The sequence below is a fragment of the Asanoa ishikariensis genome, from assembly GCF_900107455.1.
Lineage (GTDB): Bacteria > Actinomycetota > Actinomycetes > Mycobacteriales > Micromonosporaceae > Asanoa > Asanoa ishikariensis.
The window spans coordinates 565,875-623,364 of sequence record NZ_FNQB01000003.1; the positions used below are offsets into that span (position 1 = coordinate 565,875).

Sequence of the window (57,490 nt, forward strand, 5' to 3'; positions counted from 1 at the left end):
GGCGCATCGCGGGCTGCGCCCGCAAGGACGACGTGCGGCCGCCGGAGCCGTTCCTCGAGCGGCTGCCGGAGGTCGAACCACCGTCGCTGAAGCCCGGCCCGGGCCGGCTGTTCGCGCTCGGCGGCCGCTGGCAGGGCATCGTGCGGATGTGGCGGTCGGACGACCGGCGGGACCGGATGGTCCAGCTCGTGCTGCCCGACGCGTACGTCGGCGACCTGGACACCTGCCAGGCCCACCCGGCGCTGCTCGACGGCGCCTCCGCGAGCGTCCGGGACGACCTCGACGACATCCACTTGCCCTTCATGTACCGGCGCGCGGTGTTCCACCGTCCGTTCCCGCAGGCGATGTACAGCCACGTCGTGCGCCGCCCCGACAAGCCGGGCGTGCTGGTCGCCGACATCACCGTGGTCGCGCCCGACGGCACGCTGCTGGCCGAGATCGAGGGCTACACGATGCGCAAGGTCGGCCGGCATCCGCGGTTCCTGGACCAGCCGGCGGAGGCCGTGGCCACCCCGGAGGCCCCTCCCGTAATCGTCGACACCACACCGGCTCCGCTGGCCGACGGGATCGACCCCGACGAGGGCGGCCGGCTGCTCACCCTGCTGCTCGGCGCCCGCACGCCGCACCAGGTGCTCGTGCGTCCCTACGTTGGCGGGCGGCCGGTGCCGATCGCGGCCCGCGCGGCCGCGCCGGTCGACCTGGTCACCGCGGCCGGTCCCGAGCCGGTGCTGGCGGTGCCGCTCGCCACCGCACCTGAGCCCACCGCGGGCCAGCCGGCCGGCACCGTCGAGGCGGAGCTGTCCGAGATGTGGCGGGAGGCGCTCGGCGTCGACACCCTCGGCCCCGACGACGAGTTCTTCGAGCTCGGCGGCGACTCGCTCAGCGCCGTCCAGCTCATGCGCCGGGTCCGGGAGCGGTTCGGCGTGCAGATGAGCATCGGCGTGCTGTTCGACTGCCCGACCGTGCGCGCGCTGTCCGTCGAGATCACCCGCCTGGTGGCGGAGGGCTGACGACCGGCCCGGGCGCGCTCAGCGCGCCCGGCCGGCGGCCTCCGCCAGCGACCACGACACCGCCCGGGCCGGCTGCGGGTCGACGGCCACCAGCCGCAGCTCAGAGGTGTACGACCCGTCGGGCAGCCGCAACCACAGCTCATCCGGTGCCGGCAGCATCTCGACCAGGTCGACCTCGGCGCCGGCCGGTGCCCTACCCATCGCGCGGCGGGCGGCCCGGGCCAGGTTGTCGGCCAGCGGCGGTGCCTGCAGGTCGACGAAGAACGGCTTCGGGTCGCCGGGGACCCGTGCGAACACGTGCCGCGGCAGACCCAGCCCGGCCAGCCAACTCCGCAGGCCGTTCTGTCCCGGGTCCTTGTCGCGACCGGCCATGTCGGCCAGGTGGGCCAGCGGCACCCGCCAGCTCTCCCGGCACACGGTCACAGCGCCGATCGCGACGCGGGGCGCGCGTACCGCCGGTGCCCGCAGCTTGAAGAGGTTGACCGCGACGCTGCTGAGGTGCTCGCCGAAGCATTCCAGCACCGGCGCTTCCCAACCGTCCCGAGTGGACGTCGCGACGAGCACCCCGGCGCGCATGGCAACCGTGATCGCGGTCGCCGGCGTGCCGGGTACGCCCGCCGGGTGCCCGTCGTCGGAGCCGAACGAGACGTACCGGTAGTGGCCGGCGGGGTCCAGCGACAGCGGCGGGTAGCTGCGCGAGCTGACGTCCCGCGCGGTGCTGGGGTAGAGCGGCACGACCCGGCCGGGCGCCATGTCGGTCGCCATCGCCGCGACCAGCTCCCCCGCGTCGTCGGCCTGGGCGCTGAAGAAGCGGCTCTCCAGGGTGTTGAGCGCGACGTGCAGCTCACCGAGCACCCACGCCAGGGAACCGTCGGGCCGGCGGCGCAACAGCATGTCGGGGCTGTGCAACCTCGCTGCGGCCCAGGTGCGCCGTGGTGCCGGGAACAGCGCGTCGGCCAACCGGCGGGCGAGCCCGGCATCGACCAGCACCGGGCCGTCCCCGCCCGACCCGATGATCTCCGCCCAGCGGAGCTGGAAGTCGGTGACGACCTCCGCGAACCCGCCGCCGCCCGGCTCCAGCAGGTCCGCGGCGGCCAGATAGAGCTCCGCGAGCGTCACCTCGGCCCGGGTGGCCGCTAGGGCCCGGAACCGCGCGGCCAGCGCCTCCTCCGCCACGTCCGCGACCTGGCCGCAGAGCCACCGCGCGCTGTCCAGCAGCACGCCGAGCGGCCGGGCCAGGTCGGCGAGCAGGTCGTCGCCGATCGTCCCGTCGAGGTCGCGACGGCAGTCCAGGTAGAGCGGAGTCCGCCCACCCACGGTGAAGGCCGCCTCGCGCCGGACCGGTGCGCCGGCGGCGTCGTCCAGGACGCGGGCCGCGTCCGCCAGGGCAGCGCGAAGCTCCTCCGGGTCGGTCGCCACGGCGACCGCCGCGCACGCCTCGCGGACGCACGCGATGCGGCGCAGCCGGTCGGCCCGCTGTGGGCCGGCAAGCTGCTCCGCCAGCCCGTCCAGCGGATGGCTGCTGATCGGCACACGGAAACCGACCTGCACCACGCCCGCGTCGCGCAGCCCGTCGAGGACGCCGGCGGGCGTGGCGAGGTCACCGACCCGGTCCGCACCCGCGGCCAGCGCGTCCAGCACGACGGTCTCGTCCGGGGACAGGACGTAGGGGCGGCGGTAGGGGCGGACGACCGTGCCCTCGCGGACGGTGCACGACGGGTCGAGCCGCACCGGCAGGTGGTCGCGGAGCGCCGGGTCGGCGCTCCACGCGGCGGCGATCGACTGCACCGCCCACACCTCGACGTAGACCTGGCTGTGCCGGATCCCACCGCCGCCGGTGTGACCGGAGTGCGCGCCGCCGAGCCGCGCCCAGGCCACCGGGCCGAAGAAGCCGATGGTGTCGTTCTTGGCGCAGTACCGCTGCGCGTAGCGGGTGACGACGGCCATCCGGTTGCCGAACCGGTGCCCGCTGACCCGTGGCCGGCGACCGGCCTTCAGCTCCGCCGCGTGCGCGGCCGCCCAGGTGTCCATCGCCTCGGGGTTCTGCCACGTGAGCGCCGCGCGAAAGCGGTCGTCGCCGAGCAGCGCGTCGAAGGCGGCGCGCCGGGACTCGCGCAGCAGCTCGGCGTCGTCGCCTTCCGGTGCGGCGAACACGTCCAGCCGCTCGATGGGCAGGCCGGCCGAGCGCAAGGCGGCCAGCCGCCAGAGTGCCCAACCCCGGTCGAGCTCTGTCAGGTGCTGCTCGTCGGCCACGCGTTCTCCTCTACCGGTCGGCGGCGACCAGGACCGTCCGCAGTGGCTCGCGGACACAGCCGCGCTGGGTCTTCGTCTCCAGACCGCCGGTGCCGTAGTCGAGCACGGCGATATCCCGCTCGATGGCCCGCCGGACCGGCTCGTAGAACAGCAGGTTGAAGTACAGGAACTGGTTCCCGGCCGCCGCGTAGTCGCAGCCCCAGGCTTTGGAGATCCAGCGGTCGCCACAGGCGAGCAGCAGCGAGCACGCGACGGGCCGGTCGGCCAGATACGCGACCAGCGCGACGAAGTCGTCGGCCAGGTCCATCGCTAGCAGCGTGTAGTGGAACTCGATCTGGCGCGGGTCCGCGGCGTGGCCGTAACGGCGTTCGGTCGCCGCCAGCAGCGGGGCCAACTCCCCCGCCACCTCGGACATGGGCCGCTCGCGCACCTCGACGCCGCTGTCGCGGAACCGGCTCCGCTCGCGCCGGACCGGGGTGCGGCGCCGGGCGGGCAGCCACGACACGTACTCCTCGAAGGACCGCCAGGTTACCGGCAGCACCGCCTTGTCGCATTCAGCCGCCGCCACGGCGTCATAGCCGTCGAGCCAGCCCGCCTGTGCCGCGTCGAGGTGGGGCAGCATGACGTGTGGGCTGCCGGCCGCGCGGGCCAGGGCTCGCGCCCGTTCGACCAGCGCGGTGGCGACCGGTGCGGCCGGTGCGGTGAGGTAGTTCTCGTAGAGGCCGTACGAGCCGGCCACGCACAGCGTCGACCCGCCGTAGCCGAACAGGGCGTCCGGGTCGCTGACCGGATGCCACGGTGGGGTCGTGACGTACACCGGGAGCATGCCGACGGCCCGACCCGCGGCGTCCCGCGCGACCGCGTAGGTGGTCGTGCCGTGGCCGCGCTGCGCGAGCTGGATGCGCTCGAGCTCGGCACGGTAGAACCGGGTCGAGGCGACACCCAGCTCGTCGAGCAGGTCGTCGTCGAGCCGGGTCCGGTCCTCGACGCGCACGGCGGCGTCCACGGTCAGTGCGCCTCGCCCGAGCCGTTCGCCGACTCCTGGATCCAGTTGCGCACCTGCCGGCGGCTGGCGCCCATGCGGGCGAGCCGGTCGGAACGGTCGGGTGTGGACGGAGCCGGCGCCGGCCGGCCCGCCGGTTCGCCGAACAGGTACGAGCTCAGCGCGCGCAGGTTCGGATGGTGGAACAGGCTCAGCGCGTCCACCGGACGGCCGAGCAGCTCGGTCAGCTCGGCGCTCATCTGGAGCAGCGAGATCGAGGTGAAGCCGGCGTCGAAGAAGTTGGCCGCCGGGTCGAGCCCCCGGCCGAGCACGGCCTCCGCCAGCTCCCGCACCCGGGCGTCGGGCGGCGCGCCCCGCTCGGCCGGACCGGGCTCGAGCGCGGGCGCGATCGGCTTGAGCGTGTCGCCCATCTCGAGGCGGTCCACGACGATCACGCGGGCCGGCACGACGCTCGCGGGCAGGACCCCGGCGAGGTGCGCCCGCACGGCGTCCTCGCCGACGGCGGCCCCTGCCGAGCGCTGCACCCAGACCCGGATCGCCTGCCGGCTGCCGTCGTCGACCACCTGCGCGACCGCGTCGGCGACCCCGGCGCACCCACGCGCCACGGCCTCCAGCTCCTCGAGCATCACCCGGTAGCCGTAGATCAGCACCTGCCGGTCCGTCCGGCCGGCGAGGTGCAGCCGTCCGGTCGCGTCGGCCCGGGCCAGGTCGCCGGTGCGCAGCCAGCGCACGCCCTGCTCGTCGGTGACGAACCGCTCGATCCGGGGCCGTGGGTCGCCGGCGTGGTCGAGATAGCGCTCCGCGATGTGCGGCGCGGCGACCCACAGCTCGCCGAGCTGGCCGGTGTCGCACCGCCGGCCGTCGGGCGCCCGCAGCTCGACCCGGCGGCGCGGCAACGGCCGCCCGATCGGGACCTGTGCGGTCGGCGGCAGTGGGGCGGCCGGGGCGATCCGGTTGGCCACGACGATCTGCGGCGTCTCGGTGCAGCCGTAGCCGTTGACGACGACCGCGTTGACCGCGCGCGACCGGATCAGCTCGGCCGTCGCCGCCGAGAGCGGCGACCCGCCACAGACCACCGCCCGCAGGTCGGGCAGCGGCTCCGGGTCTGCGCCGAGCACGAGCGACAACAGCGCCGGTGTCGCGTCGACCACCGTGATCCGTTCCCGGCGCAGCCAGGCGGCCAGCCGGCCCGGGTCGCCGAACGCGTCGGCCGGCGGCACGCACAGCGTCGCGCCGGCCCGCAGGGCCAGCCCGATGTCGCGCAGCACCGGGTCGTGCGCCGGGCCGCTGAGCATCGACAGCCGGTCCGCCGCCGTGATGCCGAGGAGTTCGGCGAGCTCCGCCAAGGCCTCCTCGGCGACCGGCGTGGCCACCCGGACGGCGAGCGGGTCGCCGGTGGTGCCGGAGGTGAACAGCACATGCGCGGGGCCTGGTGCGGTCGTCGCGTGGTCCACCGCTCGGGCGGGTCCGGCGCCGGACCACGGGTAGGCGTGTGTCACGCCGGCGATGTCGAACGCGCGGCGGCGCCGCTGCTCGGGCCAGTCGGCGTCGATCAGCACCGCGGTCGCGCCCGCCTGCCAGCACGCCAGCAGCCGGACCACGAAGTCCCGCTCGCGCCGGGCCGGCACGGCCACGACGGCCGAGGGCGCGAGCTCGGCGGCGGCGTGCGCCACCCGCTCGGCCAGGCCCGCGTAGTCCAGGACGCCGTGCTCGTCCGCGATAGCCGACGGTTCCTTGTGCCGCCGCACCAGCTCGACCGTCGGGATGGCCGGTGCGCCGGACGCGGTGGCGGCGACCGCGGGGACCTCCAGCAGCTCGCCGAGCGGCCGGGTCGGGTCGGCGGCGGCACGGGTCACGAGCCGCACGATCTGCGCCAGCAGCGCCGCGGAGTCGGCCGGGTCGACCAGGCCCTGCGGGCTGACCAGGTGCAGCCGGTAGCCGCCACCTCCACGCCGGACCAGGTAGAGCCCGAGGTCGAACAGCGCCCACGCCGGTGGCAGGTCGTGCTCGACCACCGCCGCGTCGCCGAACGAGGGCGGGGTGACCTCCTGGGTCAGGTCGCTGAACCACAGCCGGATCAGCGGGCTGCGCGTGGTGCGGGGCAGCCGGAGCCGGTCGACGATGTCGTCGAAGGCCGGCAGGGCGTGGTCGGTGGCGTCGGAGTAGGCGTCCCGCAGCGCGTCGTAGGTTCGCAGGAACGCGTGCCGGCGGTCCGGCACGACCGGCAGCGGAAGCGTGTCCAGCAGAAAGCCGACCAGCCGCTCGTCCTCGGGCCGGCTGAGCCGCACGCTGGGCAGTCCGACCACCTCGGCGCGCTCCTGCCCGCTCCACGCGGCCAGCACCGAGCTGGCCGCCGTCAGGAAGAACAGCGCGGGCGTCAGACCACGCGAACGCAGCCCGGCGTCGAGCTCCGCCGACTCCTCGGCGGTGAGCCCGAGCGTGCGGGTGGTCGCGAGGTGGACGCGCTCGTCCCGCTCGGCGGCCGACAACGGCAGCGGCGCGGCCGAGCTGACCCCGGCCAGCCGCTGTGCCCACCACGCCAGGTCGTCCTGCCAGCGCGGGGTGCCGACGAGCCCGGCCTCGTGCGCGAGATGGGCGAGCAGGCTCGGTGCGGCCGGCGCGAGGGCGGGCTGTCCCCCGGCCACCCGGGCCGAATAGGCCTCCGCGAGCTCGGTCAGCACCAGGTCGGTCGTGCGCAGGTCGGAGATCAGGTGGTGCATGACCAGGACGAGGAAGGTGCGGTCCAGCGCGGGGGCGTAGACGAGGCCGACCCGCCACAACGGTGGGGCCGCCATCGGGAACGGCCGGTTCGCGAGGCGGTACATGGCCTCCTCGACCGCCTCCGCCGGATCGCCCTCCGCGGTGCGCACGACCTCGACGGAGAGCGGCACCGTGACCGCATCACCTACCACTATGGACGGTTGTCCCGGTCGCGGTTCCTCGACGGCGCAGCGCAATGCCTCGTGGCGCTCGGCCAGGTCAGCCAGGGCGGCGCGCAGGGCGGCGGGCTGCAGGCGACCGGCGATCGACAACACCCGCACCACGTTGTACGCCGGTGAGTCGGGCTGGAGCCGGTGCCAGGTCCAGATGCGGCGCAACGTCGGACCCAACGGCGCGACAGCGGGCCGCTCGGTGTCGTCCGGCGCGGGCGGCGGCTCCACGGCCGGCTCCGACCGCCCGTCGAGCCGGCTGGTCACGGCCGCCACGAGGTCGGCCAGGGTCGGGTCGTCGCGCAGGATCGCCGACATGGGCAGCTCGACGGCCAGGTCGGTGCGCAGGCGGGCGATCAGCCGCGCGGCGGCCAGCGAATGCCCGCCGGCGGACACGAACGCCTGGTCGTCGACCATGCCGTCCGCGTCGTCGCCCAACACCTCGGCCCAGGCGGCGTGCACCCGGTCCGCGACGGTGTCCTCGTCCGCACCCATCACGCCCCGCCTTCCCGCTGCGCGCGGGCCAGTTCACCCAGCGCCGCGCGGTCCACCTTGCCGTTGGAGGTCAGCGGCAACTCGTCCAGCGCCAGCAGCCGCGCCGGCACCATGTACTCGGGCAGCCGGTCGACCAGCGCCGCGCGTACGCGCTCGACCGGCACGCCCGGCGGGCGGAAGGTGTAGAACCCGGCCAGGGAGCGCGCACCGGCCAGGTCGACCGTGACCACCACGGCCTCCCGCACGCACTCGAGCGCCGCGATCATCGACTCGATCTCGCCGAGCTCGACCCGGTACCCGCGGATCTTGACCTGGTGGTCGATCCGGCCGAGGAACTGGAGCTGTCCGTCGGGCAGCCAGCGGCCCCGGTCGCCGAAGGCGTACATGCGCTCGCCGGGCACGAAGGGGTCCGGGACGAAGCGCTGCGCCGTCTGGGCCGGGTCACCGTGGTAGCCCAGCGCGAGCACCGTGCCGGCGGCGTACAGGTCGCCCGGTTCGCCGATCGGGACGCGGCGGCGGTGCTCGTCGAGGACGTAGTACCGCGCGTTCGCGATCGGGCGGCCGTACGGGATGCTCGGCCACGCGGGATCGACCTCGCCGATGTCGTAGTAGGTCGACCACACGGCCGTCTCCGTCGCCCCGCCGTAATTGACGACCAGCGCGTTCGGGAAGACGGTGCGGATCTCGTCGGGCACCGAGAGGGCGATCCAGTCGCCGGCCAGGAACATCAACCGCATCGACTCGCGGCCGGGACCCGCGCGCCGCGAACTGGTCAGGAACGGCAGGACCCAGGCGAACAGCGGCGGCGCCGAGTTCCAGAAGGTGATCGGCTCCGACAGCATGATCTCGGCCAGCCGGGCCGGCTCCGCGAGCTCCTCCGCACTGGCCAGCCGGACCGATCCGCCGGCGCTGAGCAGGCCGAAGATGTCGTAGATCGACAGGTCGAAGCAGAACGAGGTCACCTGGAACAGCCGGTCCGCGGCGCTCACCCCGTAGCTGGTGGTCACCCACTCCAGCATGTTGACCAGCGCCGTGTTCGACACGGCGACGCCCTTGGGGTTGCCGGTCGACCCCGAGGTGAAGATGACGTACGAGACGTCGCCCGGCCGCCCGCGCGCCGGCACGTCCGTGCCGGGCCGCTGCTCCACGTGCCAGCGGGTCCAGACGCGCAAGCCCGGCTCCGCCGGTGTGTCCACGGTGGACCGGCGCAGGACCACGTCCGGCCCCCGCACCTCGGCCGCCGACCAGCTCCCGCCCGTCAGGTCGGCGAACAGCGCCGGGTCGGTGACGTCGGCCAGCACCACCGATCCGCCCGGGCGGACGAGCTCCGCCACCTGGTCGAGCACGGCCCGCAGGTAGGGGACCCGCGCGGTGCCGGCGATGACCGCCACGTCGTACGAGCCGGGCAGGCGCTCGGCGACCTCGTGGGCGTACCCGGTCACCAGGTCCGCGAACAGGCCCTGTTCCTTGGCCCAGGCGGTGCCGGCACGCACGGCGGCCTCGTCAGGATCGAGCCCGGTGTACAGGTCGACGTGCGGCGCCACCCGCCTCAGCACCGATCCGGAGCCGAAGCCGAGCTCGACGACCGACGACGGTGCCTCGGCCAGCACCAGCGTCCTCACCCGGTCGGCGTCCGCGTCGGTGCCGTCCCACGGCTCGCCGGCGTCGGGCACCGGCAGGTGGTGCTCCGCCGTCAGCACGTCCAGCAGCACCAGGTCGGTCAGCCCGGGCGCGGTGTCGACCCGGGCGAGGTCCGCGGCGCCGCCGATCAGCCAGCGGGCGCCGGTCGACGACAGCACGTAGCCGAGCCGGCTGGCCGGCCAGTCCGGGTGGCAGGGCACGAACGCGGCGCCGCTGAGGGCCACGCCGAGCAGCGCCACGACCGTGTCGGGGCGACGCCGGCCCACGACGCCCACGTAGTCGCCGGGTCCGACTCCGTGCTCGTGCAACAGCCGGGCGAGCCGATTCGCCGCGGTGAGCAGCGCGCCGTACGTGTACGCCGTGCCCGTGCCGTCGAGGACGGCCGGCGCGTCGGGCGCCCGGCGCGCGGCCTCGACCACCAGCCCGGCCGGCACGGCGTCGTCCCGGTAGGCCCGCCCGGTGGCGTTCCAGGCGGATGGCGGGTAGTCGATCACGGCAACGGCCTCCTCACGGTCTCCCCGAGCAGGTGCTCCACGGCGTCGTGAACGGTCGCACCGAACTCCTGCTCGCGCTCGTGCAGGGCGAGATGGCCGCCGTCGACGCGGAGTTGCAGCGGCGGGTCGCGGAACAGGTCGTCCCACGCGCGCAACGAGGGCTCGGGCACGATCCAGTCGCCACGCAGGCCCACGACGGCGGCCGGCACGGGGACCGGCGGCCGCAGTGGGCGGTACGGGAAGGTCTCGACCATGGACAGGTCGGCCTGAAGGGGCGCGGCGAACGACGCGGCCAACTCGGGCAGCTCGAGCATCTCGCGCGCCGCCAGTCCCATGTCGACGGCCGCGCGCAGGAACTCGTCCAACGGCAGGTGCGCGACCGGCGGGTGGCCGACCCCGGTCTGCGGCGAACGGGAACCGCAGACCACGACGCCCTCCGGTGGTGTGCCGGCATCGCTGAGGCGGGCGGCCAGCTCGTACGAGAACGAGCCGCCGAGGCTGTAGCCGAGCAGGAGCAGGCGGTCCGCCGGCAACGTCGGCAACACGGCCAGGAGCTCGTCGACGACCGCGTCGACGTCGCGCAGGCACGGGTCGCCCATCCGCCGGCCGTGTCCCGGCAGGTCGACCAACGCCAGCCCGCAACCCCGCGGAAGGTACCGGCGCATCGCCTGGAAGGCCCGGCCCGAGCCGCCGGCGTACGGAATCGCGAGGACCAACGGCCCCGACCCGGGCTCGGTCAGCAGGTCGATGCCCAGCGGCGTCGCGCCCCGGCGAACCGGGCGGCGCGCGGCTTCGAGCGGATGCTCGGACGGGGTCCGGGTGGCGGGCCGCATTCCGGTGGTGGGCATCGGCACGCGGTGCCGCAGCGGCTGCTGGCCCAGCGTCGTCCAGTCGAGGTCGTGGCCCAGGGTCCACAGCCGCGCGGCGCCGGCCAGCAGCGTGCCGAGCCGCACGGGGGCGGTGGACACGGTGCCGTCGAGGTGTCCGGTCGGCGCCAGCACCACCCGCGCCCAGAACGCGGGATCTCCGGCGTCGGTGGCGGTGACCGCCGGCCCGCCCTGGCCGCAGTGCAGGGCAACGGCCGGCGGCTTGAGCGCGACACCGGCCACCGCCCGTTCGAGCTCACCGGCCTCCCGCGTACGAGCGACGACGCGCACCAGGGCGGCGGCGTCGGCCGGCGTGAGCACCTCGGCGACGACGGCCGCGGCCAGCACACCGACGCCGTCGGCGACCAGCGCCGCGGGTCGCAGGCCGGCCGCGAGCCATAGCTGCGCGAGCGCGGCCTCGGCCGCGAAGAGCAGCACCGGGTCGTTCTCCGGAAGCTCGCGCCACGGCGGGCCGGGGTCGTCGAGCAGGTCCAGCCAGCCGTCGAAGGCCCGGGCGAAGGCCGGCACGGCACGGTGGAGCGCGGCGACGGCCACCGCGGGCGCGCCACCGGGGAAGATCAGGGTGACCGGGTTGGCGGCGGGCACCGGACGGCCGGGCGTCAGCACCCGCGGGCTGTCGACCGCGCCGAGCACGGCGGCGGCGTCCAGCGCACCGGTGCAGACCGCGGCGGCGCGGACGGGATGGCCGGTCCGGCCGTGTTGCAGCGTGGCCACGGCGTCCGCGAACACCTCCTCGCCGCGCCAGATGAGGTGGTGCGCGAGCCGCTCCCGCACGAGCCGTTCCTCGGTGGTGGTCCGCCCCGACCAGACGACGACCCGCGGCTCCTCCGCGTGCATGGTGAGCGCCTGGGGCGGTGCCTCCGACAGCACGACGAACCCCGCGTCCCACTCGGCGACCGCGGCGACCCGCGGGATGCGGGGGTCGCGGGGCCACGGCGCGACCCGGTCCTGCCCGACGAACGGCGTCTCCGCCAGCTCGAGTCGGGGATCGAGGGTGCTCGGGGGAAGCTGTTCGCGCTCCAGTGCCAGCGCGACCTTGACGATGCCGGCGAGGCCGCCGCCGGAGACCTGGCCGACGCGGCGGCCCGGGCCCGCCACGGCTGCGATGTCGCCTGCCTGCTCACGGCCGCACAGCTCGACGTACCCGATGTCGCTCGGCATTTCGCCCCCGCGGATCACGGCCCAGATGTGGTCGTGGTCGGCGAGCGCGTCGGCCAGCCGCTTGAGCGCGAGGGCGCAGACGCCTCCGGGATGGCCCGGGCCGCCGACCACCGCCAGCCCGCATCTGCGGTCACGGAGCATCCGGCCGGCCAGGTCGACGGCGCGGAAACCGTCGGCGGCGACGACCGGCCCGGTGACGCCCAGCGCGTGCGCCAGCTCGACCGCGCCCTCGGCGGCAACGATTCCCACGGACGGACGGGCAGCGGCGTTCGCCAGGGCGGCGTACGCTACCTCGGCGAGTGCCACGGGCGTCGGCTCGGCCAGCTCACCGGCGGGTTCCCGGCCGCGGACGAGGTCGAGCCAGAGCCGCTCGAGGTCATCGGCGCCGGTGTGCCGGGCGGCGAGTCCGACGATCGCGACAGCATCGTCCGAGTCCAGCACGGCTATCTCCCCTGGGCCGACGGCCGCCCGAAACCCGGGCCCTGCATGTCAGGGACGCTACGACCGCCCGCGCGGAGGTGTCGTGTCGCCGGAACCGGCGACCCGGCATCCGCGCCGATGGATCCCCGGTCGGACGCCCTCACCGGGTGCCGTCCCCAAAAGCGGGGACCCGCCCGCACGACGGGTCCCCGGCTAGCGTCTCGAATCGGGGGAAATCAATCATTGTCCAGCAGTGTGCTGGCGCCTGCGCGCCGGTGAGCGGCCAGATCCCGCCCCCTCGCTGGACAAAGAGTGAGGGTAACCATGATCAGGACGGACATCCTTGTCAGCTCGCCGATCTACCTTCTAGGGCTCGTCCAGACGCTGACCAAGGCCGGGATCAAGGTCGTGGCGGCCCGAACGACGCCGGACGAGGAACCGTCCTGGCTCGCCGACGCCGTGGTCGTGGACGTCGACGCCCTGCCGTCACCCGAGGACTTCACGCCGATCACGCGGGCCGCCCGTTGCACGCCGGTGCTCGTGCTGAGCGGCCAGCGGGTCCCCTTCTCCGGCCCCTACCTACGGGCCGGCGCGTCCGGTGTGGTCAGCAAGTGCGAGACCGGCGAGCACATCGTCGCGGCCGTACGCGCGGTGATCGCGGGCACGCACGTCGGACCGGACGACGGGGGCCGCGCGGTCGCGGCGGAGCGCACGGTGGCCGGCTGTCACCTCTCGGAGCGCGAGGAGCAGGTGCTCGGTCAGATCTCCCGCGGCCTCACGCACGGGCAGATCGCCACCCGGCTCGGGATCAGTCCGCACACGGTCGACACCTACGTCAAGCGCATCCGCGCGAAGCTCGGCGCCGGCAACAAGGCCGAGCTCACCCGGGCCGCCCTGCTCGGCCGGCTGGTCGTGGAGCCCGGGCAGGCACCGGCGGCCTGATGTCCCCTGAAGCGGGGGATGCACCGGCCGTCCGGTGAGCACCGAGGATCGACGCGTCGAACACCCTGAGGATGGGCGATCGCATGACGAGTCAGCTTGAGGCCGGACCTTCGATCGCGGATCCGGAATCGGACCGGACCAGCACGGGCGGTTCGGCGCGGCAACGGGTCGCGGCCCTGGTCGTGCTGATCGCGCTGGCCCTGGTCGGCGTGGCGGCGACGCTGTCGCTGCGCACACCCGCGCCGCTGCCGGTCTCGGCAGCCCCCGACGCGTTCTCGGCCGACCGGGCGACCGCACTGCTGCCCGGCATCGCCTCCGTGCCCCACCCGAGCGGCTCCGCGGCCGCCGCGGAGGTCCGCGCGTACCTGACGACCCAGCTTCGTGGGCTCGGCCTGGAACCCGACGTGCGCACCGCGGTGGCGGCGCGGTCGCCGGAGGGTGGCCACCAGAGCGCCGGCACGGTCTCCAACGTGCATGCCCGCATCGCGGGCTCGGACCCGACCGGCCGGGTGCTGCTGGTGGCGCACTACGACTCCGTGCCGACCGGACCGGGTGCCTCCGACAACGGCGCGAACGTCGCCGCGATCCTCGAGGTGGCCCGCGCCCTGCGCACCGGCCCGGCCCCCCGCAACGACGTCGACCTCCTGTTCACGGACGGCGAGGAGGCCGGACTGCTCGGCGCCCAGGCGTTCGTGGACTCGGGCGCGGCCGGCGACCCGGCCCGCGTCGTGGTGGTCAACCTGGAGGCCCGCGGCGTCTCCGGACCGGCCGTGATGTTCCAGATGGCGGGGACCGGGCTGACCCCGGCCGTGCGGGCCGCCGACCCGGTCACGACGTCGTTCGCCGCCGCCGTCTACCAGGTGCTGCCCAACGACACCGACCTGACCGTCTTCGACGAGGCCGGCATGCGCGGGCTCAACTTCGCGTACATCGAGGGATCGGCGCACTACCACGCGCCACACGACGACATCGCCCACGTCTCTGGCGGCAGCGTGCAGGACATGGGCTCGTCGGTGCTGGCCGCGACCCGCGACCTCGCCGCCGCCGACCTGTCGGCCACGGGCGGGGACTCGACCTACTTCTCACTGTTCGGCGCCGTCGTCTCGTACCCCGGCTGGCTCGTCCTGCCCCTGGCCGCACTGACCCTCGTCGCCTACGTGCTGCTGCTGGTCACCGGCCGCCGGCAGGGCCTGCGCCTCGGCGGCGTCGGGCGGGCTGCGGGCACGTTCGCGATCATGGTCCCGGGTGCTCTCTTGATCGGCGTCGGCGTCTGGCTGCTGCTGACCCGGCTGCGGCCGGAGTTCACGGTCGGCCTGGGCGGGATCTACCAGCCGGCCCCCTACGCGCTCGCCGAGGTGGCGCTGCTGCTGGCGGTGCTGGTGGCCTGGTACCGCCTGGCACGCCGCAAGGCCACGCCGTCGGAGGTCGCGGCCGGCGTACTCGGCTGGTTGACGCTGTTCGCGGTCGTGTTCGCGGTGCTGCTCCCCGGCGGGGCGTACCTGTTCACGTGGCCGGCGCTGATCGGCGTGGTGGCCCTCGCGGCGGCCTTGCGGTTCACGGACGCGGGCTCGCCCGTGCGCACGCTCGCCGGCTGTGCCGCCGCCGTGCCCGGCATGGCGCTGTTGCTGCCGGTCGTCCTGCTGCTGGTGCCCGCACTCGGCATCGGACTCAGCGCTGTCCCGTTGCTGTTCGCGGCGCTCCTCGCGGGCGTACTCCTGGCGGTCCTGGAGCCGTTGCCTTCGCGTCGGCTCCTGACCGCCGCGACCCTCGCACTCGCGGTCGGCGCGGCGGCCACCGTCGGCGTCAGCGTGGTGGCGGACGGATACTCGCCGGCCAAGCCGCGCCCGGTCAGCCTCGGCTACGTGCTGGAGACGGACTCCGGCACGGCGACGTGGGTGAGCGTCGGTGGCCAGGACCAGCCGGGGGTCGGCCCGCTGCTGACGGCCGGGCAGATCAGCCTCGCCGACCGGGTGCCGCCGATCGGCCAGGAGCCGGTGAACAGCGGCCCGGCACCGCTGGCCACGCTCGCGCCGCCGGAGGTCTCCCCCGTGGCGCCGCCGACCGACGAGAGCGACGGGGTCAGGTCGGTGCGGGTGAAGATCCAGGTCCCTGCCGGCGCGTACGCCGTCGACGTCTACACCGACACCACGATCCTGAGCGCAACGGTGGCCGGCGCCCCCCTCGCCGCCGCGACGGACACCCAATGGGGTTTCCGGTATTCGGCACCGCCGGCCGAGGGTTTCGAGCTCACCGTGCGCACGCGAGGTCCCGGACCGTTGCGTCTCCGCGTCGTCTCGTCCACGGCGGGCCTCCCGTCCGACGTGGGTGCTCCGACGCTCCCGGCGGACGCGGCATGGTCGAGTTGGCCGGTCATTCCCGCCCAGACGTTCGTGGTGCGAACGGTCGAGCTCTGACTAACGACCGACACTGCTCCAGTCGGTAGACGCCGGCGGCACCACCCGCCCAGCGGCGTGGTCGTTGAGCCGGCGACCGATCTCGGCGATGTCGTACTGCGGAAACATGACCTGCATCAGTCGCAGCCCAAACCTGGAAGGCACAACCTCATCAAACATGGCGGCGTCGTACGGCCTGACGTTGACCTGCCATGCGTCCGGCGCTGCCCAATGGACTATTCGCACGTAGAACGCGTCACGAACTCCGGCGCCGGCGACAGCGTCGAGGAACGCCAGGCCCTGCTCGACAGCGAAGTCGATGAACGCCCAGCCCTTCCAGGTGGCCACATAGTCGGCCATGTGTGGCAGCTTCGACACCCAGCTGACGTTGCTCTCCCCGGCGTCCTGGCAAGAGGTCAGGGTCTGAATACCGTTGCGCCACGTCGCGTCGATGACTGGTGCGAGAAGCTCGTCGATCTCGGCGACCATACCGCCGACCCGCACGGTGGTAACCGGGTGGACGTTCACATACATGCCGGCAGACTACCGACGATGGAAGGTCGGTCCATTAGGGTCGGTAGATGGAGCCAGCCCTCGCCACCAGTGTCTTCGACTCCCTGCGCCTCGATGCTGTGTCCGACCAGGAGGGGCTGCGCCGGGTCTACGAGCTCCCCAGCGACGCTGCCGTGCGCAAGCAGATGACCGAGCTCACCGCGCAGACCCGGCAGTTGATCGCCTGCGCATCGCTGGTCCTGGTCGCCAGCGTGGACGCCGAGGGCAACATTGACGTCTCCCCGCGCGGCGGCCCCGCCGGGTTCGTCGCCGTCCTGGACGCGCGGACGGTGGCGATACCGGACGCGACGGGCAACAAGCGTCTTGACAGCCTCCAGAACGTCGTCGCCACCGGCCGGGCCGGGCTGCTGTTCGTCATCCCGGGGCGCACGACGACGCTGCGGTTGAACGGCCGGGCCTGCGTCTCCACGCGGCCCGAGCTGCTGTCGCAGCTGACCGCCGTGGGCAAGCCACCGGCCAGTGCGCTGGTGGTGGGGATCGAGGAGGTCTACCCGCACTGCCCCAAGTCACTGCTGCGCAGCGGGGCGTGGAAGCCGGAGCAGTGGCTGCCGGTGGACGCCCAGCCGACCTCGGCCGAGGTGACCCTGGCCCAGCTCCGGATGCCGGACCTGACGATCGCAGACATCGAGCAGGCCGAGGCGGACGCGCTGAAGTATCGGTACGAATGACGGGCATTCTCTCCGCATGCCCCTGCTGACGGCTCAATGCGATCATCGAGTGCCGGCAATCCGGCCAGACCGGCTCGCGGTGGGGATCAGCAGGTGGAGTGGAAAAGGCCACCCACCGGGATGGTCGCGATCAGGTCGTTGTAGACCGCCACGGCGGCTCGGGTCTCGGCCACGTGCACGGTCACTCCCCGCTCCCCCAGCCATGCCAGCGCCTCGGGCGTCACCTCGAGGACCTGATCCATGCCGCGGGACAACACCACCGTGGTGGCACCGGCCGCCACCAACTCCTCGACGTCGGCCGTCTGGATGCCCGGACGATGCCGCGTGCCGGCCTCATTCCAGTCCCACGCCCGCCCGCCGCCGGGGTACAGCTTCGCGTCCTTGAACGACCCGAGACCGTCAACCTCGACGCGGCCCCACTCGATGCGCAGGATCCGGGGTGCCTCATCCACGCCCGGCAGCCTACGGCCAGGACAGGTAGATGCGTCAGCCGCACGGTCAACCCTGTTGCTCTCGGCATGGTGACCCGCTGGCCGTGGTCTTGCGCAGGAAGCGCAACGCGGCACGGATCAGCCGCCCCCCACCGCTCGATCAACCAGCCACCGCTCCTCTGCCGCACGCGATGTCTGGTGGCGTTGGAGGCGTCTGCGAAGATCAAACGCATGTCGTTGCCGGCGTGTGGAGGCTGTGGTTTTCGTTCGGGCGGTCCGGCGACGGCCCCGCGTTGGCGAAACAGCTCCACGACCTCGTCGCGTCGAGCTTGCCTCCGGCGCTGACGCGTTGCCCGGCGCACGCGCGTTGGTCGAGCGCCTAAAGGACCGCGTGCCGATCGCGGTGGCCAGCAACAGCCCGCGGTCCTTCGTCGCCGCCGCGCTGGCCTCCACGGGCCTGCACGAACTGTTCGACCACGTGCTCGCCGCCGAGGATGTGACAATCGCCAAGCCCGCACCCGACCTCTACCTCGCCGCCTGCGCCGTCCTACGCGCCGATCCCGCCCGCAGCGTCGCGTTCGAGGACTCGCCGACCGGCGTCGCCGCGGCCCGGGCGGCCGGCATGTACGTCGTCGGCGTGCCGTCACTGCCCCGCGTGGGACTCGACACCGACGCGACCTACCCCTCGCTGGCCGACCAGGCCCTCACCGCGTGGGCGACCGAGACCTAGGACCCATACTGGTACGCCGGCGCAAGCAGCTCGTACAACCTGTTCCAGTTCGGGATGTCCTCCGCGGCCAGGTGTGCGGCAAGGCGGTCGAGGAAGGCATGGGTGCCGGGCAGGAAGCCCTGTGCGTTGCGCAGGCCCAGTCCGTGATGGGTGAACACGAGCACGGTCGCGTCGTCGTCTTCCGTGAGCTCGTAACGGACCACACCGGCTTCGACGATGCGCTGGTGCCACTCGTGCTCCAGCACCGCCGTCCGGCTGCCGCCGCCGGCCGGGGACGGTGGCTGCCACGTCAGGATCGTGCCTGTCATGCGTTTGGCGTCCGGTGGCGCGGGCGGGTCGTGCGGCAGCATCGCGATCGTGCCACCGGCGCGCGCGTCGATCGTCGTGGTGCCGAACCACGTCTCGCGCGCCTTCGGGTCGGTGATCGCGGCCCAGACCGCGTCGATCGGGTACGGCAGCCGGCGCCGGAACGTCATCGTCACGGACTCGCCGTGCATGTCGAGGTGGCCCAGCCGGTCGTCAACGGTCATCGTGCGCTCCTTGTCCAGGTGGTGCGGCCAGATGTGCCTCGATCGCGTCCAGGTGGCGTGCCCAGTAGTCGCGGTAGCGCCCGAGCCAGGCGTCAACCTCCGACAACGGCTCGGTGCGCAGCGTGTAGATGCGACGCTGAGCCTGCGCCCGCACGTCAACCAGCCCGACCTCGCGCAACACCCGCAGGTGTCGGGAGATCGCTGGCTGGGTCAGGGCCGGAAAGGCCGCCACGAGGTCGCCGGCCGGGCGCGCGCCGCCGGTCAGCAGGTCGAGCATGGCGCGCCGGGTCGGGTCGGCCAGCGCGGTGAAGACGTCCACCTCGCCAGTATCACTCAATGCTCATATAAGCACAACGTCATACAGCACAGGAGGGGTCCCACGCGGGCGCGCAGGCGACGGCGGTGCTGAAGGCGGTCGATCGTTCGGAGATCAGCCGCAGCAGATCTGGGAATTCCACTGCGGCTGATCTACCGCACGAATCAGCCGAGCAGGCGTCGCTCCTCTTCCGCCGACAGCGGCTCGATGCCGTCCCGTGGGCCGCCCCGGGCGTTGTCCCACGCCAGGACGTCGGCGACGATCTCGCCGACCTCGCGGTGCGTCAGGCCAGCGGCGACGGCGCGGTCGCCGGAGACCAGGTTCGCCGCACTCCATTGCGGATCAGCGATCCAGAGTGGTACGCCCATCCACGGGTCAGCCCCCGCCGAAAGCAGCCGCTCGCTCGGCACCCAGACCAGTTCCTCACTAGAGCCGGTCACCGCACGGCACGCGGCGAGCAACGAGGCCATGGGCATGACCGGTCCCACCACGTTGAAGACGCCACCGGCGGTGGCGCCGACGAGGAACGCCGCGAGGTCGCGTACGTCGACGAACTGGGTCGGGTCGTCAGGGTGGCCCGGCGCCAGGATCGGTCCTGGCCGTTGGAAGCGCCGTGGCCAGTACGGGAACCGTTCCGTCGGGTCGTGCGGGCCGACGATGAGCCCAGGCCGGGCGATCAACGCCCGTGGACCGTAGAGCGACGAGACGACCCGCTCGCACAAAGCCTTGCGACCGCCGTACGAGTCGTCCTCCAGCACCGCGGCGCCTTCGACCGGCGGCACGCTCTGGTCGGCGTACACGGAGACCGACGAGACGAACACGTACCGGTCGACCGAGTCCCGCAGCGCGGCGGCCGAGAGCGAGACCACCGACGGGAGATAGCCGGCGCAGTCGACGACCAGGTCGAAGTGCCGGCCCGCGAGCGCCGACAGGGAGACGGTGCGGTCGCCGACCACGGTTTCCAGATGGGGATAGAGCTCCGGGGCGGTCTGTCCCCGGTTGAAGAGTGTTACCGAGGCGCCGCTGGCGAGCGCCCGGTCGACCACGGCACGACCGACGAAGCGGGTGCCGCCGAGAACCAACACATGCATGGTGGTGAGCTGTCCTTTACGGGTGATGAGATCAATGGGGCATGCGAAAGGAGGCCGTGCGCAGACATAGCCTCACCCCGATATCTCACCGCCCACCCCCATCGACGGAGGCGGCATCCGCCGTTGGACATTAACATCTCGCCCATGGAGGCGCGGGCGAGGATCACGCGGCGTTCGGTGTTGATGTCCGTCGGTGGGTTGCTCGTCGGGTGTACGCCGGACCCCCAGCCGGGAACCGTCCAGCTCCGTCTCGCCACCGGTCCCGCCGGCGCCGTCTATCGCCGCATCGGTGGGGCGCTGGCCGCGCACATCACCGAGCAGGTGCCGGGCGCCACGGTGACCACCGTGCCCAGCGGCGCCTCCACCGACAACATCCGGATGCTGCGGGCCAACACCGTCCAACTCGGACTGTCCAGCCTGGACGCCGTCATCACCACCGGCGGCACGGCACCGGACGGCATCTCGGCCGTGTGCCGGCTCTACGACAGCCATCTGCACCTGGTCGTCATGGCCGGCTCGGCGATCGACGAGTTCGCCGACCTCGCGGGCAAGCGCGTCTCGCTCGGCGCGCACGACTCCGGCACCGAGTTCACCTCGCTGCGGGCGCTCGCGCTCGGGCCCGTGGACGCCGACGGCCGCAACCTCAGCCAGGCCGAGTCCGCCGCCGCCCTGCGCGCCGGCGAGATCGACGCGATGTTCTCCCTGACCGGCGTGCCCACGCCGGCCATCACGGAGCTCGCGCAGCAGCACCCGATCCGGCTGATCCCGCTGGACCGCCAGGCGGACGCGCTCGTCACCGCCTACCCCGGCCCGTACGCACCGGCGACGATCCCCGGCACCGCGTACGCCGGTGTGCCGGCCACCCGTACCGTCGCCGTCCCGAATGTCCTCCTGGCCCGCAACGACCTGTCCGACGACCTGGTCTACGCCATCACCGACACGATCTTCACGCAGACCATCACCGCCGCCAGCCGTGGTGACGCCGAGGCCATCCCGGAGGCGTGGCAGATCAACGTGCGCACCGGCATCTCGACGGGCTCGATCCCGCTGCACCCCGGCGCGGCGCAGTGGTTCCGCGACCGCAAGCGCTAAGCGGCGGCGACGACGACGGGCAGGGCAACGACGGCGGCGAACCCGAAACCCGACCCGTCCGGGCGCGCCAGCCCGTCCTCCAGCCGCAACGAACCGCCCGCCGCACCGACCAGGTCAGCGCAGATCGCCAACCCCAGACCGGTCCCGGGTACGTTCTGGTGGCGCGGCGACCGCCAGAACCGGCCCAGCGCCTTGCCCCGGTCGGCCGGGTCGATGCCGAGACCATCGTCCTGGACGGCGATCGTCACCGACGACGCGTCCGCGACAGCGGTCACCGACACGACCGACGCGTCCGAGAGCCGCAGCGCATTGCTGATCAGCTCGTCCAGCACGCTGCCCAGCCCGCCCGGCGGCTCCAGCAACCGCAGCCCCGGGGGTGCCGACACCGACAAGGTCTGCCCCGCGGAGAGCGTCAGAGCCCGCCAGCGGTCGACCCGGGTGGCCAGCACCGCGTCCAGGTCGACCGGCGAGGCCGTACGCATGCTCTCCATCCGGGCACTGGCCTGCAGCGCGTTGAGCATCCGCTGCATCGCCTTCAGCTCGTCGACGGCCACGTCGAAGACCGGGCGACCGGGGTCGGCCAGGTGCGGTGACAGGCTCTCGACCGCCAGCCGCAACGAGGTCAACGGGTTGCGCAACTGGTGCGACGCGTCGGAGACGAAGGCGCGCTGGCGCTGCACGGCATTCTCCACCGCGTCCATCATGGTGTTGAACGACTGCGCCAGCCGACGCAGCTCGACCGGGCCGGCCTCGGAGTCGGCGCGGATCGTCAGGTCGCCTTCGGAGATCCGGGCGGTCGCCGCGTCGAGCTTCCGCACGGGGCGCAGCACCCACGCCGACACCGGCCAGGCGACCGCGGCCAACGCGACCAGCGGAAGCAAACCGAGGCCGGCCAGCCGCCCCCACCGCAGCAGAATGCGGTCCCGGGTCTTCGACAGGTCCGAGATGGTCACGACCGCGCCGACCACCTCGCTGTCGCGGCCCACCGGCTCGGCGACCACGAGCGCCGAGTCGTCCCACGGCGCCCACTCCCCCGACGGCTCGGACCTGGCTCCGGCCAGCGCCGCGGTGACGATCCGGACCAGGGCCGGCTCGGACCGGGCCGCCTCCTGGTACGCGCCGGCCGGGCCGAGCAGGACCGCCCCCGAGACGTCGATGACCACCACCGGGATGCCGTAGAGGTCGTGATAGCGGGACAGTTCCTGGTGCAGCGCCTCGGTGCGCCCGGTCGTCAGCGCGGTCTCGGCCAGCGAGGCGAACCGGCCGACGTCGTTGAGGCGGTCGACGTATGTCTCCTGCATCTCCCGCTCGGCGACGGTGATGCCCAGCGGCACCCCGAGCGCGGCGACGAGCAGCACCGCGAGCGGCACCAGGACGACCAGCAGGCGACGATGCACGCCGACTCAGCCGATCAGCTCCGGCGCCTCGGCGAGGAGCCGGTAGCCGACGCCGTGGATCGTGCGGATGAGCACGTCCGGGCCGAGCTTGTGGCGCAGCGCCGCGATGTGGGTGTCCAGGGTGCGGCTCGACGACTCCCAGGTGGCGCCCCAGATCAGGTCGAGGATGACGTCGCGGCTGACCACGTTCGGCGCGCGCCGCGCCAGCAGCAGGAGCAGCTCGAACTCCTTGCGGGTCAACGTAACCCGCGTGCCGGCGACGCTGACCTCGCGGGTGCCGACACCGATCCGTATCGGGCCGACGACGAGCGGGCCGTCGGGGTGGCTCGCGGCCCGCGCCGCCCGGGTGCGCCGCAGCACGGCGTCGATCCGGGCCAGCAACTCGGGGACGCCGAACGGCTTCACGATGTAGTCGTCGGCTCCTGCGCGCAGGCCGCGTACCCTCTCATGCTCCTCGGACCTGGCCGTGACCGCGATGACGGCGGTCTCGGGCCGGTCGCGCAGCCGGCGGATCACGTCGATCCCGTCACCGTCCGGAAGTCCGAGGTCGACCAGGACCACGTCAGCGGGCTCGGCGCGGGCGGCCTCGGCCGCCGTGGCGATGCGGTGCACTTCGTAGCCCGCCTGCGCCAGGACGGTCACCAGACCCCGCGCCACGCGGTCGTCGTCCTCGATGACCGTAATCCGCATACCGGCGGATTGTACGGCCCGACAACCATCCGGTCAGCCATCGAGTTCTTGGGATTCCTCTGACACCATAAGCCGCCGCTCCAGCCGAAACTGAGGCCGCGCATCGACGAAGTTGCACGTTCCAACGAGGAGGGCGCAGATGAGAAGAACAAGCCGTGCCGCCGCGGGATTCATCGCCGCGGTCGGTGTCGTGTCGCTCGTCGCCTGTTCCGATAACGGCGGCGCCGGCACCGGCAGCGGCGGGAACGCTTCGAACTACCCGAACCAGAACATCACGTTCGTCGTGCCGTTCAGCGCGGGCGGCCCGACCGACACCGTCACCCGCATGATCGCCGAGCCGATGGGCAAGAAGCTCGGCGCCCAGATCGTCGTCCAGAACGTCGAGGGCGCGGGCGGCACGGTCGGCGCGGGCGAGGTCGCGCGGGCCGATCCAGACGGCTACACGGTGCTCATGCACCACATCGGCATGTCCACGGCACCGGCCCTGTACGCCAACCTGGACTACAAGCCGCTCGAGGACTTCGAGATGATCGGCCTGGTCACCGAGGTGCCGATGACGGTCGTCGCGCGCAAGGACTTCCCGCCCGCGACGTTCCAGGACCTGGTGGCGTACGTGAAGGCCAACGCCGACAAGGTGACGCTGGCCAACGCCGGCATCGGTGCGGCGTCCCACCTATGTGGCCTGCTGTTCCAGTCCGCGGCGGGCGTGAAGCTCCAGGAGGTGCCGTACCAGGGCACCGGCCCGGCGCTGACCGACCTCGTCGGTGGCCAGGTCGACTTCATGTGCGACCAGACGACCAACACCAGTGGTCAGATCACCGCGGGCAAGGTGAAGGCGTACGCGGTGACCACGCCGGAGCGGGTGAAGAGCCTGCCGGACGTGCCCACGACGACCGAGTCCGGCATGCCCAACCTCCAGGTCAGCGTGTGGCACGGCCTCTACGTGCCGAAGGGCACGCCGCAGGAGGTCGTCCAGAAGCTGTCCGAGGCGCTCAAGGTGGCGTTGGCGGACCAGGCCGTCATCGACCAGATGGCCAAGCTCGGCACCGCGCCGGTCCCCGCGACGGACGCGACACCGGAGGCGCACCGGGCGCACCTGGACGAGCAGCTCAAGACCTGGGCGAAGATCATTTCCGACGCCGGGGTCAAGGCCTCCTGACGATGGAACGCAGAAAGTCCCTCGCGGACATCCTCGCCGGGGGAATCTTCGTCCTGATCGGCGGAGCATTCGTGGTGGGGTCGCTCGGCTACTCGCTGGGCACCCCACTGCGGATGGGCCCCGGTTACTTCCCGCTGCTGGTCGGCGCCGTCATGGGCGCCCTGGGCCTGGCGATCGTCGTGAAAGGACTGGTCGCCGGCGAGGTCATCACGCTCACCGCGGTCCCCTGGCGGGCCGTCGCGGCCATCGTGATCGCCGTCGTCTTCTTCGGTTTCACCGTACGCCGGCTCGGTTTCGTGCCGACCTCGTTCGTGACCGCCCTGCTCACCACGCTGGCCAGCTCCCGCGTGCGCCCGTGGTGGGCGCTCGCCGTCGCGGCCGGCCTGACCCTCGGCGCAACGCTCATCTTCGTCGTCGCACTCCAGCTCCGGATCCCGCTGTTCGGTCCGTGGCTCCAGTTCTGACGCGTCACCCGGATTGAGGCATGGACCTTCTCGACAACCTCGCGCTGGGCTTCTCGACCGCCTTCCTGGTCCAGAACGTCCTGTACTGCTTCGTAGGCGTGCTGCTCGGCACGGCGGTCGGCGTGCTGCCGGGCATCGGCCCGACGGCGACGGTGGCGATGCTGCTGCCGATCACGTTCAACTTCGAGCCGGTGACGGCCCTGATCATGCTGGCCGGTATCTACTACGGCGCGCAGTACGGCGGCTCGACGACAGCGATCCTGATCAACCTGCCTGGCGAGTCGTCGGCGGCGGTCACGGCGCTAGACGGCCACGAGATGGCCCGGCAGGGTCGAGCCGGCCCTGCTCTGGCGGCGGCCGCGATCGGGTCGTTCTTCGCGGGCACGGTCGCCACGGTCATCCTGGCCGTCGCGGCACCACCACTGGCCGACGTCGCGCTGAAGTTCGGGCCGGCCGAGTACTTCTCGCTCGTACTCCTCGGCTTGATTGTCTCTATCGCCCTGGCCCGGGGTTCCGCTTTGAAGGCGCTGGCGATGATCGCGCTGGGCATCCTGTTCGGGACGGTCGGGCAGGACATCTACACGGGTACGCCTCGTTTCACTTTCGACCAGCGGTCCTTGTACGGCGGGATCGACTTCGTGTCGGTCGCGGTCGGCCTGTTCGGCGTAGCGGAGATCCTGCGCAACCTGGAGAACGAGTCCACGCGGGCGGCGGTGGTGTCGAAGGTCCGCAACCTGTGGCCGACGCGTTCAGATCGGCGCCGGATTGTCGGCCCGATCCTGCGCGGCACGGGGCTCGGATCGGCGCTGGGAGTGCTGCCCGGCGGCGGTCACGTGCTGGCGTCGTTCACCTCGTACGCGGTGGAGAAGCGGGTCTCGAAACGCCCGGAGGAGTTCGGCCGCGGCGCGATCGAGGGGGTGGCCGGCCCCGAGTCGGCGAACAACGCGGCGGCACAGACGTCGTTCATCCCGCTGCTCACCCTGGGCCTGCCCGCCCACCCGGTGATGGCGCTGATGGTGGGCGCGTTCATCGTGCACGGCATCACCCCGGGCCCGAACGTCATCAACGACGAGCCGGCCCTGTTCTGGGGCCTGATCGCCTCGATGTGGATCGGCAACGTGCTGCTGGTGCTGCTGAACCTGCCCCTGATCGGCATGTGGGTCCAGATGCTCCGCATCCCGTACGCGGTCCTGTTCCCGATGATCATCCTTTTCGCCGCGATCGGCACATACTCGCTGAACTTCAACGCCTGGGACGTCTACGCGATCGTCTTCTTCGGCCTACTGGGCTACATCCTCATCAAATGCGGCTGCGAACCGGCCCCGATGCTGCTGGGGTTCGTTCTTGGGCCGCTGCTTGAGGAGAACCTGCGGAGGGCCCTGATCATCTCCCGCGGCGACGCGACGGTCTTCCTGACCCGCCCGATCTCCGCGGTCCTGCTGGCGGTCGCGGTAGCGGCCCTGGTCGTCGCGGTCCTCCCAACCATCCGCAAGCGCCGCGAGGAGGTCTTCACCGAGGAGGAATAGGAGAGCCGAGCGACACTACTCCGCCACCCACGCCTGCGCTGCGGCCCGCATTTCCCAGGTGGGCACGCCGCCTCGGATGGGCCATGCCCGCGTCCTTCTGTCCTCGCGAAGGTCAGCGGACGCGTGGGCCAGGACCAGGACGGCTGGTTCGATGCCTTCGGCGAGGGCCGCGACCAGACGGCAGCGTCCGTCAAGCAGCACGTAGCCGTCGAAGGCGGTCACGGACCACAGCAACAGCGGCGGAAGCGTTCCTTCGCGGGCCTGTCGGCGGAAGGCCTTCACGCGGGCCGAATCGGCATCGGGTAGTTGGGTCAGGGGCAGCACGCCGTTCCACCCGTCCCACCAGTCGAGGTAACTGTCGGGGTAGTCCGTGACGAGGTCGCCTCGCAGGCAGTATGCGGGCAGTTTCCGAGGCCCGAGGATCCACGACCCGTCGTGCAAGGGTCCCGCGCCGTCGTCCAGCCAGGACGCGAACTGATGAGCCCAGCGCCCGAACCAGGCCGTGTCCCCGGACGGAGTGATCTGGCGTGCGTGGTCGGCACGCAGCGGCGGAAGCGGCGAGACGTAGTCGCCCGTCCGCTGCACGTCCACGCCGTCGTTCCAGCCGCGCACCTTCCCGAGAAGGACCAGGCGATTCTGTTGGCGCAGCAGCAAGCGTCCGCCTGATGCCACCTCGAACCGCAGACCCGGTGTGGCGCGGCCCGTGACGACCAGCCCAAGGCCGCTCTCGGAATCCCTCAGCTTGATCCGGCGCACCGCGCAAGCCTAGGTCCGGGCCCGCGCCGGCGGACGGCCGTCTAGGCTGCGCCGCGTGCTTGATGGGCTTGAGGCGATTACCTGGGGTGAGCTTTCGCACGCGTATGGTGGCGCGGAAGATACGCCCGGGCTGCTGCGCCAAGTGGCCTCAGCCGACGGCGAACTGGCCGCGCAGGCAGCCTCCGACCTGCACGGGAGCATCTTCCATCAGGGCAGCGTTTACCCGGCGACGGTGAGTGCGGTGCCGTTCCTCGCGAAGCTCGCCGTGGGTGCGCCGCACCAGCGCGCCGAGTTGGTGTGGTTTCTGGGGATGCTGGCCGACGATCGGCATGCCTACGGTCGCGATTTTCCGCAGGTGCGGGCGGCCGTCTCGGCCCACCTGGACAGCCTGGTGCTCCTGCTCGACGACACCGAGCCGCTGGTCCGCGAGGCGGCGGCCTATGCGGCGGCGAAGGCGGGCGTGAACGCCGAGCCGATCTGGCGACGGTGGGCTCTCGAGGACGACCCGGCGGCGCGGGCGACCCTGGCCCTCGCACTGGGTGAGGTGACCTCCCTCGGGGCGGAAACGGTGCTGCGTGAGGCCGCGCTGCACGGTGAGCCGCGGGTAAGGGTGGCCGCCGCCGTGGCATTGCTCCGCGCGGGTGTGGACTGGCCGACCGGCACCATCACCTCGCTGGTCGCCGCGATCGAGGACGACGCGGCCATCGCGTGGGCCTGGGGACGTGACGGCGACTGGACGGACGAGCTCGTGACCGCACCGGCCGCGCCGGTCGCGGTCGCCGTCGTCGAGGAACTGCTGCGCTCCGGCGATCCGCGCGTGCGCCGGGTCGGGCTTTGTGGCTTGAGTGCGCGCTGCGACGCCCAGCGCTCGGCGCCGCCGGTGTTCGTGCCGCTGGTGGCGCCACTGCTCGATGACCCTGATTCCGAGGTGCGGCACGGCGTCGCGGACGTGCTGCGCCGGGCCGGTGCGGCGGCGGAGCGGTTCGCCGATCTGCTCGCCGAGCTCGCCGGCCGGTTCCCTGACACCGCCGGCCAGCGAGGATTCACCACCGAGTACCGGGCGGCGGAGACGTTGCAGTGGCTCGGTGATCCGCGCTGGGTCGAGCCGGTCTGTGCGGCGGCCGCCCGCGGTCACACGGTCCGGTTCATGCCACGCACGGTCCGCTACACGCCGCAGGTGCTGGTCGCGGTGCGGGAGCAGCTCAGGACCCTACCGGAGTCCGCCGGGTTGCTGGCACCGATGCTGGGGCACTGGGGCACCGATGCCGCCGCTCTCCTGCCGGAGCTGCTCGCCGCCATCGGCCCGGAGGTCGCTGAGACGCTGCTCCTGCTGGGCCTCGACGATCACGCTGCCGTCCCCTACTGGCGGGTCCGGGCGTCGGAGAGGGGCGACCTACACGCGGCCCTCGCCGTGCGACGGCTGACCGGCGACACCGACGTGGTGCTCGATGCCCTGCGGGCGGTGCTGACGGGAGACGCGCCGGTGTCCCGGATGCCGATGCCGGCCATCGGGGACCTCGGCGAACTGCTGACGCCGCTGCTGGAGACCGCGGCCACCCACCTGACCGGTGTGGCCGAACGGGTCTACGCGGGGCGGGACAGGCAGATCCTGGCGGCGCGGGTGGTAGCGGCCGTGACCGGGCCGAAGGGGGTGTTGCCGACGGTGGAGGCCGTACTCGTCGCCGGAGACACGCCTGCCCGTCACGCCGCGGACTTCATCGCCGACCTGGCGCAGGAATCCCCGGAGTCGGTCACCCACCTCGCACCGCTTCTGAGAGCGCGGCTGGACGATCGCTGGAGCCGGCTGTCGGCCGCCCGAGCCCTCGCCCGACTCGGCACGCCGACCGCGGAGCTGACCGAACCGCTCGTTCGCGGAATCAAGGACTACGGCGGGCGGATCGGTCCGGCCACCATCCTCGAGCTGCGGGCGAGCGAGACGATCCCGGCCCTACGGGACCTTCTCGGCAGCGACAAGCGGTCCAGCTTCGGGGGCTCCGCGGATGACCTCGTGTGGACCGACGAACTGCTGCAGGACCTTGTCAAAGACACGATCAGGCTGCTCAGCAAAGCCTGACGACCACAGCTCAATGCCAGCGGCCCATCCAGTCGCCCGGGTGGGCTGCGCGGAAGTCGGTCAGGGCCTCGTCCGTGCGGGCCGCGATCGTGATGAGGTCGCCCGTTCGCCGGAGGATGACGTCGGGGCTGATGTGCCACGGCTTGTTCCACTCCATCGCCGGCAACAGGGTTGACAGTGGAGTGAGGCCGTCGAGCAGGTCGCCGTCGTAGTCCGTCAACTGCCGGCCGTCGGAGCGGTCGCCGGCCTCGGCGGTCTCCCACAGCACCAGTTCGACCAGGTTGATCGAGAAGCGGTCGGTGTACGGCTCCGGGCGGTACGGAAAGTCGACGTACACCGGCGGATCGTCGTCCCACGATCGCACCGGCATCGAGAAGAACGCGGTCGCCTGGTGAGTGCATCTGAAGGTCAACATCCGGGAGTCCGGGTCGTACTCCAGCTCGTCGATCTCGTACAACGCGCCGCTCCGGCTGGTCAGGTTCGGGTTGCGGCCGATGAGCTGGTAGGCCTGCCGGACCGCCTCGGGCAGCCGCACCCCGAGCCGTTCCTCGGCCTCGTCGAACTCCTCCGGAGTCACGTCGTCCCGCTCCCTGATCGGCGAGACCCACTCGGCCGCGAACCCCCTGATGAAGCGCCACACATCGTCGTACGTGTCGAGGGAGCGCAGTCCGTCCACAAGGTCAAAGCCCATGGCCCGAGAGCCTAGGCCGAGTCGGTTGGGCGACACGGAGCAACTCAACGGCCGCACTGGTCGTCAGCTTGCTTATAGACAGCCGTCCTCCGGGTTTGGAGGATGGTTACTGCTGGACGGTTGCGCGACGACTCACGGGGGGCCATCATGCGCATCCATTTCACCCGGCTCGACCTGGCGCGAACTCAGCTCGCCGACGGGCCGGATCCTATGTGGGAGGCGGTCAACAGCCTCCAGGCCTTGCAGGGCCGCTACGGCCAGGCCGAACTGCGGCAATGGCGCTCGCAGACAGCCCACGAACTGCGCGGCACCGGGCTTGCCGCAGCCGTCCGGCACCAGCTTTTCCCGCTGGTCCCGCATGCGGCGTACTTTCCCGACCTGGTCACGCCGCTCGAGGGCGCGCTCGGGCTCGACGCCGGCATCGAGGCCATGTTGTCCACGCCGCGCGGTCGCATTGTCGCGGAGATCGACCGGCTCAAGCCTGATCGCGCGGGCCGCGCCCACCTGGAGAGGTTCCGGGCGGGACGGGCGAGCGACCTCAACGCCTGTGGCGACCTGATGCGGTTGTACTACCGGGCCGCCGTCGACCGCATCCGCGAGAAGATCACCGAGGCCGTGGACCGGGACCTGGCCGTCCGGCGGACCGCGGTCCACACCGCCGGCATCGACGGGCTGCTCTCGAGCTACGAGCCGCTGATGCGGTGGCGGTACCCGGTGCTGGAACTGCCCTCGCATCCTTCCGCGCGCGACGTCTACCTCCAGGGTCGCGGGGTGCGGCTCATCCCGTCGTACTTCTGCCGCACCCATCCCCTCACCGTCTACGACGGGTCGCTTCCGCAGGTCGTCGTCTACCCCGTGCGCCACACGGCCGAGACGGGCGACAGCCAGGCGCTGGCCAGGCTCCTGGGCGAGACCCGCGCGGCGGTGCTGATCTCGATCCACAAAGGTTGCGGCACCGGTCAGCTCGCGCTGCGGGTGGGGATCTCGGCGCCCGCGACCAGTCACCACATCGGCGTGCTGCGGGACGCCGGACTTGTCGCCAGCAGCCGTTCGGGTACGTCGGTCCACCACACCCGCAGCCGCCTGGGTGACGCGCTGATCCGCCGCTACGGACCACCCTGACCCGCCACACGCAGGCAATTTCCACCAGCATGGAAACTCCTCCCCCGCCCGACCCGGCCCCGGGGAGAGTGGTCCGATGGGTGACCGCATCGAACCGTTCACCGTCGAGGTCTCTCAGGACGAGCTCGACGGCCTGCGCGTACGACTCCAGAACGCCCGTTGGCCCGATGAGGCCCCGGGCGACGGCTGGACCCGCGGCGTGCCGCTCGCCCGTCTGCGGGGGCTGGCGGAGCACTGGCAGTCCGGGTACGACTGGCGCGCGCAGGAGGACCGACTCAACGCGTTCCCGCAGTTCACCACCCGGATCGACGGGCAACGCATCCACTTCCTGCATGTCAGATCCCCGCGGCCGGACGCGAAGCCGTTGCTGATCACGCACGGCTACCCAAGCTCGGTGGCCGAGTTCCTGCACCTGATCGACCTGCTGACCGAACCAGAGCCGCCGGACGGGCAGGCGTTCCACGTGATCGCGCCGTCCCTGCCGGGCTATGCCTTCTCGACGCCGCTGTCCGGCCCGGGTTGGGCGATGGGCCGCACAGCCGCCGCCTGGGTCGAGCTGATGCGCCGCCTGGGCTACGAGCGCTACGGGTTGCACGGCGGAGACGTCGGGGCCGGCGTCTCGGGCACGGTCGCGGGGCTCGACGGCGCCCGCGTGATCGGGGTGCACGTGGTCACGGACCCGCTGACCGCCGCGAACGTCGCGACCTTCATGCCGGGTATGGCCGACCGCCTCGACGCCGCCGACCCGGTCGACAAAGCCATCCTGGATCGGATGGACGCGTTCCGCCGGGAGGGGTCGGGATACCTCGCGATCCAGAACAGCCGACCACAGACGATCGGGTACGGGCTGGTCGACTCACCCCTGCTGCTGCTCGCCTGGATCGCCGAGAAGGTCCACGAGTGGACGGACCTACCCGTCGACGACGACCAGTTGCTGACGAACGTGTCGCTCTACTGGTTCACCCGCTGCGGCATGACCACCGCACACACGCTGTACGAGCAGGCCCACTCCACGGACTGGGGTCCCCCCGCGTCCGTGCCGCAGGGCTTCGCGGTCTTCGGCGCCGACGAGACGGTCCGCCGGATCATCCCCGCACCGGCCGGCACGCACTGGTCGGAATTCCCACGGGGCAAGCACTTCCCTGCGATGGAGGCGCCGGCGGAACTGGCCGCGGACCTGCGGACGTTCTTCGGACCGCTCACCTAGTCGCCCCGCCAGCGCGGCAAACGGGGGCCTCGCTGGCGGGCGGTCGTTCCAAATTCGGCAACATCGGTCTACGAAAGGTGAATCATGAAAGGTTTCGTGGCGCGCGTCCTCCTGATGACGATCGCCTTGTGTGTGAGCGCGGTGGTGGTGGCCGCCCCGCCGGCGTCCGCGGGCGTCTGCTTGTTCTTTGACCCGTGGTGCAACCTCGACAACGCGGCCAGCAACCCCATCGAAGTGGTGGACGGATGGTGCAACGGCGACGACGACACCCCGATCCCCGGCAACTCATGGCCACGCGGCTGCAGCGGAACTCAGAGAACCGTCTCGCCGGGTCAGGTCGGACGCGATCAGGACGCCTTCCAGGCACCGGCTGGCTGTGCGACCGCTGGTCGGCTCATCACGTATCGACTGCTCGGGTCCAACAAGGTCGAGTACTTCAACTACGACCTCACCCGGGCTGATACGAGCATGTGGTACCGGTTCCACAATGACCAGAGGGTCATCATCGACAGCATCGCCTGCTATGACCCACCACCGGCCTCCGCCCCTCCGGCCATTCCGCGGAACCTGCGCGTCGCCGGTCGCACCGACACGTCGGTCTCCCTGGCCTGGGACTACGTGCCCGGCCTGTACTACCGCGTCTACCGCAACTCGACCCTGGTGAGCATCGTGGATCGTGGGTCGTACAACGACATCCAACTCAAGGCCTCGACCACATACAGCTACATGGTGAAGGGTTGCAACGACGACGGCCCGCAGGAGCGATGCCTTGCCGGGTACGTCAACGGATCGACGCTGTCCAGCGGGGGCGGAGGCGGCGGTGGCGGCGGCGGGGGTGGCGGCGGTAGCGGCGCGACGTGGCCCGGCTCGCGCAACGATCTCAACGGCGACGGAAAGGCCGACCTGCTAGCGCTCTACAACGACAACACGATGGCCTGGTATCCCGGCAAGGGCGATGGCGGCTTCTGGTCGGCACGCGTAGGCGGACCCGCCGGATTCCTGCAGATGGCCAAGGCGGACCTCAACCGCGACGGCATCAAGGACATGCTCGCGCTCTACACCGACTACACGCTGGCGTGGTACCCGGGCAAGGGCGACGGCACGTTCTGGTCGGCCCGCATTCTCGGCCCAGCGGGCTTCAAGCTGATGAACCTCGCCGACCTCAACGGCGACGGCATCATCGACCTGCTCGCCCTCTACACCGACAACACGCTGGCCTGGTATCCCGGCAAGGGCGACGGCAGCTTCTGGTCGGCACGCGTAGGCGGACCCGCCGGATTCAAGCTGATGTCCCTCGCCGACCTGGACGGTGACAACAAGGCCGACCTGCTCGCCCTCTACACGGACGACACGCTGGCGTGGTACCCGGGCAAGGGCGATGGCACCTTCTGGTCGGCCCGCATCCTCGGGCCTGCCGGCTTCAGGCTGATGTCGCTGGCCGACCTGGACGGCGACAGCAAGGCCGACCTCCTGGCCGTCTACACGGACGGCACGTTCGCCTGGTATCCGGGCAAGGGCGACGGTGGTTTCTGGTCTGCCCGAGTCCTGGGCGAAGGAGGCGGCTTCAAGCTCTTGACTCTGTAGACAAGCGGGCCGCGCCGAATCCTCAGGACTCGGCGCGGCCGTTCTTCCAGTAGCCCATGAACGCCACCGATTTCCGGTCCCAGCCCTGTTCCTTCACCAGGTGCCGGCGCAGCGTGGTGATGGCGGCCGACTCCCCCGCCAGCCACGCGTAGCGGTCACCGACCGCGCCCTCCTCCGGCACCTCCCAGATGTCGCCGTCCGGGTCGAGCTCGTCGACCACCGCCCGCACGCCGGCCGGCACCGGCGTGCGGTTGCCGGCCACCACGTGCTGGACCGCCGCCACCAGGCGGGCGCCGTAGTCATGCCCTCCGTCGCGGCATACCCACTGCACCCGCACGCCGGTCGGCGCCGGCAGGTCCAGCGCGTCCTCACGAGCGGGAATCTCCAGCACCACGTCACCGCGGGCAGCGGCCGGCAGGCGGGACAGGATCGCCGCCACCGCCGGCACCGCGGTCTCGTCGCCCGCGATCAGCAGGCGGGCGCCGACCGGTGGCCGGAACTCCAGCCCGCCGTGGTCACCGTCGTACTCGGCGTTCGGGCCCAGCAGGACCAGCGAGTCACCGGCCGCGGCGAGCAGGGCCCACTGGGAAGCCGGGCCGCCGTCGCCGTGCAGCACCATGTCCACATCGACCTCGCCAGCGTCCGCGCGGACAGCCGCGGCCGTGTACGTCCGGATCGGGTTCCGATGCGAGTCCGGCAGCGCCCGCCACTCAGACCACCAGTCCTCGTGCGTCGGCAGAAACGCGAAACCGTGCGAAGGCACCGGCAGGCACAGCTTGATCCGCTGGTCGTAACCGTTGTCCGCAAAGGACTTCAAGCAGTCGCCGACGAAGGTGACCCGGATGAACGACGGGCTGAGCCGCCGCACCGCGCCGACCGTCACCGGGAAGAACCGCCACGAGGGGGTCATGAAGCGCCTCCAGACGCGGTCCGGGACCGCCACAACAGCCAGATGAAGTACGGGGTGCCGATCAGTGCGGTGATCAGACCGGCGGGGATCTGCGCCGGCGCGATGACGGTCCGGCCGACGGTGTCGGCGGCGCTGACCATCAGGGCGCCGAGGAGGGCGGCGACCGGGAGCACTCGGGCGTGCCGGCCGCCGACCAAGGCCCGGGCCGCGTGGGGTGCGACCAGGCCGACGAAACCGATGACGCCGACCGCCGACACCGCGGTCGAGGTCAGCAGGGCCGCGGCGACCAGGGCGATCATCCGGGTGCGTTCGAGCCGCACCCCGAGCACCCGCGGCGTGTCCTCGTCAAGGGCGAGCAGGTCCAGATCACGCCGGGCGTACGCGAGCAGCGGCAGTGCGATCAGCAGCGCCACGAGCACCGGGACCACCTGGCCGGCGGTGCGGCCGTAGGTGGACCCCGACAGCCAGGTCAGCGCCTTGCCGGTGTTCCACGGGTCGGTGGCGATGATGATCATCGTGATCACCGCGAACAGGCCGGTCTGCATGCCGATCCCGACCAGGACGAGGCGGTCGGAGCTGAGCCCGCCACGCCACGACAGGCCGTAGACGATCGCGAACGCCAGCAGCGCGCCCAGGCCGGCCACGCCGGACATGGCCCAGACCCCGGCGAGCGGGGCGAACGAGATCAGGGTGACCGCGCCGACGCCGGCACCGGCGGAGATGCCCAGCAGGCCGGGCTCGGCGAGGGGGTTGCGACAGACCGCCTGCACGGTGGTGCCGGCCACGGCCAGCGCCGCACCGGCCAGCAGGGCCGCGAACACGCGCGGATACCGCTGGTCGAGCACGAACGTGTACGCCGGCCCCGTCTTGTCGGAGAGCCAGTTGACCACGTCGCCGAGCAGCACCCAGGTGTCGCCGGCCAGCATGCCGACGATCACCGCGCCGACGACCAACAAAGACGAGACCGCGAGCACCACCAGGAACGCGCCACGGGTACGCAGGCGGCCGGAGGTCGACTGTGGTGTGTTGCCGGCGTCGCGATGCCGGCGGGCGAGCCAGACCAGGAGCGCCGCACCGAAGAGAGAAGTGACCACGCCGGTCGGCACCTCGACGCCGGCCTGCGCGCCGACGATGGCCCGCAGCAGCACGTCGGAGCCGACGACGACGAGCATGCCGACGATGCCCGACAGCGGCAGCAGCACCTTGTGCCGCAGCACGCCGGGCACGGCGCGGGCGAGCAGCCGGACGATCACCGGTGCGCACAGGCCGACGAAGCCGACCGGGCCGACCAGCGTCACCGCGGCCGCCGAGAGCAGCACGGTCAGCAGCACGACGACGAGCCGGGTGCGCCGCACGTCGACGCCGAGCGAGGTGGCCGGGTCGTCGCCGAGGGCCAGGATGTCCAGCCGGCGACCGGCGAGCAGCAGACCGACCACGGCCAGGGCGATGACCGGGCTGAGCCGGGTCACGCCGGACAGGTCGCTCTGCACCAGCGAGCCGCTGCCCCACGCGTACAGGCCGATGGTGTTCTGCTCGAAGAGCAGCAGGAGCACGGTGGTCAGCGAGCCGAGGGCGAGCGCGACCGCGGTGCCGGCCAGGATGAGCCGGGTCGGTCCCGCCCGGCCGCCGGAGGAGAGTGCGAGCACGAGGCCGGAGGCGAGCAGGCCGCCGAGGAACGCGAGGCCGCCGGAGGGCAGCACGCCGAGGCTGATGCCGAACGCGGAGACCGCGACCACGGCGAGGTAGGCGCCGGCGTTGACCGCGAGGGTGTCCGGCGAGGCGAGGGCGTTGCGGGCCAGCGACTGGAGTCCCGCACCGGCCACGCCGAGGGCGACGCCGACCACCAACGCGGCCAGCAGCCGGGGCAGGCGGGAGGCGACCAGCACCTGGGTCGTGCCGGCGTCGTCGCCGCCGAAGAGCAGCCGGAGCAGGTCGGACGCGCCGACCGACGAGGTGCCCTGGGTGAGGTGGACGGCCGCGAACAGCACGGCCAGGGCGGCCGCGACAGCGAACGCCGCCGCCACCCGTACGCGCCTGGGCGCCGGGAGGTCGGCGGCGGTCGCTGTCGGCCGCTCCGCTGTGGAGAGACTCATCAGCCCTTGTACGCCGCGACGACCGCGTCGATCCACTGCGTGCACGACTTCGGGCCGCCGAAGGTCCAGATGCCGTTGGGCAGCTTGGTCACCTTGTTGGCCTTGACGAACGAGAGGTTGTCCCAGATCGCGTTGCCCTTGAGCCCATCGGCGAAGACGTCGACGCCGTCCGAGGCGTTGTAGAAGAACCGCACGTCCTTGCCGTCGAGCGCCTTGACGCCCTCGACGTCGGTCTGGCCAAGGCCCCACTGCGGGTCGCCTGCGGCGGTCCAGGCGTTCTCCAGGCCGATCGCGGTGCCGACGTCGGAGAGCAGCGCGCCCTTGCCGAACATCCGGATGGAGACCGTGCTCCCTTCCTTCCAGCCGTCGGCCATCACGAACTGCTTGCCACCGGCGGCCGCGGCGATCTCGGTCTTCGCGGAGGCGATGCGGGCGTCGAGGTCGGAGAGCAGCTTCTCGCCCTCGGGCTTCTTGCCGACCGCGGTCGCGATCATCGTGACGTCGTCGCGCAGGCGGTCCAGGTTGCGCTTCGCGTCGCTGCCGATGGTGACCAGCACCGGCACGTACTTCTCGAGCTGCGCGACGATCGGCGCGCCCCGCTCGGCCTCCATCACGACCAGGTCCGGCTGCAGCGCGACGACCGAGTCGACGCTGGGCTCGCCACGGGTGCCGACGTCCTTGACCGAGGCGTCCAGCGGCGTCGAGGTGACCCAGGTGGCGTACCCCTTGTTGTCGGCGCTGCCGACCGGCATCACGCCGAGGCTGGCCAGGATCTCGGTCTCGCCCCACTCGAGGCTGACCACCCGGGTCGCCGGCTTCGGCAGAGTGATCTCCTTGCCCCGGCTGTCCTTGACCGTGACCGGTCCGGTGGCGGCGTCGGACGAGGCGGCGGGTGCGGGCGCGCCGGCCTCCTCCGTGGTGCCGCAGGCGCCGATCGCCAGGGCCGCGACAGCGGCGACGGCGAGCAGGGGGAATCGCTTCATACGGATTCTCTTTCAGGGGTACGCGACCGGCGATGGTGCCGGCCGACGGGTCGGGTGGAGAGGTGGCCGGTCTCGGGGTCCACGAGGACCTCGACCGGGATGCCGTAGGTGTCGGTCAGCGCCGTCTCGGTGAACACGTCACGCGGCTCGCCGGCGGCGACCACGCGGCCCTGGGAGAGCAGCACGACCTGGTCGGCGACGGCCGCGGCCTGGTCGAGGTCGTGCAGCACGACGCCGACCGCGACGCCGTGCTCGTCGGCGAGGTCGCGGGTCAGGTCGAGGATCTCCACCTGGTAGCGCAGGTCGAGGAACGTGGTCGGCTCGTCCAGCAGCAGCACCCCGGTGTCCTGGGCCAGGCAGGTGGCCAGCCAGACCCGCTGGCGCTCGCCGCCGGAGAGCTCGTCGACCGCGCGGTCGGCCATCGCGGTCACGCCGGTGACCTCCATGGCCCAGGCGACGGCCCGAGGACCGTCCGGGTCCTCTGCCCGCCAGCGGCCCCGGTACGGGTGCCGGCCGTAACAGACCACGTCGTGGACGCTCACGCCGGCGGGCACCGGGCGGCTCTGGGCCAGCAGCGTGACCTGCCGGGCGAAGTCGCGCGGGGACAACGCCAGCGCGGAGGAGTCTCCCAGCAGCACGTCGCCATTGACCGGTTTGTGCAGCCGGGCCAGTGCGCGCAGCACTGTCGACTTGCCGCTGCCGTTCGGCCCGACCAACGCGGTGACCTGACCTGGACGCAGCGTGATCGACGCGCCGTGCACGACGGCAGAGCCGTGGTAGGCGAGGTCGAGCCCGACGCCGCGAAGTTCCCCCTTGGACACGAGGTTAGGTTAGCCTATCTTCTGCACAGGTCAACCTAACCTCCAACCGGGCACTCGCTGTGACGACACGGCGCGATACCGCCGACGCGCCGTGACAGGACCGGATAACGTCATGCGGTGCTCTCGCTGCCCCGACGACTCGTCACCGCACTCACGGTGCTGCTCGCGATCGTCGTGACGGCCGCCCTCGCCTTCCACCGGTCGGTGCCCAACGTGGCCGGCTTCGGCAGCGTGCTCGACACGGCCGCGCCACTGTTGCTGCTCGCCGTGCCGGTGCTGATCCTCGGCGCGGTCCTGGCCCGGACCAAGCTGGCCGTCGTCGCGGTGCTGGTGCCACTGCTGGTCTGGGGCCTGCTGTTCGGCCGGGCCTGGCTGCCCAAGGGCGACCAGGGCGCCACCCAGCTCCGGGTGGCCAGCCAGAACGTCAACGCCGCCAACCCCGACCCGGCCGCCACCGCCGACGCGGTGGTGGCCACCGACGCCGACGTGGTCGCGCTGGTCGAGGTGGCCGAGGGCTTGCGCGACTCGACGGCCGCCACGATGGCCGCGCACTACGACCACCACGTGCGGGTGTCCACCGTGGAGCTGTGGAGCCGCTACCCGATCCTCGACTACGCGCCGGTCGACACCGCGCTGGGCTGGGAGCGCGCGCTGCGCGCCGTCATCGACACACCCGAGGGCGAGGTCACCGTGTACGCGGTGCACCTCGGCTCGGCCCGACCCGGCGTCACCGCCACCCGCGACCGCTCCCTGCGCGCACTGGCCGACGCGGTCGCCGGCGACCCGGCGGAGCGGCTGGTCGTGCTGGGCGACCTGAACACCGCCGTCACGGACCGAGTGATCGCACCGCTGCGCGACCACGTGCGCGACGCCCAGGCCGACGCCGGACGCGGCCCAGGCGCGACCTGGCCGGCATCACTCCCGGTGATCCGCCCGGACCAGATCTTCTACCGCGGTCTCGTCGCGACGATGTCCACCGTGGTGCACACGCCGGCGACCGACCATCGGGCCGTGGTGGCAGGCTTCCACTTCGGCTGATCCGCGCAAACGCTGCCGGTCCTTTCGGATGTGCAATGGGTACGATTCTCAACTGGCGGCGCGCGCGTCTGTCGCAAGACAGGTAGCCACGGTTACATCGGGCCTTGCCCGGCGTGGCCCGCGAGCGATTGTTCCCCTTCGACAAATCCGCCCTGGCGTTGGTTTCCGGCCGGTATCGGCATATCCGGCCTGGCCTGAATCCGGGTGTGCCGACGCGGGCGGCCAGTGGTTGTCCGGCCGGTCGTGGCCGACGCGACCCGGCAGGCCGTGACGATGTCCTCTCGACCGATCCGGGATGGGCGCCCGCGTTTCCGCACAGCATGACGCGAATCGTTCGGGCCGGCCGCGGACCGCGCGCTTACTGCTGGGCCGTTCGCCTGGCCAAGCCCACCAAAGGCCGATGCCGGAGGGGTCTGGTCGCGGCCCCGGGTGGCCGAGGTGGGAGTCGCCTGGCCTTGGCTCCCGGTCGCCGAAACCGGAGAGATCCGGCCCCGGCCCTGGGCGGCCGAGGTGGGAGTTGCCTGGTCCCGGCCCCCGCTCGCCGAAACCGGAGAGATCCGGCCCCGGCCCTGGGCGGCCGAGGTGGCAGGGGCCAGGTCCCGACCGCCGGTCGCCGAAACCGGAGAGATCCGACCCCGACCCTGGGCGGCCGAGGTGGCAGAGGCCAGATCCCGACCCCCGCACGCCGAAACCGGAGAGATCCGACCCCGACCCTGGGCGGCCGAGGTGGCAGAGGCCAGATCCCGACCCCCGCACGCCGAAACCGGAGAGATCCGACCCCGACCCTGGGCGGCCGAGGTGGCAGAGGCCAGATCCCGACCCCCGCACGCCGAAACCGGAGAGATCCGACCCCGACCCTGGGCGGCCGAGGTGGCAGAGGCCAGATCCCGACCCCCGCACGCCGAAACCGGAGAGATCCGACCCCGACCCTGGGCGGCCGAGGTGGGAGTTGCCTGGTCTTGGTCCCTGGTGGCTGAGACCGGAGAGATCTGGTCTCGCGGAGGGTTCGCCGTGGCGGTCGGTGTGTGGAGGCCGCGGGCGCTGGCCCTCGAGCGACGCAGGCGCTCGGCATGGCGTCGGATCAAGCCCCAGGACCGGCGGCGCTCATGCTCGCGGCGGAACTCTTCACCGGCAGGCGAATAACTGCGGAAAGCGGTGCGGTCGCGCATGACGGCCAGCTCCACACTGGTGAACAACTGAAGCTGCCGCACACATCAATTGTGCCGCATTCACGCCGCCAAATCCGGGCCGTCCGGCAATTCGATCATGCCAATCTGTGTCAATCACTAATGCGACCGGCCGCCTCGGATCGCAATGAATGGCGGGGCTTCGCGGACGTGCCCGATAAGAATGCAATGGCGTTCGCCGAACGCCACAGGCCGCCCCAACGGCAAGGTGCGCTCCGATGGCCGGTCCATCAGACTTCGAACCGCTGAGCGTGGAGCACGGCATCGGCGTACGCGAGGGCCTGTTCTGCGCGCACGCCGCCACCACCTAGCCGAAGCCGGCCGATGCCCGCGACCGCGCTCCGCGCCAGCGGCCGCGCGGGCACCACGACGGACCACATCGACCGCCTCATCACTGCAGTGGCCCAGGCGGTCATCAGCCACGGTCGGCGCGAAGCCCTCCCTCGGGTAGGCCCAGAGGTCGAAGTCCCGCACAGAAGTCGTGGCGGCTCTGCTGGACCACAGCAACCCCGTGGTGCCGAGCCACACCGACCACCGGATCGAGGACCGTCCAGTGTCGACACCCTAGTGATCGGTCCAGCCAAGCTCCGTGACGGCCGTCGCCAGCGTTCGTCGTATCCGGCCCGGTCAGGGTTTTCGGCCCGGTCGCCGTCGTCGGGATCCGGGCCCCAGGCCGAGACGATCGCCGCTCCCACGCCCGAGCCACCCCGGTCATGGATCCCAAATCCACTGTGTATAGTCCGATTTGTCGCGAGAAGCAAATAGCGAACGGCAAGTTTCAGCCGCGTTAAGGGCGGGTAGCTTCGGCGCCGTGGAAATGAAAGCGCTTTCAAAGTCGAAGGCGGCGACGATCTACGAGGTGGCCCGGCACGCAGGCGTGTCGATCGCCACGGTCTCGCGTGCTCTGCGGGACTCGGATCTCGTCACCGAGTCGACCCGCGCACGGGTCCGGGCCGCGGTCGAAGCGCTGAACTACACGCCGAACCAGCTCGGTCGGTCGCTGGCCGAAGGGCGGCACGCCGCCAACGGGATCGTCTTCCCCGACCTGACCGGCCCCTACTACGCCGAGGTCGTGCTCGGCTACGAGGAGGCCGCCTCCGAGCTCGGGCGCAGCGTGCTGATCCTGGCCACGCACGGCCGGCGCGACGCCGAGGCGGCGGTCCTCGACCTCGCCGGCCGGGTCGACGGCCTGGCCGTCATGGGCAACACCGTCGGCGACGACACCGTGCGCTCGATCGCCGCGACGGGCGTCCCGCTGGTGCTGCTGGCCCGCCCGCCGGTCGACGGCGTCGACACGATCCGCACCCGCAACGAACGCACCGCCGCCGAGCTCGCCGCTCACCTGCTCGCACACGGGCACCGGCGGATCGTCTTCGTCGGCGACCCCGAGGCCGCGCCCGACATGGCCGGTCGATACGCCGGGCTGGCGAAGACCATGCGAGCGCACGGCCTGCCCAAACCCGACTGCCGGCCGTGCTCCTACGACGTCGAGGCCGGCGAGCGGATCGGCGCGCAACTGATGGCCGACCCGCCGGACGCCGTCGTCTGCGCCAACGACGAGGTCGCCCTCGGTGTGCACTTGGCCGCCGAGGCCGCCGGCCGCTCCGTGCCCCATGACCTGGCCGTGACCGGATGGGACGACGTGCTCGCCGCCCGGTTCGCCGGTCTGACCACCGTCTCCCAACCGATGCGTGAGCTGGGCGCCACCGCGGCGCGCTGGCTCGATGGGCGCATCGCCGAACGTACAGCGGGCCCGGAACGCGCCACACCCCGGCGCCGGGTCCTTCCCACGCAGCTCGTCGTGCGACGTAGCTGCGGGTCACACCCCGTGGAAATACCAAGTCCCCTCGGAGGTACGGCATGAGAAGGAGCAGGTTCGCGGCCGCGGCAGCGGTCGCGTTGGCGGCCTCGGTCGCCCTGACCGGTTGCGGTCGCGACTCGGGCGGTGGGCAGGACGAGGCCAAGTCCGTCGCCGAAGGCAAGGCCAGCGGCGAGATCACGGTCTGGGCGATGGGCACCGAGGGCGAGAAGCTCGGCGAGTTCGCCAAGGAGTTCTCGGTCGAGAACCCGGACGCGAAGGTGAACGTCACCGCGGTCCCGTGGGACGCGGCGCACCAGAAGATCGCCAGCGCGATCGCGGCGAAGCAGACGCCCGACGTGTCGATGATCGGCACGACCTGGCAGGGCGAGTTCGCCAAGACCGGCGCACTCGACCCGACGCCGCCGGACCTGATCAAGAAGGACGACTTCTTCCCCGGCGCCTGGGACACCACGATCGTCGACGGCGGCTCGTACGGCGTGCCGTGGTACGTCGAGACCCGCGGCATCTTCTACCGCAAGGACCTGGCTGCCAAGGCCGGCTTCCCCGACGGGCCGAAGACGTGGGAGGACCTCACGGCGATGGCCAAGGCCATGCAGGCCGACGGCGTACGCGAGGGTTTCCACCTCCAGCCCGGCAAGACCGGTAGCTGGCAGTCCGTGATGCCGTTCGCCTGGTCGAACGGCGCCGAGGGCGTGACCGCCGACAAGATCTCCTTCGACACGCCCGAAATGACCGAGGCGCTCGCCTACTACCAGTCCTTCTTCAAGGACAAGCTGTCCGGCACCGACCTGCCCGAGGGCGCGCTGGAGCCGGACTTCGTCAGCGGCAAGATCGGCGCGTTCATCTCCGGGCCGTGGCACATCGGCCTGCTCCAGGAGAAGGGCGGCGCCGGGTTCGAGGACAAGTTCGCCGTCGCACAGATGCCGATGAAGAAGTCGGCCACGTCGTTCATCGGCGGCAGCAACCTGGCCGTGTTCAAGGACGCCAAGAACCGCGACGCGGGCTGGAAGTTCGTGCAGTGGCTCAGCAAGCCCGAGGTGCAGGTCAAGTGGTACCAGGCCGTGAAGGACCTGCCGTCGGTGCAGTCGGCGTGGGACGACAGCAGCCTGTCCAGCGACCCGTACCTGGCGGTGTTCGGCAAGCAGCTCGAGGACGCCAAGGCGCCGCCGGCGATCCCGACCTGGGAGCAGATCGCGGCCTCGTTCGACCTCGAGGTCGAGAAGCTCTGCAAGTCGAACGTGGACCCGGCCGCGGCGGCGAAGGCGATCCAGGAGAAGGCCTCCGCCATCGGAACCGGGGCCTGAGATGACCAGCGCCCCCGCGGCGACGGCGCCGGCGCGGCCGGTCGGGACCACTCCCGACCGGCCCGCCGGGTCGATCCGGCGGCGCCAGCGCCTGCGGAGGGCGCTGACCGGCTGGGCCTTCTCCGCGCCGTACACCGTGCTGTTCCTGGTCTTCATGGCCGTGCCGGTCGTCGTCTCGCTGGTGATGAGCTTCACCGACCTGCGCTCGACGGACCTGCGCAACCCGTTCGCGGTCAACTTCGTCGGCCTCGACAACTACACCCGACTGTTCTCCGACGACCTGTTCCTGCGCTCGTCGGTCAACACGCTGGTGTTCGTCGTGATCGGCGTGCCGCTGACCATCGTGCTGGCCCTGGCCGCCGCCACCGCGCTCAACTCCGGGCTGCTCCGCTTCCGGGCGCTGTTCCGGGTCGGCTTCTACCTGCCGGTGGTCACCAGCATCGTGGCCGTCGCGGTGGTCTGGCGGTTCCTGCTCGACCCCGAGGTGGGCCTGGTCAACAACCTGCTGCGGGTGGTCGGCGTCGACGGGCCGAGTTGGCTTTTCGACACCAAGCTGGCGCTGCCCTCGCTGATCGTGATGGCCGCCTGGCGCAACTTCGGCTTCCTCATGGTGATCTTCCTGGCCGGCCTGCAGGCCATCCCGGGCGAGCTCTACGAGGCGGCCACGCTCGACGGCGCGAGCCGCTGGCAGCAGTTCCGCAACGTCACGCTGCCGCTGCTGCGCCCGACCCTGCTGTTCGGCGGCGTGGTCACCGGCATCGGCTATCTCCAGTTCTTCGAGGAGCCGTTCGTGATGACGCAGGGCGGGCCGCTCTCGTCCACGCTGTCGGTGTCGTACCACATCTACAACCAGTTCGGCTTCGGCAACTACGGCTACGCGGCGGCGGCCAGCTACGTGCTCTTCATCGCGATCGTCGCGCTGTCGGTCATTCAGTTCCGCTTCCTGGGAGACCGCAAATGACCACACTGGACGCACGCGTCCGGCAGCGGGACCGGGCCGCCAAGGCGGTGCTCTACGCGGTCCTGACCATCGGGCTGATCGTGGTCGTCGGACCGTTCGTGTGGATGGCGCTCTCGTCGCTCAAGCCCGAGGGTGAGATCCGCTCGGTGCCGCCGACCTGGCTGCCGGACACCTGGACGCTGGACAACTTCCGCGACCTGTTCTCCCGGCTCGACTTCCCGCTGTTCTTCTTCAACTCGGCCCTGGTCGCCGTCGCGGTGACGGCGGGCAACCTGCTGTTCTGCTCGCTGGTCGGGTACGCGCTGGCCAAGCTGCGCTACCCCGGCAAGAAGGTGCTGTTCCTGGCCGTGCTCGGCATGCTGATGGTGCCCGGCATGGTGACCTTCGTCCCGCAGTTCGTGCTGGTCAGCAACATGGGCCTGACCAACTCGTACGCCGGCCTGATCCTGCCGTTCCTGGTCGGCCCGTTCGGCGTGTTCCTCATGCGCCAGTTCCTCCAGTCGATCCCCGACGACCTGATCGAGGCCGCCCGGGTCGACGGCGCCGGCGAGTTCCGGATCTTCTTCCGGGTCGTGCTGCCGCTGTGCCGGCCGGCGCTGGCCACGCTCGGGATCCTCACGTTCCTCGCGTCCTGGAACAACTTCCTCTGGCCCCTCGTGGTCGCCAGCACGGAGGACAAGTACACGCTGCCGGTCGCCCTGGCGCTCTACAGCATCGGACAGAACCGCACCGACTTCGGCCTGCTGCTGGCCGGCGCCGTGGTGGTCGTGGTGCCGGTGCTGATCGTGTTCCTGCTCCTCCAGCGGCACTTCATGCGCGGCATCGCGACCACCGGACTCAAGTAAGGAGACTCATGCGACGCATCCTCGCCCTGATCGTCGCGCTCGCGCTGGTGCTCGTCAGCGGTTCTGCCGCTGTCGCCGCACCGGACGCGCGCGGGGCCGACCGCACGCTGACCGCCTACGCCAAGGACACCTGGCGGTCGATGGTCGCCATGACCGACCCGCGGACGGGCCTGGTCGCCGACAACATCAACGGTGACCTGAAGACCCCGTCGGCCTACACCTCGCCGACCAACATTGGCGGCTACATGTGGTCGGCGGTGGTCGCCCGCGACCTGGGCTTCATCTCCCGCAAGGAGGCCCGGGACCGGATCGGTCTCACCCTGGACACCCTCGCGCGACTCGACCACCACGAGGCGTCCGGCATGTACTACAACTGGTACGACCCCAAGGACGGCTCCGTCGTGCGGGTCTGGCCCGAGGACGGCAACACCGTCTATCCGTTCATGTCGAGTGTGGACAACGGCTGGCTCGCGGCGGCGCTGCGCGTCGTCAAGGGCGCGGTGCCGGAGTTGAAGGGCAAGGCCGACCGGATTCTGTCCAAGATGAACTTCGGCTTCTACTACAACCCGGCCGCCACGACGCCGTTCGGCGCCAGCGGGCTGATCGCCGGCGGCTTCTGGGACGAGGCGCCACCCGGCTGCGCGCAGCAGCGCGACAGCGTCTGGTTCACCTGCAACCACTACGACATCACGGTGACCGAGCCGCGGATCGCCACGTACCTCGGCATCGGCGCGGGCCAGATCCCCGCCGAGGCGTACTACAACACCATGCGTACGTTGCCGGCCACCTGTGACTGGAACTGGCACGAGATGCAGCCGGTCGGCTTCGACACGACCTACCAGGGCGTGCCGGTCTACGAGGGCGCCTACGAGTATCGCGGGATCCGGTTCGTGCCGAGCTGGGGCGGCGACATGTTCGAGGCGCTGATGCCGGACCTGTTCGTGCCCGAGGAGCGCTGGGCGCCGAACAGCTGGGGCCGCAACCATCGCGCGACGGTGGCCGGCCAGATCGAGCACGGCATGAACGACGCCGGGTACGGCTACTGGGGCTTCTCCCCCGCCAGCAACCCGAGCGGCGGGTACGCCGTCTGGGGCGTGGACGCGATGGGCATGGACACCAACGGCTACCCGTCGGACGTGGAGCAGTCGAAGTACGACGCCGGCTTCGGTGACTGCCGACCGGCCGGCCCGGAGCCCGACTACGGCGACGGCGTGGTGACACCGCACGCGGCGTTCCTGGCCCTGCCGTACGCCAAGGGCCCGGTGGTCTCGAACCTCGCGCGCTTGAAGGCGAACTTCGACAGCTATGGCCCGGGTGGCTTCTACGACGCGATCGCGGTCGGCAGCGGCACCGTGGCCAAGCGCTACCTGTCCCTGGACCAGGCGATGATCATGGGCGCGCTCGGCAACGAGCTGTCCAACGACGTGATCCGGCGCTCGTTCGTCGACAAGCGGTTCGAGCAGCGGATCCGGCCGCTGATCGGCCAGGAGACGTTCAACATCCCGGCCGACCAGCCCCTGCCCCAGCTACGCGGGGCGGGCGCATGACGGTCGGCGACATCGCCGCGCAGGCGCGGGCACAGTGGGTCGCGATGATGGGCAGCGGCGGGGCGCAGGATCGCGCACCCGGCGAGCCCGACGCGGCCGACCTGCCCGCGCCGGCGGGGCTCACCGCGATCACCGGCCGGGGCCAGGTCACCCTGCGCTGGGAACCGGTCGAGGGCGCCATCGGGTACGCCGTGCACCGCGCCACCGCCTCCACGGGCCCGTTCACGGTCGTGGACCACGGCGGCGGTGACGTGCTCGCGGTGCCACACGGCCCGTACGCGGACACGACCGTGGAGCCGGAACGTTCGTATTGGTATGCGGTGGCACCCCTGGCGACCGTGACGGCGATGGGTCCGCTGTGCACGCCGGTGAAGGGCGCGGCGCTCGGCGCGGCTTCGGACGTCGCACCGTTGGTACTGCGGGTCGAGGCCGCTGCTGACGCTGGCCCGCTGTCGCGGCCGTGGCGGTTCATGGTCGGGTCCGAGCACCTGTCCCACCTGCTGTCCACCGACCGCACCGGCGGCCGGGAGATCGGACCCGAGCTGCGCGCCGCGCTGGCCCGGGTGCACGACGAGCTCGGCGTGGAGACAGTGCGGGCGCACGGGATCCTGGACGACGACCTCGGCGTCTACCGCGAGGTCTCCGGTTCGCCGGCGTACGACTTCTCTGGGATCGACCAGGTCTACGACACCGTGCTGGCACTGGGCATGCGTCCGATCGTCGAGCTCGGCTTCATGCCCCGAGACCTGGCCAGCGACCCGTCGCGCACGGTCTTCACGTACCGCGGCATCATCTCGCCGCCGAAGGACTGGGACCGTTGGGCGGCCCTGGTCCGTGCCCTGGTGAGCCATCTCGTCGACCGCTACGGCCTCGACGAGGTCCGCGACGGCTGGGCGTTCGAGGTGTGGAACGAGGCCAACCTGTCGGTGTTCTGGTCGGGCACGCCGGCCGAGTACTGGCGGCTCTACGAGCTGGCCGCCCGCGCCGTCAAGGACGTCGACCCGGGCCTGCGGGTCGGTGGCCCGGCCACGGCCGCGGTCGGCTGGGTCGACCGGCAGCTCGAGGTCGACGCGCCGGTCGACTTCGTCTCCACGCACATCTACGGCAGCCCACCGCTCGACCTGCGTGGCATCACGGGCGACCGGCCGCTGTGGTGGACCGAGTGGGGCGTCACGGCGACCCACGGCAACGAGGTCAACGACACGGTCTTCGCCGCCACGTTCCTGCTGCGCGGAATGCGCTCGGCCGCGGGCCGCATCGAGTCGCTGGCGCCGTGGGTGGCCTCGGACCACTTCGAGGAACTGGGCCGCCCACCGCGCTTCCTGCACGGCGGTTTCGGGCTGCTGACGGTCGGCAACCTGGCCAAACCGAAGTTCTGGGCGCTGTGGCTGGCCCAGCGACTCGGCGACACCGCGGTGCCGGCCCGGCTGTCGGGCGACGGCGCGGACAGCCTGGTCGAGACCTGGACCGCCCGGGGTGCCGACGGCACGGTGGGCGCCCTGGTCTGGAACGGCACGCTGGACCATTCGAAGCGTGACGGCGACAAGTCCCTGGACCGCACGGTGATGATCCGCTTCGAAGGCCTGACCGCAGGCCGCTACGAGGCCCGCCAGTGGCGGGTGGACGCGGACCACGGCAACGTGGCGGCCCGCTGGCAGTCGATGGGCGGCGGCGACTGGCCGTCCGAGGCGCAGTGGGCCGAACTGGCGACGAACGACGTGCTGCCAGAGACGATGTCCATCGTGGAGGCCGAGGGCGGGGCGGTCGAGCTGACAGTCGACCTGCCGAACCCGTCGATCGCGTACGTCGAGCTGAAGGCGGCCGGCTAAGCAAGGGACCCTTGTTATCGCTTTCCGCATAGGAAGGGACCCTTGCTAACGGGGTCCCTTCCTTGCGTTATGCCTGCGGGACCATGGTCAGTGGGGACGAGCCGAGGACCGTGCCGGCCTGGTCGAGGGCGTCGACCACGACGAAGACCGCCGGCGCCGGGAGCGGGACGGCCGTTTCGAAGCCTGTGCGGTCGGCGGTGGTGACGGTTGTCAGGCGGTCGGGCTGGAGGCCTGAGCGCACCCGCCAGCGGGTCACGGCGGTCGCGCCGTTCCAGCTCACGTGGACCGCTCCGCGCAGCGCGGTCGCGGTCGGCTGGTCGGTAGGCGTGCCGGACCAGTCGAACTTGTACGCCCGGTACGAGCCGTTGTCGGCCGGCAGGGCGCCGCTGGCGACCAGGGTGCCGTCGGCGGCGTACTCGGTGAAGCGGGGTTGCTGTCCCCAGCCGACCAGCGAACCCCGGCCGGGCAACTCCTGCACCGAACCCTGGCTCGGGGCCAACAGCGCGTCCGGGTGCGCGAGCGCACGCACCAGCCGGGCGGTGCGGGCGGTCTCGTCGACGTCGAGGATCAGGCCGCGGGAGGCGTTCGAGCGGTTCGTGATGCCGGCCTCGTTGTCGAACAGGCCCAGCGTGCCGTCGGAGCGGCGCCGGGCGTCGTGCTGCCAGGCGAAACCCGCGTCCGGGCCGATCGTGAAGTCGCTCCGCTTGCCGCCCAGCCGCCAGCGGACGGCGCCCGAGCGGCGGTCGATCTTGTAGATGGTCCAGGTGTGTCGGGCCGAGACCAGCAGCGCGCCGTCGTGGTCCACCTCGACCGAGTTGGCGTGCAGGTAGTCGTACGGGATCCGGCCGGTCGGCGACGCGTACGACTCGTCTGGGCTGACGTGCTCCCTGGCCCGCCATTGGAACACGATCTTCCCGGTGGCGATGTCGAGCTCGTAGAGCACGCCGTCGACCAGGACGCCGTCGGCCGGCCCGCCGTACGCGGACAGGTCGGCGGCGGCCGGCTCGTACACGAAGAAGATCGCCGTGCCCTCCGGAGTGAGGATCAGGTCGTGCTGGTCGGCGGGCACCGGTCCGGGGGCGCGGAGCCGGCGGACTTCCCGGTAGGAACGGTCGACGATCACGAACTCGCCGGCGCCGATCCCGTACCGAGGGTCGATCGTGCCCTCCCACCATGTGATCACCGGTTCGCCGCCGAGCCGCTGGACCCGCGCGTCGATCGCGATCACCCCCGGCCCGGTGACCTGGTGGAACCAGACCGGCTGGCCGGTGCCGTCGACCAGCAGCGGTCCCCGGCCGCCGACGCCCGCCGCGGGAGTGAGGAAGACCAGGCCCGGCGCCGTCGGGCCCGTCACGGTCACGTCGACCACCGGCACGGCCAGGTCGGGGCGGGTCACGAACTGGCGAAGGGGCGCGGGAGGTGGAGGCGCGGGCTCGGTCCGGCCGGACCGGCCGACCGCGAAGCCGCCACCACCGACCGCCGCCAGCCCCGCGCCGCCCGCGAGGAGCCGGCGCCGGGTCACCCGCGGGCGCGCGTTGTCGCTCATCGGGAACCAGCCTGCCGGGCACGGCTGACCGGAACTTGGGCGGAAGCTGGCCGTTGGCTGAAGAAGGGCCGGACCGCGGCCGGTACGCGTCTGGCACAGCGCGCCCCCGTGGCTTAGCGTTACCGCCGTGCCCACCACCGAACCGTCCGCGTTGCGGGAGCGGCTCCGCCGTACCCTCCGTGATGCCCTGCGGGCCCGCGACGCCGTGGCGGCCGGCGCGTTGCGCTCGGCGATCTCCGCGATCGACAACGCCGAGGCGGTGCCGGTCGAGCGCGACGGCCGGCTGTCGTTGAACCCACTCGGCGCGGTGGGCGTGGGCGCCGCCGAGGCCGTCCGCCGCACCCTCGACGACGACGAGATCCTGCGGATCGTCCGCGCCGAGGTCGCCGACCGGATGGCCGCGGCGTCCCAGTACGAGCGGCTCGGCCAGGTCGACGCCGCCGGCCGGATGCGCTCCGGCGCGGAGCTGTTGGCGGCGATCGCGGCGGACGCGAGGTGATCGGGAACCGTCCGGTCGCCGATTGCCCGCGGTAGGGAACACGCCGTGGAACCGGACGCGCTCGCCGCGCCCAGCCTGGTCGACCTCACCGTCGCCCGGCTGAGCCGGGAGATCCTCAGCGGGCGGCCCGGTCCGGGCGAGAAGCTGGTCGAGGAGCAGATCACCCGGCGGTACGGGATCAGCCGGGCGCCGTTGCGCGAGGCGCTGCGGCTGCTCGCCCAGCGCGGGCTGGTCGAGCACGTGCCCCGCCGGGGCGTGCGGGTCGCGACGTTGTCGGAGCGCGACGTCCGCGAGCTCTACGACCTGCGCGACGTGCTGGAACGGCACGTCGTGCGGACGGCCCTGCCGGCCACGCCCGACGGACTCGCCGACCTGCGCGTGGCGTTAGGGGCGATGGCGGAGGCCGCGACCGCCGGTGACCGGCTCTCCGTCGCCGAGGCACACCGGGAGTTCCACGTCGCTGTCGTCGCACTGGCGGGCAACCGGCAACTGACCGCGGCGTACGCGGCGACGCTGGAGAAGATCCAGCTCTACATGGCGGTCAACCTGCGGCGGGAGGCCGAGACCGTGCACGCGCCCGACGGGGTCGACCGGCACGCCCGCCTGCTCGACGCGGTGGCCGGCGGCGACCCGGCCGGCGTGCTCGCGGTGCTCGACGGGCACGGCGCCCGGTCGTATCTCGCGTAGGCGCCGAAACATCGATGTTACGGGACGGCGAAGTACCCGAAAATCATTCTGTCGACAATAGACAGCATGCCTCGGCGGCCCGTCCCCGATCTCTCCGTCACCGCCCTGCGCGCCGCGTACGACACTGGCGCGCTCCAGCCGGCGGACGTCGTCGAAGAGGTGCTGGGCCGGATCGCCGACGACCATAGCTGGATCACCCTGGTGCCGGCCGACGACCTGCGCGCCCGAGCGGCGGAGGTGGCCGCCCGCGGTGACCGGCCGAAGCTCTACGGCATCCCCTTCGCGGTCAAGGACAACATCGACGTGGCCGGGCTCCCGACCACCGCCGGCTGTCCGGACTTCGCCTACCGGCCCGACCGGACGGCCGAGGTGGTCACGCGGTTGCTCGAGGCCGGCGCGATGCTGGTCGGCAAGACCAACCTGGACCAGTTCGCCACGGGGCTGACCGGGACGCGCTCCCCGTACGGCGCGTGCTCGAGCGTGTTCGGCAGCGGGCTGGTCTCGGGCGGGTCGAGCTCCGGGTCGGCGCTGGCGGTGGCGACCCGCACCGTCTCGTTCGCGCTCGGCACGGACACCGCAGGCTCCGGCCGGGTGCCTGCCGCGCTCAACGGGATCGTCGGCCTCAAGCCCACCCGGGGACTGCTCAGCGCGGCCGGGGTCGTGCCGGCGTGCCGGTCGCTCGACTGCGTCTCCGTCTTCGCGGGCGACGTCGCCGGCGCCGCCGCCGTGTTCGAGGTGGCGCTCGCACGCTCGACCGCCGATCCCTGGAGCAGGACGGTGGCACTGACCCGGCGCGCGCCCGGGACGCTGCGGCTGGGCGTGCCGGATGCGCCGCTCGACGCCGACCCGGGTCAGGCGGACGCCTTCGCGCGCGGCCGGCAACGGGCGACCGCGCTCGCCGCACGGACGAGGACGGTCGACGTGCGCCCGTTCCTCGCCGCCGGCGACCTGCTCTACGAGGGTCCCTGGGTGGCGGAGCGGTTGGTCGCGGTCGGCGACTTCCTCGACGCCAAGCCCGACAGCGTCCTGCCCGTCACCCGCACCGTGCTGGAGACCGGACGACGGCACTCCGCCGTCGACGCGTTCCGCGCGCAGCACCGGCTTCGTGAGCTCGCCGCCGTCGTGGACCGGGGTTGGCGCGACATCGACCTGCTCGTCCTGCCCACCGTCGGCACCACCGTCACGCACGCCGAGGTCGCCGCCGACCCGATCGGGCGCAACGCCGCGCTCGGCCGCTACACCCATTTCGCCAACCTGCTCGACCTCGCGGTCGTCGCGGTGCCCAACGGGTTCACCACCGACGGCCGCCCGGCCAGCCTGTCGCTGATCGGCCCGGCCGGCACCGACCTGACCCTGCTGCGGTTCGCCGCCGCGCTCGCCTGATCCACCGGGAGGACCCATGGCACACATCGGGCCGGTCAAGGCCGAGCCCTACACCTGGCCGTACGACGGTGAGGTTCCCGTCGACCGCACGGCCCTGCTCTGCATCGACTGGCAGACCGACTTCTGCGGGCCGGGCGGCTACGTCGACAGCATGGGCTACGACATCTCGCTGACCCGCGCCGGACTGCCGGCCACCGCCGCGCTGCTGGCCCACGTGCGCGCGCTCGGCATGCTCGTCGTGCACACCCGCGAAGGGCACGACCCGGGTCTGACGGACCTGCCCGCGAACAAGCGCTGGCGGTCCCGGCAGATCGGCGCCGAGATCGGTGCGGCCGGACCGTGCGGGCGGATCCTGGTCCGCGGCGAGCCCGGCTGGGAGATCGTGCCCGAGGTCGCCCCGGTCGCCGGCGAGGTCGTGGTCGACAAGCCCGGCAAGGGCGCGTTCTACGCCACCAACCTCGACCTCGTCCTGCGTACGCACGGCATCACGCATCTGATCCTGACCGGCATCACCACCGACGTGTGCGTGCACACCACCATGCGCGAGGCCAACGACCGGGGCTACGAGTGCCTCATCCTGTCGGACTGCACGGGCGCCACCGACGCGGGCAACCACGCCGCGGCGCTGCACATGGTCACCATGCAGGGCGGCGTGTTCGGGTGCGTGGCCGCCAGCACCGACGTCATCGCCGCGACTCTCCACTAAGGACGCCGACATGGCCACTGTTCCGGCGCGGCCCGCCCCCTTCGCCTTCGACCCCGACACGACGGCGCTGCTCGTCATCGACATGCAGCGCGACTTCCTCGAACCCGGCGGCTTCGGCGAGACGCTCGGCAACGACGTCGGCCAGCTCCGCCGGGTGATCGCACCCACCGCCGCCCTGCTGGCCGGGTGCCGCGCGGCCGGTTTGCGCATCATCCACACCCGGGAGGGCCACCTGCCCGACCTGTCCGACTGCCCGCCGGCAAAGCTCCTGCGCGGCGCGCCCGACCTGCGGATCGGCGACCCGGGGCCGAACGGCCGGATCCTGGTGCGCGGCGAGTACGGCCACGACATCGTCGACGAGCTTTCCCCGCTGCCCGGCGAGCCGGTCGTCGACAAGCCCGGCAAGGGCGCCTTCTACGCGACGGACCTGGCCGAGCTGTTGACCGGCACACGGAGTCTGGTCGTGGCCGGTGTCACCACCGAGGTCTGCGTGCACACGACCGTGCGCGAGGCCAACGACCGCGGCTTCGAATGCCTGGTGCTGGCTGACTGCGTCGGCTCGTACTTCCCCGACTTCCAGCGCGTGGGCCTGGAGATGATCGCCGCGCAGGGCGGCATCTTCGGCTGGGTCGCCACCTCCACCGAGTTCCTCGCCGCACTCCCCGCCCGGCACCTCGAGGAGATCTCATGAGCCAACCGACGGCCCTCCGGATCCCGTGGTGGGTCCGGGGCGACACCAACGCGTTCTTCGGCTTCGGCGTCAACGTGCTGGTCAACGTCCTCACGCTGACCGGACTCTGCCTGGGCGTCGTGCACCTGGCCTCCGGCGTCGTCTTCGGCACCATCCTGCCGGCGCTGGGCATCGCGCTGGTCTTCGGCAACGTCTACTACACCTACCTGGCACGGCGGCTCGCCCGCCGGGAGAACCGCTCCGACGTGACGGCGCTGCCGTACGGGCCGAGCGTGCCGCACATGTTCATCGTGATCTTCGTGATCATGCTGCCGATCTACCTGCGTACCCAGGACCCGGTCCGGGCCTGGCAGGCGGGGCTGGCGTGGGCGTTCATCATCGGCGTCATCGTGCTGATCGGCGCGTTCGTCGGTCCGTACATCCGCAAATGGACGCCACGGGCGGCCCTGCTCGGCACCCTGGCGGGCATCTCGGTCACCTTCATCTCGATGAACCCGGCGGCGCAGATGTGGGCGGCGGCCTGGATCGCGCTGCCCGTGCTGGCACTGCTGCTGGTCGGCCTGCTCACCGACGTGCGGCTGCCCGGCAACATCCCGATCGGTCTGGCCGCCCTGCTGCTCGGCACCGCGATCGGCTGGGTCGGCGGCTTCATGTCAGTGCCCGACGTGTCGGCCGCCGCCCGCGACATCGCGATCGCGGTGCCGGACCTGCGGATCGGGCTGCTGCTCGACGGGCTCGGCGACATGGCACCGCTGCTCGCGACCGCGATCCCGCTGGGCGTTTACAACTTCACCGAGGCGATGACCAACGTCGAGTCGGCGGCCACGGCCGGCGACAACTACAACCTGCGCAGCGTGCTGCTCGCCGACGGGTTCGGCGCGATCGTGGGCTCGACGTTGGGCTCGCCGTTCCCGCCGGCCGTCTACGTCGGGCATCCGGGCTGGAAGGCGGCCGGCGGCCGCACCGGCTACTCGATGGCCACCGGTGTGGTGATCGCGCTGCTCTGCTTCTTCGGGCTGTTCGGGTTGCTGGGCGCGGTCTTCCCGACACCGGCGATCGTGCCGATCCTGCTCTACATCGGACTGTTGATCGGCGCCCAGGCTTTCCAGGCCTCGCCCCGGGCGCACGCGCCGGCGGTGGTCGCGGCGCTGGTGCCGAACATCGCGGCGTGGGCGACCGGGCAGATGGACAACGCGCTCGCCGCCGCCGGCACCACCGCGCTCCAGGTGGGCGACGCCGCCCTCCAGGGTGCCGGCGTCTTCTACCACGGGCTGATGGTCCTCGGTCAGGGTGCGATCCTGGCCGGGCTGGTGCTCGGTGCGATCGTGGCGTTCATCATCGACAAGCGGTTCCTGCACGCGGCCGCGTTCGCCGGCGCTGGAGCGCTGCTCGCGTTCGTGGGTCTGATCCACGGCGAGAAGGTCGAGTGGAACGCCAACGGCCAAGTCGCGCTGGGCTACCTGTTCGTGGCCGCCGTGTGCGCGCTGGTCGCGGTGGGCCGCCGACCCGCGCGGGAGCCGGACGCCGCCACCGAGCCGGCGGCACCGGAGCCGGTGGCGGCGAAGGCCTGACCGGCATGGAGATCGACCGTCCCGACACCGTGGCCGAGGTGGCCGCCGCCTTCGCCGCCTACGAGGCCGCCCTGGTCGGCGACGAGCCCGACCGGGTGGTCGCGTTCTTCTGGGACTCCGCCGCCGTCGTCCGCTTCGGCATCGCCGACCACCAGGTCGGCGCGGCCGCGCAGCGGGCGTGGCGGCGGGCTCAGCCGCCGCTGCCACCGGGCCGCGCCCTGCACGGCACCCGGATCACCGCCTTCGGCCCGGACACCGCCGTGGTGACCACGCTCTTCGGCTATCCGGGCGACCCGTCGGTCGGCCGACAGACGCAGACGTGGGTACGGCTGCCCGAAGGCTGGCGGATCGTGTCGGCGCACGTCTCGGTGGAGGCCGCCGGCCTGGTGACCGGCGGCCCCAGACCCTAGGACCAGCTGCCGGCCGCGGCGGTGTCCCGGGCGTAGTCAGCGAAGTCCCGCGGCTCCCGACCGAGGGCCTCCCGCACGCCATCGGTGGTCCGCACGTTGCGGCCGTCGAGCACCTCGCCGAACAGGTACGAGATCAGCGCGACCTCGTCGTCGGGCAGGCCGTAGCCACGCAGTTCCTCGGCATAGGCGGGCAACGGCACGGGCACGAACGTCACCTCGCGGCCGCCGGCCTTGGAGATCTCCGCCGCGGCCTCGGCGAAGGTCAGCGCCCGCGGCCCGGTCACCTCGTAGACGCGGCCGGACGGCGCCGACCCGGTCAGCGCGGCCACCGCCACGTCGGCGATGTCGTCACAGCAGACGAACGGCTCGGGTACGTCGCCGGCCGGCAGGACCAGGGTGCCTTCGCGGACGCCGTCGGCCAGGAAGGCCTCGCTGAAGTTCTGCATGAACCAGCTCGCCCGCACCACCGTCCACGCGGTCCCGGTGTCGGCGACCGCCGACGCGAGGGCGGCCTCGCTGGCCTGCGCCTCCTCCTCGCCCCGCCCGGACAGCAGCACGAGGTGCTCGACACCGGCCGCGGCCGCGACCCGCCCCAGTTCGCCGAGCACCGCCGGGCTGCCTGGCACGGCGAGGTCCGGATAGAAGCTGACGTACGCGGCCCGCACACCTTCGAACGCGGGCGCCCACGTCGAGGGGTCGCCCCAGTCGAAGCGCGGCGTGCCGGAGCGCGAGCCGATCCGCACCGGGACGCCCCGCGCGGTGAGCCGTTCGGCGACGCGCCGGCCCGTCTTGCCGGTGCCGCCGATGACGAGAATGGTCTGGTCGTTTGTGGTCATGCATCGAGTACAGCCGGAATCGCCGCGCTTCTGAATGGCTCAGGCACTCACCCGCATGTGCGAGCGTCTCAGGCCGCCATGAGCGTCCAGG

General features: G+C 72.0%; 47 protein-coding genes (1 of these 47 running past the window's edge). 27 read left to right on the top strand and 20 right to left on the bottom strand.

Annotated elements, in window-relative coordinates; genetic code table 11:
- Positions 1–1,010 carry the final stretch of a type I polyketide synthase gene (locus BLV39_RS26670; RefSeq protein ID WP_090798779.1) on the top strand. Its footprint begins 4,363 nt before the window's first position, so 1,010 of the gene's 5,373 nt are visible here — the last part of the coding sequence; its start codon lies beyond the left edge, outside the window; its stop codon occupies positions 1,008–1,010.
- A gap of 18 nt (positions 1,011–1,028) precedes the next feature.
- Here the strand turns inward: BLV39_RS26670 and BLV39_RS26675 are convergent, their stop codons facing one another.
- The 5 genes from BLV39_RS26675 to BLV39_RS26700 are packed head-to-tail and all read right to left on the bottom strand — an operon-like array spanning position 1,029 to position 12,315.
- Positions 1,029–3,263 (bottom strand): lantibiotic dehydratase, encoded by a 2,235-nt coding sequence (locus tag BLV39_RS26675; protein ID WP_143049894.1) that lies wholly within the window; start codon positions 3,261–3,263, stop codon positions 1,029–1,031.
- A 10-nt stretch (positions 3,264–3,273) separates the two neighbouring features.
- Positions 3,274–4,257: a GNAT family N-acetyltransferase gene (locus BLV39_RS26685; RefSeq protein ID WP_176985088.1), complete on the bottom strand. Its 984-nt coding sequence runs from the start codon at positions 4,255–4,257 to the stop codon at positions 3,274–3,276.
- Between the two features lie 14 nt (positions 4,258–4,271).
- A complete protein-coding gene (locus BLV39_RS26690) occupies positions 4,272–7,691 on the bottom strand; it encodes a condensation domain-containing protein (RefSeq protein WP_090798788.1) in 3,420 nt (1,139 codons plus the stop codon).
- Positions 7,691–9,826 (bottom strand): AMP-binding protein, encoded by a 2,136-nt coding sequence (locus BLV39_RS26695; RefSeq protein ID WP_176985089.1) that lies wholly within the window; start codon positions 9,824–9,826, stop codon positions 7,691–7,693. Before BLV39_RS26695 ends, BLV39_RS26690 begins: the two co-directional genes overlap by 1 nt.
- Positions 9,823–12,315: a thioesterase domain-containing protein gene (locus BLV39_RS26700; RefSeq protein WP_090798792.1), complete on the bottom strand. Its 2,493-nt coding sequence runs from the start codon at positions 12,313–12,315 to the stop codon at positions 9,823–9,825. Before BLV39_RS26700 ends, BLV39_RS26695 begins: the two co-directional genes overlap by 4 nt.
- 303 nt (positions 12,316–12,618) lie before the next feature.
- On the opposite strand from BLV39_RS26700, the gene BLV39_RS26705 reads away from it, so the two are divergent.
- Both BLV39_RS26705 and BLV39_RS26710 read left to right on the top strand, forming a co-directional pair.
- The gene (locus BLV39_RS26705) at positions 12,619–13,236 is read left to right on the top strand and encodes a helix-turn-helix transcriptional regulator (protein ID WP_090798794.1); all 618 of its coding nucleotides are present in this window, start codon (positions 12,619–12,621) and stop codon (positions 13,234–13,236) included.
- An 83-nt stretch (positions 13,237–13,319) separates the two neighbouring features.
- Entirely contained in the window at positions 13,320–15,650 is a 2,331-nt protein-coding gene (locus BLV39_RS26710) for a M20/M25/M40 family metallo-hydrolase (RefSeq protein WP_176985090.1), read from the top strand.
- Here the strand turns inward: BLV39_RS26710 and BLV39_RS26715 are convergent, their stop codons facing one another.
- Complete coding sequence (locus BLV39_RS26715; protein WP_090798798.1) at positions 15,651–16,163, bottom strand: hypothetical protein; 513 nt, start codon at positions 16,161–16,163, stop codon at positions 15,651–15,653.
- Between the two features lie 47 nt (positions 16,164–16,210).
- Here BLV39_RS26715 and BLV39_RS26720 point away from each other — a divergent pair, with 47 nt between their 5' ends.
- Positions 16,211–16,870 carry an MSMEG_1061 family FMN-dependent PPOX-type flavoprotein gene (locus tag BLV39_RS26720; protein WP_090798800.1) on the top strand — a complete coding sequence of 220 codons (660 nt, stop codon included), beginning with the start codon at positions 16,211–16,213 and terminating at the stop codon, positions 16,868–16,870.
- 86 nt (positions 16,871–16,956) lie between these two features.
- Here BLV39_RS26720 and BLV39_RS26725 read toward each other — a convergent pair whose 3' ends face one another.
- Positions 16,957–17,322, bottom strand: a complete 366-nt coding sequence (locus BLV39_RS26725) for an Mth938-like domain-containing protein (protein ID WP_090798802.1) — start codon at positions 17,320–17,322, stop codon at positions 16,957–16,959.
- Positions 17,323–17,557: 235 nt separating this feature from the next.
- Between BLV39_RS26725 and BLV39_RS26730 the strand changes: the two genes are divergently transcribed.
- Entirely contained in the window at positions 17,558–18,031 is a 474-nt protein-coding gene (locus BLV39_RS26730; protein ID WP_239083456.1) for an HAD family hydrolase, read from the top strand.
- Here BLV39_RS26730 and BLV39_RS26735 read toward each other — a convergent pair.
- From BLV39_RS26735 to BLV39_RS26745, 3 genes are all read right to left on the bottom strand, one after another.
- Complete coding sequence (locus BLV39_RS26735) at positions 18,028–18,561, bottom strand: SRPBCC family protein (protein ID WP_090798804.1); 534 nt, start codon at positions 18,559–18,561, stop codon at positions 18,028–18,030. The two genes, BLV39_RS26730 and BLV39_RS26735, sit on opposite strands and share 4 nt — an antisense overlap.
- Positions 18,551–18,880 carry an ArsR/SmtB family transcription factor gene (locus BLV39_RS26740; RefSeq protein ID WP_090798806.1) on the bottom strand — a complete coding sequence of 110 codons (330 nt, stop codon included), beginning with the start codon at positions 18,878–18,880 and terminating at the stop codon, positions 18,551–18,553. Before BLV39_RS26740 ends, BLV39_RS26735 begins: the two co-directional genes overlap by 11 nt.
- A 161-nt stretch (positions 18,881–19,041) precedes the next feature.
- Positions 19,042–19,968, bottom strand: a complete 927-nt coding sequence (locus BLV39_RS26745) for an NAD-dependent epimerase/dehydratase family protein (RefSeq protein WP_090798807.1) — start codon at positions 19,966–19,968, stop codon at positions 19,042–19,044.
- A 144-nt stretch (positions 19,969–20,112) separates the two neighbouring features.
- Here BLV39_RS26745 and BLV39_RS26750 point away from each other — a divergent pair, with 144 nt between their 5' ends.
- Positions 20,113–21,060 carry a TAXI family TRAP transporter solute-binding subunit gene (locus tag BLV39_RS26750; RefSeq protein ID WP_090798809.1) on the top strand — a complete coding sequence of 316 codons (948 nt, stop codon included), beginning with the start codon at positions 20,113–20,115 and terminating at the stop codon, positions 21,058–21,060.
- Here BLV39_RS26750 and BLV39_RS26755 read toward each other — a convergent pair.
- Both BLV39_RS26755 and BLV39_RS26760 read right to left on the bottom strand, forming a co-directional pair.
- The gene (locus BLV39_RS26755; RefSeq protein WP_090798811.1) at positions 21,057–22,457 is read right to left on the bottom strand and encodes a sensor histidine kinase; all 1,401 of its coding nucleotides are present in this window, start codon (positions 22,455–22,457) and stop codon (positions 21,057–21,059) included. The two genes, BLV39_RS26750 and BLV39_RS26755, sit on opposite strands and share 4 nt — an antisense overlap.
- 6 nt (positions 22,458–22,463) lie before the next feature.
- Positions 22,464–23,147, bottom strand: coding sequence for a response regulator transcription factor (locus BLV39_RS26760; protein ID WP_090798813.1), 684 nt, complete (start codon positions 23,145–23,147; stop codon positions 22,464–22,466).
- Between the two features lie 139 nt (positions 23,148–23,286).
- On the opposite strand from BLV39_RS26760, the gene BLV39_RS26765 reads away from it, so the two are divergent.
- From BLV39_RS26765 to BLV39_RS26775, 3 genes are read left to right on the top strand one after another with little or no spacing between them, the layout of a single operon-like run.
- Positions 23,287–24,306: a tripartite tricarboxylate transporter substrate binding protein BugD gene (locus BLV39_RS26765; protein ID WP_090798815.1), complete on the top strand. Its 1,020-nt coding sequence runs from the start codon at positions 23,287–23,289 to the stop codon at positions 24,304–24,306.
- A 2-nt stretch (positions 24,307–24,308) separates the two neighbouring features.
- Positions 24,309–24,770 (top strand): tripartite tricarboxylate transporter TctB family protein, encoded by a 462-nt coding sequence (locus BLV39_RS26770; protein WP_090798817.1) that lies wholly within the window; start codon positions 24,309–24,311, stop codon positions 24,768–24,770.
- 20 nt (positions 24,771–24,790) lie between these two features.
- On the top strand, positions 24,791–26,296 hold the full coding sequence (locus tag BLV39_RS26775) for a tripartite tricarboxylate transporter permease (protein WP_090798819.1): 1,506 nt from the start codon (positions 24,791–24,793) through the stop codon (positions 26,294–26,296).
- Positions 26,297–26,311: 15 nt separating this feature from the next.
- Here BLV39_RS26775 and BLV39_RS43685 read toward each other — a convergent pair whose 3' ends face one another.
- Positions 26,312–27,052: a hypothetical protein gene (locus tag BLV39_RS43685; protein ID WP_204082617.1), complete on the bottom strand. Its 741-nt coding sequence runs from the start codon at positions 27,050–27,052 to the stop codon at positions 26,312–26,314.
- Positions 27,053–27,107: 55 nt separating this feature from the next.
- On the opposite strand from BLV39_RS43685, the gene BLV39_RS26785 reads away from it, so the two are divergent.
- Positions 27,108–29,126 carry a hypothetical protein gene (locus tag BLV39_RS26785; protein ID WP_090798821.1) on the top strand — a complete coding sequence of 673 codons (2,019 nt, stop codon included), beginning with the start codon at positions 27,108–27,110 and terminating at the stop codon, positions 29,124–29,126.
- Between the two features lie 10 nt (positions 29,127–29,136).
- Here the strand turns inward: BLV39_RS26785 and BLV39_RS26790 are convergent, their stop codons facing one another.
- Positions 29,137–29,817 carry an SMI1/KNR4 family protein gene (locus tag BLV39_RS26790; protein WP_143049895.1) on the bottom strand — a complete coding sequence of 227 codons (681 nt, stop codon included), beginning with the start codon at positions 29,815–29,817 and terminating at the stop codon, positions 29,137–29,139.
- A gap of 147 nt (positions 29,818–29,964) precedes the next feature.
- Between BLV39_RS26790 and BLV39_RS26795 the strand changes: the two genes are divergently transcribed.
- The 3 genes from BLV39_RS26795 to BLV39_RS26805 all read left to right on the top strand — a co-directional run bounded on the left by BLV39_RS26795 (position 29,965) and on the right by BLV39_RS26805 (position 33,730).
- Complete coding sequence (locus BLV39_RS26795) at positions 29,965–30,939, top strand: ArsR/SmtB family transcription factor (protein ID WP_176985091.1); 975 nt, start codon at positions 29,965–29,967, stop codon at positions 30,937–30,939.
- Between the two features lie 76 nt (positions 30,940–31,015).
- Positions 31,016–32,146, top strand: a complete 1,131-nt coding sequence (locus tag BLV39_RS26800) for an epoxide hydrolase family protein (RefSeq protein ID WP_090798828.1) — start codon at positions 31,016–31,018, stop codon at positions 32,144–32,146.
- Between the two features lie 84 nt (positions 32,147–32,230).
- Positions 32,231–33,730, top strand: coding sequence for an FG-GAP repeat domain-containing protein (locus BLV39_RS26805; protein WP_090798830.1), 1,500 nt, complete (start codon positions 32,231–32,233; stop codon positions 33,728–33,730).
- Between the two features lie 22 nt (positions 33,731–33,752).
- Here BLV39_RS26805 and BLV39_RS26810 read toward each other — a convergent pair whose 3' ends face one another.
- The 4 genes from BLV39_RS26810 to BLV39_RS26825 are packed head-to-tail and all read right to left on the bottom strand — an operon-like array spanning position 33,753 to position 38,537.
- Complete coding sequence (locus BLV39_RS26810) at positions 33,753–34,640, bottom strand: siderophore-interacting protein (protein ID WP_090800660.1); 888 nt, start codon at positions 34,638–34,640, stop codon at positions 33,753–33,755.
- The gene (locus BLV39_RS26815; protein WP_090798831.1) at positions 34,637–36,733 is read right to left on the bottom strand and encodes an iron ABC transporter permease; all 2,097 of its coding nucleotides are present in this window, start codon (positions 36,731–36,733) and stop codon (positions 34,637–34,639) included. Before BLV39_RS26815 ends, BLV39_RS26810 begins: the two co-directional genes overlap by 4 nt.
- Positions 36,733–37,716: an ABC transporter substrate-binding protein gene (locus BLV39_RS26820; RefSeq protein WP_090798833.1), complete on the bottom strand. Its 984-nt coding sequence runs from the start codon at positions 37,714–37,716 to the stop codon at positions 36,733–36,735. Before BLV39_RS26820 ends, BLV39_RS26815 begins: the two co-directional genes overlap by 1 nt.
- On the bottom strand, positions 37,713–38,537 hold the full coding sequence (locus BLV39_RS26825; RefSeq protein ID WP_090798835.1) for an ABC transporter ATP-binding protein: 825 nt from the start codon (positions 38,535–38,537) through the stop codon (positions 37,713–37,715). The genes BLV39_RS26820 and BLV39_RS26825 overlap by 4 nt, the downstream gene beginning before the upstream one ends.
- Before the next feature lie 117 nt (positions 38,538–38,654).
- Between BLV39_RS26825 and BLV39_RS26830 the strand changes: the two genes are divergently transcribed.
- From BLV39_RS26830 to BLV39_RS26860, 7 genes are all read left to right on the top strand, one after another.
- Positions 38,655–39,575, top strand: coding sequence for an endonuclease/exonuclease/phosphatase family protein (locus BLV39_RS26830; protein ID WP_090798837.1), 921 nt, complete (start codon positions 38,655–38,657; stop codon positions 39,573–39,575).
- A gap of 2,004 nt (positions 39,576–41,579) precedes the next feature.
- Positions 41,580–42,626, top strand: a complete 1,047-nt coding sequence (locus BLV39_RS26835; RefSeq protein WP_090798840.1) for a LacI family DNA-binding transcriptional regulator — start codon at positions 41,580–41,582, stop codon at positions 42,624–42,626.
- Positions 42,623–43,888 carry a sugar ABC transporter substrate-binding protein gene (locus tag BLV39_RS26840; RefSeq protein ID WP_090798842.1) on the top strand — a complete coding sequence of 422 codons (1,266 nt, stop codon included), beginning with the start codon at positions 42,623–42,625 and terminating at the stop codon, positions 43,886–43,888. Before BLV39_RS26835 ends, BLV39_RS26840 begins: the two co-directional genes overlap by 4 nt.
- 1 nt (position 43,889) lies before the next feature.
- Complete coding sequence (locus BLV39_RS26845) at positions 43,890–44,849, top strand: carbohydrate ABC transporter permease (RefSeq protein WP_090798845.1); 960 nt, start codon at positions 43,890–43,892, stop codon at positions 44,847–44,849.
- A complete protein-coding gene (locus BLV39_RS26850; RefSeq protein ID WP_090798847.1) occupies positions 44,846–45,694 on the top strand; it encodes a carbohydrate ABC transporter permease in 849 nt (282 codons plus the stop codon). The genes BLV39_RS26845 and BLV39_RS26850 overlap by 4 nt, the downstream gene beginning before the upstream one ends.
- Before the next feature lie 8 nt (positions 45,695–45,702).
- Complete coding sequence (locus BLV39_RS26855; RefSeq protein ID WP_090798849.1) at positions 45,703–47,241, top strand: glucoamylase family protein; 1,539 nt, start codon at positions 45,703–45,705, stop codon at positions 47,239–47,241.
- Positions 47,238–49,070, top strand: a complete 1,833-nt coding sequence (locus tag BLV39_RS26860; protein WP_090798851.1) for a GH39 family glycosyl hydrolase — start codon at positions 47,238–47,240, stop codon at positions 49,068–49,070. The genes BLV39_RS26855 and BLV39_RS26860 overlap by 4 nt, the downstream gene beginning before the upstream one ends.
- Before the next feature lie 67 nt (positions 49,071–49,137).
- On the opposite strand, the gene BLV39_RS26865 is transcribed toward BLV39_RS26860, so the two are convergent.
- The gene (locus tag BLV39_RS26865; RefSeq protein ID WP_090798853.1) at positions 49,138–50,616 is read right to left on the bottom strand and encodes an arylsulfotransferase family protein; all 1,479 of its coding nucleotides are present in this window, start codon (positions 50,614–50,616) and stop codon (positions 49,138–49,140) included.
- Between the two features lie 127 nt (positions 50,617–50,743).
- Between BLV39_RS26865 and BLV39_RS26870 the strand changes: the two genes are divergently transcribed.
- The 7 genes from BLV39_RS26870 (at position 50,744) to BLV39_RS26900 (ending at position 56,563) form a co-directional block, all read left to right on the top strand.
- On the top strand, positions 50,744–51,115 hold the full coding sequence (locus BLV39_RS26870; RefSeq protein WP_204082616.1) for a GatB/YqeY domain-containing protein: 372 nt from the start codon (positions 50,744–50,746) through the stop codon (positions 51,113–51,115).
- A 45-nt stretch (positions 51,116–51,160) separates the two neighbouring features.
- Positions 51,161–51,802 (top strand): GntR family transcriptional regulator, encoded by a 642-nt coding sequence (locus BLV39_RS26875; RefSeq protein WP_090798855.1) that lies wholly within the window; start codon positions 51,161–51,163, stop codon positions 51,800–51,802.
- 66 nt (positions 51,803–51,868) lie between these two features.
- Positions 51,869–53,185, top strand: coding sequence for an allophanate hydrolase (gene atzF / locus BLV39_RS26880; RefSeq protein WP_090798857.1), 1,317 nt, complete (start codon positions 51,869–51,871; stop codon positions 53,183–53,185).
- A 16-nt stretch (positions 53,186–53,201) separates the two neighbouring features.
- Positions 53,202–53,891, top strand: coding sequence for a biuret amidohydrolase (gene biuH / locus BLV39_RS26885; RefSeq protein ID WP_090798859.1), 690 nt, complete (start codon positions 53,202–53,204; stop codon positions 53,889–53,891).
- A 10-nt stretch (positions 53,892–53,901) separates the two neighbouring features.
- A complete protein-coding gene (locus BLV39_RS26890; protein ID WP_090798861.1) occupies positions 53,902–54,582 on the top strand; it encodes a cysteine hydrolase family protein in 681 nt (226 codons plus the stop codon).
- On the top strand, positions 54,579–56,153 hold the full coding sequence (locus BLV39_RS26895; protein ID WP_090798863.1) for a regulator: 1,575 nt from the start codon (positions 54,579–54,581) through the stop codon (positions 56,151–56,153). The genes BLV39_RS26890 and BLV39_RS26895 overlap by 4 nt, the downstream gene beginning before the upstream one ends.
- Positions 56,154–56,158: 5 nt before the next feature.
- Positions 56,159–56,563 (top strand): AtzH-like domain-containing protein, encoded by a 405-nt coding sequence (locus tag BLV39_RS26900; protein ID WP_090800666.1) that lies wholly within the window; start codon positions 56,159–56,161, stop codon positions 56,561–56,563.
- Here the strand turns inward: BLV39_RS26900 and BLV39_RS26905 are convergent.
- Positions 56,560–57,399, bottom strand: a complete 840-nt coding sequence (locus BLV39_RS26905) for a Rossmann-fold NAD(P)-binding domain-containing protein (protein ID WP_090798864.1) — start codon at positions 57,397–57,399, stop codon at positions 56,560–56,562. The two genes, BLV39_RS26900 and BLV39_RS26905, sit on opposite strands and share 4 nt — an antisense overlap.
- Positions 57,400–57,490 lie beyond the last annotated feature (91 nt).

What these genes read in the sequence shown, in the direction of transcription:
- BLV39_RS26690 (WP_090798788.1), bottom strand. Translation starts at nt 7,691, where the DNA reads ATGGGTGCGGACGAGGACACCGTCGCGGACCGGGTGCACGCCGCCTGG.
- BLV39_RS26705 (WP_090798794.1), top strand. Translation starts at nt 12,619, where the DNA reads ATGATCAGGACGGACATCCTTGTCAGCTCGCCGATCTACCTTCTAGGG.
- BLV39_RS26710 (WP_176985090.1), top strand. Translation starts at nt 13,320, where the DNA reads ATGACGAGTCAGCTTGAGGCCGGACCTTCGATCGCGGATCCGGAATCG.
- BLV39_RS26715 (WP_090798798.1), bottom strand. Translation starts at nt 16,163, where the DNA reads ATGTATGTGAACGTCCACCCGGTTACCACCGTGCGGGTCGGCGGTATG.
- BLV39_RS26720 (WP_090798800.1), top strand. Translation starts at nt 16,211, where the DNA reads ATGGAGCCAGCCCTCGCCACCAGTGTCTTCGACTCCCTGCGCCTCGAT.
- BLV39_RS26735 (WP_090798804.1), bottom strand. Translation starts at nt 18,561, where the DNA reads ATGACCGTTGACGACCGGCTGGGCCACCTCGACATGCACGGCGAGTCC.
- BLV39_RS26745 (WP_090798807.1), bottom strand. Translation starts at nt 19,968, where the DNA reads ATGCATGTGTTGGTTCTCGGCGGCACCCGCTTCGTCGGTCGTGCCGTG.
- BLV39_RS26750 (WP_090798809.1), top strand. Translation starts at nt 20,113, where the DNA reads ATGGAGGCGCGGGCGAGGATCACGCGGCGTTCGGTGTTGATGTCCGTC.
- BLV39_RS26760 (WP_090798813.1), bottom strand. Translation starts at nt 23,147, where the DNA reads ATGCGGATTACGGTCATCGAGGACGACGACCGCGTGGCGCGGGGTCTG.
- BLV39_RS26765 (WP_090798815.1), top strand. Translation starts at nt 23,287, where the DNA reads ATGAGAAGAACAAGCCGTGCCGCCGCGGGATTCATCGCCGCGGTCGGT.
- BLV39_RS26770 (WP_090798817.1), top strand. Translation starts at nt 24,309, where the DNA reads ATGGAACGCAGAAAGTCCCTCGCGGACATCCTCGCCGGGGGAATCTTC.
- BLV39_RS26775 (WP_090798819.1), top strand. Translation starts at nt 24,791, where the DNA reads ATGGACCTTCTCGACAACCTCGCGCTGGGCTTCTCGACCGCCTTCCTG.
- BLV39_RS26790 (WP_143049895.1), bottom strand. Translation starts at nt 29,817, where the DNA reads ATGGGCTTTGACCTTGTGGACGGACTGCGCTCCCTCGACACGTACGAC.
- BLV39_RS26795 (WP_176985091.1), top strand. Translation starts at nt 29,965, where the DNA reads ATGCGCATCCATTTCACCCGGCTCGACCTGGCGCGAACTCAGCTCGCC.
- BLV39_RS26800 (WP_090798828.1), top strand. Translation starts at nt 31,016, where the DNA reads ATGGGTGACCGCATCGAACCGTTCACCGTCGAGGTCTCTCAGGACGAG.
- BLV39_RS26805 (WP_090798830.1), top strand. Translation starts at nt 32,231, where the DNA reads ATGAAAGGTTTCGTGGCGCGCGTCCTCCTGATGACGATCGCCTTGTGT.
- BLV39_RS26810 (WP_090800660.1), bottom strand. Translation starts at nt 34,640, where the DNA reads ATGACCCCCTCGTGGCGGTTCTTCCCGGTGACGGTCGGCGCGGTGCGG.
- BLV39_RS26815 (WP_090798831.1), bottom strand. Translation starts at nt 36,733, where the DNA reads ATGAGTCTCTCCACAGCGGAGCGGCCGACAGCGACCGCCGCCGACCTC.
- BLV39_RS26820 (WP_090798833.1), bottom strand. Translation starts at nt 37,716, where the DNA reads ATGAAGCGATTCCCCCTGCTCGCCGTCGCCGCTGTCGCGGCCCTGGCG.
- BLV39_RS26835 (WP_090798840.1), top strand. Translation starts at nt 41,580, where the DNA reads ATGAAAGCGCTTTCAAAGTCGAAGGCGGCGACGATCTACGAGGTGGCC.
- BLV39_RS26840 (WP_090798842.1), top strand. Translation starts at nt 42,623, where the DNA reads ATGAGAAGGAGCAGGTTCGCGGCCGCGGCAGCGGTCGCGTTGGCGGCC.
- BLV39_RS26845 (WP_090798845.1), top strand. Translation starts at nt 43,890, where the DNA reads ATGACCAGCGCCCCCGCGGCGACGGCGCCGGCGCGGCCGGTCGGGACC.
- BLV39_RS26850 (WP_090798847.1), top strand. Translation starts at nt 44,846, where the DNA reads ATGACCACACTGGACGCACGCGTCCGGCAGCGGGACCGGGCCGCCAAG.
- BLV39_RS26855 (WP_090798849.1), top strand. Translation starts at nt 45,703, where the DNA reads ATGCGACGCATCCTCGCCCTGATCGTCGCGCTCGCGCTGGTGCTCGTC.
- BLV39_RS26860 (WP_090798851.1), top strand. Translation starts at nt 47,238, where the DNA reads ATGACGGTCGGCGACATCGCCGCGCAGGCGCGGGCACAGTGGGTCGCG.
- BLV39_RS26865 (WP_090798853.1), bottom strand. Translation starts at nt 50,616, where the DNA reads ATGAGCGACAACGCGCGCCCGCGGGTGACCCGGCGCCGGCTCCTCGCG.
- atzF (WP_090798857.1), top strand. Translation starts at nt 51,869, where the DNA reads ATGCCTCGGCGGCCCGTCCCCGATCTCTCCGTCACCGCCCTGCGCGCC.
- biuH (WP_090798859.1), top strand. Translation starts at nt 53,202, where the DNA reads ATGGCACACATCGGGCCGGTCAAGGCCGAGCCCTACACCTGGCCGTAC.
- BLV39_RS26890 (WP_090798861.1), top strand. Translation starts at nt 53,902, where the DNA reads ATGGCCACTGTTCCGGCGCGGCCCGCCCCCTTCGCCTTCGACCCCGAC.
- BLV39_RS26895 (WP_090798863.1), top strand. Translation starts at nt 54,579, where the DNA reads ATGAGCCAACCGACGGCCCTCCGGATCCCGTGGTGGGTCCGGGGCGAC.
- BLV39_RS26900 (WP_090800666.1), top strand. Translation starts at nt 56,159, where the DNA reads ATGGAGATCGACCGTCCCGACACCGTGGCCGAGGTGGCCGCCGCCTTC.
- BLV39_RS26905 (WP_090798864.1), bottom strand. Translation starts at nt 57,399, where the DNA reads ATGACCACAAACGACCAGACCATTCTCGTCATCGGCGGCACCGGCAAG.